The following is a 53,001-nucleotide window of genomic DNA, read 5'->3' on the forward strand; positions in this document are numbered from 1 at the left end:
ATATCGCGCCGGCTGGTCGGCGAGATCGAACAGGCTGCCGCGCAGTGGCCGGCCCATACTGGCCAGCCGAGCCCGCGGATGGCGGGCGTACTTGGCGTACGTGGGGTGTTCGCGCAACATTCGCCAGAACGGATCCCAGCGAGTCGAGTAGCGTCGCACCTGGTCCTCGAGCCATGCGTAGTTCTGCGCCCCGTACTCGAGCAGGGTGATCTCGTCGCAGAGCGGCAGCATCGCCAACGCGGGATAGAGATTGGCCCCGCTTCCGACGTCGATGCCGATCCGCCGGGTGTCCGTGGGCGCCGGCTGGTCGCCGAAGAAATCGCGGACCAGTCGCAGGAAGCGCTGGTCGTCACCGCGGAAGAAGGCGTAGTTGTGCTTCCAGTAAGTGTGTGGTTCGAACGCGTCCCAGTCAGGTGCGGCGGGCGCCTGCTCAGGTGTGGATGAGGATCGCTTGACGACCCGGGTCACCGTGCGTTGCTGCTTCACCGAAACTCCTCGGACTAAAGAAACCCTCGAGGCCTGGACACACTCTGTGCAGCATCACGATCACGATAGCCTCTACCGATTCCCGGTGAGAGATCTCGTAAAACCTCAGTGGTAAGAGCACATGTGTGCACAGACTCGCGAGGTTAGTGACGTTGTGCGCGGCACGACAATCGATTCTGCGGTTCAGTTGTCGTGGAGTGTGGAACGGAAACAATGGACGAACGGTTCACCGCCCCGACGCTCGCAGGGTCGGCATGCGGTCGGGGTCGGCTTTGGGCAGCCAGCTCAGGGTCTGGCCGGCCAGCAGGCTGAGCTGGACGTCGGTGGGATCGGCAGCCAGTGTCGCAAGTTGCTTCCAGGTGCGGCTGTCGGCACGGTAGTGATCGGCGAGCAGGCGTACGGCGGCCTCTCGCACCGACCAGTCAGGATCCCGCAGGCTGAAGTTGAGCGCCTCCCGAACACCCTTGCGATGGGTGAACTTGGACACCAGCAGGGTCAGAGCCTCCCGCCGTACGAGCATGTCCTCGTCCCGGCGGGCCGCGCGCAGCAGCGTCGTGAAGGTCCACGGCTCGTACGCGTAGCGCTCGCCCAGCACGCGCAGGGCCGCCTTGCGGACGCTCGTGTCGTCGCCCTCGGCCCGTGCGGGTGCTAGCCGAGCGGCACGGCGGTAACCGCGAGGTCCAGCAGCTGATCGCCGACCGCTGCCGCACGGGTGACGACCAGGCCGGCGCGAACCCGCCCGGCAAGCCGCTGGCCGAGGAGTGCACCACCATGCCCCCGGCGACTGCTGTACCACGTCGGTCAGGCGGGCATGGTCGGCGTCAGCCTTGTCGTTTCGCCCCGGCGATGATTCCAAGGACCACAGCCGAAGGAACTCGCCGATCTGGTCTTGGCCGAAATCTTGAAGCATGTAGTGATCGAACCTCGCTCGAGCGAAGACCAGCTGCGGGTAACCGAAGATGCGAGAGGTCACGATGACGCGGATGCCCGGGTTCTCCGCCCCGAGCTTGACTATCTGCTCGGCGATCCGAGCTCGGTCGCGCACATCGAAGATTTCGTCCAAGCCGTCGAATATGAATAGAGCCGGGCCCCCTGCCCCCAAGTAGTCGGCGAAGGCTTCGTGTTCCAAACCAAGATCATCAAGTTTTTGGCGGTAGGCGACGTAACCGAGGAAGTCGGAGCACCGCCCTTCCGCCTCGAGGGCGGCGTAAGCCTGCAGCTCGATCAGGATAGGTACGTGGTCGGCGAGGAAGGGCGGCGGCCCACCGATGCTGTCATCGGCCGGCCGTAGCAATAGATAGCGCGACGTCGCTGACTTGCCCGACCCTGGAGCACCGAGGATCACGATTGCCTGCCCTTGGGACGCCGCGATGACGTCGAAGAGCTGTTGGGCTGACTTCGCCGGGAACGGCCGACGGACGTCGGCCGGCTCGAATGGGTCGGCCAGGTTGGTCGGCTCGTCCGTCGCCAGCTCACCGTTCTCGGTTGACCGGGCGAGCCACTCAGGCGGCAGCTCGGCCAACGGGAGGCCTGCCCGCACATGAGGCTCGACAAATATCGAGGCAAGTCTGATGCGGGGGCATCCGTCGGCGCGCGGCTCGGCTATCGGATCGAGATCGAGTCCGTCGTACCGCCTAGCCAGGCTCTGGTAGTAGTGCTGCAAACGGTCATTGCTGAGAGTCGTCCTCGGCGCTTGTGAGGACCGATCCTGGGGTAGGTTGGCGACCGCCGCCGCAACCACACCTTGTAGGTCAGCCGGACCGCTGAAGAAGCTGACGACGTGTCGTTGTTGTAGCTCAGCACGCAGGGCCTTGATGCGCATCGCCGCAGGCACCACGTCCATCGCCGTACGAGGCCACGGCGCATCGTCTGCCAGTAAAAGATCAGACAAGGAATCCCTAGCCGTACGGCTTCCCGATACTCCGCCTCTGTGATCGAGATGTCGTGGCCGCTGGGGACATGGCCGTAGTGCCACGCGATAACGCCGATGTAGAGGTCGCATCTGGCCACGTCAGCCAAGCACTTGTCGAGCGGTGGGGAGCTTTCAGCGACGTAGTTCTCCATCGCAAGGACGTCCACGGACTGGCGGGCAAGAGCAAGGCGGACCGCACCGCGGCAGTCTTGCAGATCGGAGAAAGTGGCAGACAGATATGCCCGGGTCATCACCCGTCCCCATGGCTGGACGCAGGTCCCTGGTCGCTGGACGTACCAGGCCGAGCTGGCGGACCGCCTAAGAAGGATGACGGGTCAGGCTGAATGGTTGTGAAAGACGACGCGGTGGGTTGGAATCGGGTTGGAAGATTCCGGAGAGGCCAGGTGACCCAACGATGCCAAAGCTATGCACCCCGGCACACTGATGTTCGGCGAGATCCATACCGGACTCCTGCAGAACTCCACCGCACTTTCGAGTGAACGCGTTTCCGCGCTGCTCGACCTCGTCGTCGGTGAGCGGGTGCGCCGCTTCGAGCGCCCGGTCGCGCAGGCCGTCTCGCCGGACAAGCTGACCGGCGTTGACTGCGACCTGCCGTCATCCTCCGGTCGTAGCGCCCGTGGCGTCGGCACTATAGTCAGCCACGCCATCGTGACCGGCGGGCACTGCGTCCAAGGCTCTTCATACGCCAAGATCGAACAGGTTCGTCGGCACGGCCTGCGTCTTCCGTGGTCCCACTACCTGGCCCGGCCCGGCACGATCGAACCGATCGGCAAGGTCAACCTGGCCGACGTCGCCGACGGGTTCCTCGGGGATCGACAAGGGGTTTCAGCGCTTGATGTCGGGGCTATCAGTGACCGCGCCATCGACGAGATTCAGGCGTCCCGATTGCTCGATCGTCTGCGTCCCTTCCGCAGCAGCCGCACGGTTCTACGGTGGGCCGTGTCGCGGGCACCTGACGGTTTGAACAGTGTCTCGTTCGTTATCGAGTCCAAGACCGTCCGTACGCTGCTCGTGCGTGTCGACAGCGCACTCGAGGCCGAGTTGCCGGCCGACGCCATGCTGACGTTCGCCGAGGAACTGGCCCGGCGTGATTGGCTGCTGACCGTGGTGCTGTCGCTGCTCGACCGCAGCCTGGAGGCACCGGGCAACCGCCCGCACCTGATGTCCATGCTGCACCCGGCAGTCGAGTTCCTGCTGCACCTGTGGATGCCCAGTGCCCGTGTCGATGTGACTCTGCTCTCGCTCTGGGAATCGCTGGACCGGCAGGCGAACCTCTCGAATCAGTGGCGGACGTGTGTCGACCGCATCCGCGATCAGCTCAATCTGAGCACGATCGCGCTGCTCGAGGCTACGGCGCACGCAGCAGACCGGACCGGCAGGACGACGGCTGCTTGATCAGTCTCGGTCGGCCACGAAGAGGTATTCGATGCGCTGCCACACCTCGGCCGGGAGCTGCAGGCCTTCGCGTTGAGCACGGGAACTTACCTGGTCGGCCACCACCTGCTCGACGTTGACCTGCTGAAGGATGGTGCGCACGGCGTGCTCGACGTTGAGAAATCGATGCCCGAGCACGGAGAATGTGGAATACGCACTGAACGGATCCGCAGCCGGATTGATCTTCACGATCGAGGGAAGGCGCTCCCATTCGTCAGGAAACTGTTCCACCGCCGTCGGCCGGGCGACGACTTGGCCGTCGTATCGGAGGAGGCCGAGCCGTAACAGTTGCCAGATGGCCGCAAGGTAGGCGCAGGACCACACCTTCTCTTGGCCGCGCATGTCCCAGAGCTGCACGTCGAGGAAGATCGAATGGTTGTTGAGCGGACCGTTCTCGGTCGGAGGTTGCCAGCGCCGGTCGGCGCCGGACATGGCCGTGCCGGTCATCACATCGGGACTACGTTGGCCGTTGCACAACCACCCGGACATCGTGGCGGGAGGGCGCACGCCGGTGCTCCCCGGCGGCGGATCCAGCACGATCCGGTCGAGTACGAGATCGGCCAGCGGAACGCCGTCGGCCACTGCGCAACCGCATTCCCGGGCGATGTAGTCGATCGTGACGTTCTGGCTCTCGGCTGCCTTGATCAGTAGCGGCAGCACCTCGGCCGGCGTGCTGAACCGGGTGAAATAGTCGTCGACCAGGAAACAGGTACTGACCCGGGGCCGGTGCGACGGCACCCTGCGCCGCAGGATGTTCGTCGCCGCCTCGACCCACGGGCGAATGCGCTCGAAGTAGGCGGCAAGACCGTCGAAGCCGGTCCTGAACTCCTCGAAGTAAAGGTGCCCGAGTTCGATCGACAGGTGAGAGAGCGGAGTCGATTCCGCGCGTCGCTGCGCTAACGATTCCCGAGTTTCGACGGACCAGGAGTTTGTCATTGCGGCTCCCAGGCCGAGTCGTCCACGATGTTTCTAGCTAGCTTCTCGAACGCCGCCCTCGTCGCCTCATTGGCGATACCCCGCATCAGCACGTCGTTGTCGGATATGAGCTGCTCGCGCCACTGCAGAACGGGGTCGAGGGGGATGCTGCCGAGCAGCAGTGAGCGCCCGACGCGCAACTGACCGGCCAGGTCTTTCAGGTACGCGTCGCAGATGCGCAGCCAAGCGACCTGTTCCGGCTGCAGACCGGCCAACTCGACGGAGTCGGGGTTGACGACGGCGGTGTGGACGAACCGAAGGGTGTTCTTCAGCGTCCGCGCACTGTGACCGAGCTCCTCGCCGGTGGTCAGGATGCCGCGATCGCCGTACACGAGGCCGGAGGCCGCGATCACGTGCTGCCTGGTCCAACGGTGATAGATCAGCCAACGGCTCTTCACCGCCTCCATCGACGGATGGGCCGTGGCGGCGAGGACCAGTTCCAGCGCGTGCGACCGGCCCCCGCTCAGGTCGACCAGGCAGAGGTCGAACTCTTCGTCGAGTCGCAGGAAGAGGCTGCAACAGCGTTCGACCGTCTCGGCGGAGTGGCTGAACTCGCCGCTGGCGATGTCGCCCGGCATGAGCACCATACGGCCAGCGCCGGCCGGCCGGCCGCGTAGCTCGCGGCGGTCGGACTCCTCCCAGATGTCCAGCCGTTGCGGCGCACCCGTGATGCCTCGCAGATAGGCGTGTAACCCGCCGACCTTGGTCCCGCGCTCGACCGAGCCGAGATCGAAGATAGCCCCCGATGTCGGCGAACCGAAGTCGAAGTCGAGGTAGCAGACGTCGTTGCCCTGCAGAGCGCTGCGGTATATGACATTGCTGCTGGTCACCGAGCGGCCGGTGCCGCCCTTGTCGGAGGCTGCGAAGATCAGCATCAGGCCTCCGAGAAAGAATCGCCGCGGGCCGCATCGAGCCGGTCGAGCTCCCGCAGTATGTCCAGCGCCAGTGCGGCGGAGGTACCGGGCCGCTCGGTGCGGATCTCGCGGGCCCGGCGCAACGTGATGTCGACCCGTTGCAAGGTGTTGCGCAACCCGGGGCCGCCCTCGGCACTGCCGTTGAGCAGCTCGCGGTCGTAGATCTGCTCGGCCTCACGCAGGAGATCGCCGGCATAGTTGGCTAGCTCTTCGTTGCGGCTCGGCGGCTGGTCGAGCACCTTGGCCACGGTGACCAGCGCCTCGACCACACGTTCGGTGTAGTACCAGGAGGTCTTCTGGCCGGAACGGCCCAGCTCGGGAAAGACCCGGGACGCGTCGTCCCACAGTCCGGAGCCCTGGCCCGACTGCAGCCGGCGCCGAGCCAGGTGGTCCCACACCTGGTCGCCCAGATCGAGCAGGCGTGAGCGTTCCTCGGGGTCGCCGATCAGTGCGGCGACGTTGGCCGAGCGCAGCAGCAGCAGCGCCGCGAACTCCGGCACCGACCAAGCCAGCAGCGGCAGCTTCTCGTCAGTGTCGACCGGTTCGTCGCTGCCGCCGAGGGCCAGCCGCACGCCGGGGTAGTGCATGACCAGGTTGGGGTCGTCCACGACCGCGCGGCTCGTGATGCGCGCGCGCTCGGCCAGCGTGGCCAGGATGCGTCCGACCCGGGCGAGCTCGGCGTCGCTGCTGCGGACCTGTTCGAGGCCTTTCACCGCGAGGGCGGTCACCTGGAGGGTGAAGTAGTCGGACTGTTCGCCGTCGGTCGTTCGCCAGGGAATGTTCTCGAGCGGCCACTTACCGCTCTCGCCGAAGGTCGCCACCGTCGCCCAGTAGGTGCGGGTCAGGTCGGACCGCAGCTGGAGAGCACGAGCCAGGCGCTGCTGTTCCTCGTTGAGCAGACCCAGGATGCGCGTACGTTCGGAGAACAGGTTCTCGACCGCGTTGAGCGCGATGACCGTGAAGTAGAGGTAGGGCTTGTCCTGGCCGACGCCGGGGGCCTGCTCACCGATCTTCTCCACGGTGTCGATCTTCGGCGCGCCCCGGACGACGGTCCACGACCAGCCGCATTCGAACAGGCGGTCCGGCAGTTCCAGGTCGTTGGTCTGGCCGGATCCGATCAGGACCTCGCGGAAACTGGCGATGGTCTGACGGAGCCGGAGATGGAGCTGGTGGACCACGGCGCGGCGCGGCATCGAGTTCTGATTGACGGTGGTGCAGAGCCGGTCGCCCTCCGGCGAGTCGACCGCGAAGACGTTGACAGAGAAGCTGCGCAGCAGGCCGACCATGGCCGCGCTCAACCGCAGGCTGGCCGCCGCCTCAAGTCCGCCGATCGCCGATCGCATGTCTTCCCGGGTCACCGATCGCCGGTAGACCCGGACGAAACCGAGGGTGGCCAGGGAGAGCGTGATGGAGAGGGCGTACGAGTCGACGATCGGGAGGCCCTGCAGCTCGGGCGGCGCGGTTTTGTCGACGTGGTCTGTTTCGAGCAGCTCGTAGTAGCTGCCGCCGGAGAACACCGCTGTGCCGTCCTCGGTATAGCGCTCGAAATAGTCGTTCAGCAGCTTGGTTATTACGCGCGGAATATCGGTGGCGGTACCCATCCGCCGCAACGCGTGCACCATTCGGTCGGCCGTCTGGTCGGGACGGTCGAGGTTGAATGCTTCGATCTGGGTGGCCGGAAGGAGCAGGCAAAGTAGCTGCTCGGCGTCGCTGATCGAGTTGCCGCCGAATCGGCCGCCGGAGGCCCACTCACCATTGTCCCAGGAGGTTCGGGCCAGGGCCTCCCAGACATCCAACAACTGCTGCCGCGGCTGCAATCTCATAGCCTGAACCCCGTCCACGACTTGACTGCCACGCCCGGGTGATCCCACGAGTGGCGGCTGGAGGCGATTGACCACAGCTTAGTCGACAGTGGCCAGAAGACGGTTGGCAATTACTCTGCGAGTGAGCGCTGACCTGGGACAAGTACCACCAGCCGGTGACACTTGGAATTGATCTTGTAGCCAATCTCGACCTTGGATCGCAACAAGCACGGGGCGAAAGGCCGGGCATCCCCCTGAGATGCCCGGCCTTCGGCGGTTCTCAGGGCGAAGTGCAGGTCAAGACCGGGTTTCCGTACGAGCCATTGCCCTGGAAGCCGAACTCGGTGCTGGCCCCCGCGGCGATGCGGCCGTTGAACTCGACGTTGCCGAATCGCACCGCTCCGGAGGTGGCGCTCCGCGTCACGTTCCAGGAATTGCTGATCGTCGTGCCCGCCGGCAACGTCACCCCGACGCTCCAGCCGTTCACCGCTGTGGCGCCCGCGGTGACCTTGATCGTGGCGACGAAGCCGCCGGTCCAGGCGTTGAGCGAAGCGGTCGCGGCGCACGCGCCACCAGCGGTCGGCGGTGGTGTCGTCGGAGGCGGCGTGGTCGGGGGCGGTGTGCTGCCGTCCAGCGCCGGCGTCGTCCAGTCGACCCAGTCGGCCAGGCGGCCCTGGGCCCGGCTCGAGATCCGGATGGCGCCGGGGTCGTTGCCGGTCTTGAGCAGGAACTTGCGGATGTTCTGCTGCAACGGCGTCCGCCACTCGGCCCGGTCGGCGCAGTGCGTGCCGTCGCTGACGTCCGACCAGTACGAGATGTTGTCGCCTGCGCCGAGAGCCCGGTAGACCTCGGCCGCCCCCAGCGCGGCCACGCTCGCCGACCGCGGCCCGAGGTTCGCGATGTGTGGGTTGTCCATGATGAACAGTCCGCGTGGCGCCACCATCGCCGCGATCTGGTGGGTGTCGACCGGCAGCCGGTTCGGACTGCCGGTGAACGTGCCGAACGCGTCGCCGAGCCACGGCTGTTCCCCGTACGCGGAGGACAGGCTCTGCGCACCCTCGCCGGGCACCCCGCGGAAGATCGGCGCGCCCGCCGTGCCCGACTCGATCGGCATGGTCAGGGTGATGCGCTGGTCGAACGCCCCGATCACGAAGGCACCCTTGCCGAACCGGGAGCAGCCGGTCACGCCGGTGGCGTCGGCCCGCAGCACGCTGCCGCCGGACTGCTCAAGCACGTCGATGATCCGGCTGACCCCCCATGACCAGGCCATGAGCAGGCCGGTCGGGCTGGTCGCGCCGTAGATGCTGTAGAACGCGCCCTGTTTGTTGCTGCGGCCGGTGCCTTCCTTGCCCACCGCGTACGGGTCGTAGTTGATGACCGCCGCCCCGGCCGCCTTGATCGCGGCGGTGTCGGCGCCGAACCCGCCGAGGACGACGACGGCCGGGAACGGGCCGGTGCCGCTGGGCAGCTCGACCCGGGCCGAAAAGCTGGAACTGCGGCCCTGGTCGGTGACGTTGACGGTGATCGACGTGCTGGAGACGGTGCCGGTGACCGACTGCGGCCGGGCCGGCTTCTCGCCGTACACGAACTTCTCGGCCAGGCGCTTGATCTCGTTGCGCCGGCAGGTCCATTCGGCGCGGGTGGTGATGCGGGTGCCGTCGAGCTTGCGGAACGGGTCGGGCAGCTTGGCGTTGGTGGGCAGCGAACCGGCGTCGGGGAGGGTGGGGGCGGCGCAGGCCGAGCCTTCGTTCTCGGGGGCGGCGAAGGCGGGGACGGCCATGACCGCCACGCCGATCGTGAGTGCGGTCGCGAGCACCACGATCGACGAGCGGATCCGGGGGCGGACGATCACGAGGCTTCTCCTTCCGGGGAAGTTGGGAGCGCTCCCGAGTTTCAGACGAGCCATCGAAAGAAGTCAATAGCTACCGGAAGTTTCGGTCGACCTGATCGCGGCACACGCAAGTTCGTCCGTGGTGAACCATCACTGAAACTTCCGGGCACCCATCCGTTATCGAGCGTGAGTTGACTTCTACAACTGAATAAAAGAAGGTAAGCCTCAGCTAGTTAGGGTTGGCTTACCTGAGGAGTTCCATGACCGCCATCTACCTGATCGGGCTCCGTGAGGGGCTGGAGATCACGCTGGTGGTCTCCATCCTGGTCGCGTTCCTGGTCAAGACCGACCGGCGGCCGCTGCTCAAGTGGGTGTGGGGCGGGGTCGCCGTGGCCGCCGTGCTCTCCATCGGCTTCGCGGCGCTGCTCCAGTTCGGCGTGGCCCGCCTGTCGTTCCTGCACCAGGAGCTCTTCGAGGCCATCGCGTCGCTGGTCGCGGTCACCTTCGTGACCTGGATGATCTTCTGGATGCGGCGGATGGCCCGGCAGATGGGTCAGGAGCTGCGCGGACGCCTCGAGGACGCGATTCTCATCGGGCCGTGGGCCATCGTCGGCGTGGCCTTCCTGGCCGTGATCCGCGAGGGCCTCGAGACCTCGATCCTGTTCTACGCGGCGGCGCAAGGGGCCACCGACAGCGTCCGCCCGCTGATCGGCATCTCACTCGGGCTGCTCACCGCGATCGTGTTGGGCTGGCTGCTCTACATCAGCGCGCTGCGGATCAACCTCACCCGCTTCTTCACCTGGACCGGCGCGCTGCTCGTGCTCGTGGCGGCCGGGATCTTCAAGTACGGGGTGCACGACTTCCAGGAGGCCGGGGTGCTGCCCGGTCTCAACAACACGGCGTTCGACATCAGCGCCTCGTGGCCGCCCGAGGCGTGGTACGCCGAACTGCTGCGCGGCATGGTCAATTTCACGCCCGCGCCCACGGTGCTCGAGACGATCGCCTGGCTCGCCTACGGCATCCCCGTACTAGTGATCTTCCTCTGGCCGCAACGACCGGCCCTCACGCAAGCGCCTGCACTGAGCAAATAGGAGAACCATGCGCACCCCTCGCCTGATCGCCCTCGTGGCCGCCACCGCGGCGGCGGTCCCGCTTGCCGCGTGCGGCGGCAACGACTCCGGATCCGACGCCGCGTCGAGCGACAAGATCGCCGTTGACGCCTCGGACACCGAGTGCAGGGTCGCCACGGCCGAGTCCGCCGCCGGCACAACGACGTTCACCATCGCCAACAAGGGCAACAAGGTCACCGAGTTCTACGTCTACGCGCCGGGCGACCGGGTGATGGGCGAGATCGAGAACATCGCCCCCGGGCTGTCCCGCGAGCTGATCGTCGAGCTGGCCGCGGGCACGTACGAGACGGCCTGCAAGCCCGGCATGATCGGCAAGGGCATCCGCAACGCCTTCCAGGTCTCCGGCTCGGCCGCGCCGCTCACCGAGGACGCCAAGCTGGCCCAGGCGACGAAGGACTACCAGCGCTACGTGAAGAGCCAGACCGGCGCCCTGATCGACAAGACCACCGAGTTCGTCAACGCGGTCAAGGCCGGCGACATCGAGAAGTCGAAGGCGCTCTTCCCGATCGCCCGCACCTACTGGGAGCGGATCGAGCCGGTGGCCGAGAGCTTCGGCGACCTCGATCCCAAGATCGACGCGCGTGAGGCCGACCTCGAGGCGGGCCAGGAGTGGACCGGCTTCCACAAGATCGAGAAGGGCCTGTGGGTGGCCAAGGACGTCAGCAAGTCGGGCCCGACCGCCGACCAGCTGCTCGTCGACGTCAAGACCATCGTGGACAAGGCCAACACCGTCACGCTCTCACCGGTGCAGCTCGCCAACGGCTCCAAGGGCCTGCTCGACGAGGTGGCCACCGGCAAGATCACCGGTGAGGAGGACACCTTCTCGCACACCGACCTGTGGGACTTCGCGGCCAATGTCGAGGGCTCGCAGGCGGCCATCGCAGCGCTGCGCCCGGCCCTGGAGGAGAAGGACGCGGCCCTGGTCAAGACCCTCGACGAGCGGTTCGCGGCGGTCGAGGCGGCGCTCGAGAAGCACCGCGACGGCGACGGCTGGAAGCTGCACAACACGCTCAGCCAGGCCGACCTCAAGACGCTCAGCGACGAGATCAACGCGCTCTCCGAGCCGATCAGCAAGGTGGCCGCGCTCGTCGCCGGCAAGTGATTCGTGAAGCCGGGCCCCTCGGCGGGCCCGGCTTTCGTCGTACGTGGGAAGGGTCTTGAACAATGAAGCGGCGCAGGGTGATCGGGCTGGCCGGTGCGGGCGCAGTGGCCGCGGCGGCGGCCGGCGCTGTGGCCTGGCGCGCCGAGGGTGGCGAACCAGCGGCCACCCCGGCCCCCGACCGGATCAGCTTCTGGGGCGAACGGCAGGCCGGCATCATCACCCCGGCGCAGGACCGGCTGCATTTCGTCGCGTTCGACGTGATCACCAAAGACCGGGCCGCGCTGGTCGACATGCTGGAGTCGTGGACGGCCGCCGCCGCGCGCATGACCCAGGGCCAGGAGGCAGGCACACTGGGCGCGGTCGGCGGCTTGCGCGAGGCGCCGCCCGAGGACACCGGCGAGGCGCTCGGCCTGCCCGCGGCCGATCTGACCCTGACCATCGGCTTCGGGCCCAGCCTGTTCGACGCCCGGTTCGGGCTGCGGGACCGGAAGCCGGCCGCGCTGGCCGACCTGCCCAAGTTCCCGGGCGACACGATCGACCCGGCCATCTCGGGCGGGGACCTCTGCGTACAGGCCTGCGCCAACGATCCCCAGGTGGCGGTGCATGCCGTCCGCAACCTCGCGCGCATCGGCATGGGCGTGGTCAGCGTCCGCTGGTCGCAGCTCGGCTTCGGGCGGACGTCGTCGACCTCGACCGCGCAGGCGACCCCGCGCAACCTGTTCGGTTTCAAGGACGGCACGGCCAACCTCAAGGCCGAGGAGACCACGCTGCTCGACGACCACCTGTGGGTGCGCGCGGGCGACGGGCCGGACTGGATGACCGGCGGGTCGTACCTGGTCACCCGCAAGATCCGGATGCTGATCGAGACGTGGGACCGGACCTCGTTGCTCGAGCAGGAGACGATCGTCGGCCGCGACAAGGGCGAGGGCGCGCCGCTGAGCGGTCACGGCGAGTTCGACGAGCCCGACTTCGCCGTGCGGGGCGACGACGGCGAACCGCTGATCGCTCCGATCGCCCACGTGCGCCTGGCCCACCCGACCCAGAACAACGGCGCCCGGCTGCTGCGGCGTGGGTACAACTTCGTCGACGGGTCGGACGGGCTGGGGCGGCTCGACGCGGGGCTGTTCTTCATCTCGTACCAGCGGGACCCGCACCGGCAGTTCGTGCCGGTGCAGACCCGGTTGGCCCGGCAGGACGAGATGAACGAATACATCCGGCACGTATCGAGCGGTCTCTTCGCCTGCCCGCCGGGCCTGCCGGCGGCGGACGACTTCTGGGGGCGCTCGCTCTTTGCATGAGTCTCACAGGAAGCATCGATAGGGTCTCCCGGTGAGCGGCAGGCGGCGGCCCGGTCAACTCGAGACCGAGATCATGACGGTGCTCGATGCCGCGCTGCGGCCCCTGACTCCCGGTGAGGTCCGTGATGCCCTCGAACCGGACGGATCGCTCTCCTACAGCACAGTTGTGACGACTCTCACGCGCCTGTTCGAGAAGGGCGCGGTGGCCCGACATCGGGACGGAAGGGCCTTTCGGTACGGGGCATTGAGTGCCCCGGCCGGCCTCGTCGCCGATCGGATGAGCCGTCTGATGGAGGTTGAACCCGACAGAGCGACGGTTTTGCGCCGTTTCGTAAGCAATCTCAGTGCCGACGACGAGCGTCTGCTGCGTGAACTTCTGGAAGAGGATCCCTCCGAAGGCTGAAACGCGCGGGTGACTCGCTTCCTGAGGGCATGCTGAAAACGGGATGCTGCTGGAAACGAAGCAGTGGCAGCATGGACGCTTCTGTGCGCGCGTGGGGGTTCGTATGGCGCGCGGCTGAGAAGGCAGAAACTGGGGGAGTTCTCTCGTGACCGACCAATCCGCCGCGGCACCGGCCAAGCTCGATGCCGCGGTGCTCAAAGTCGCCGGGGTGGTGGTACTCGGGGCGATCATGTCGATCCTCGACATCACCGTCGTCAGCGTCGCCCTACCGACCTTCCAGAGCGAGTTCGACGCGACGTACGCGCAGGTCGCCTGGACCATGACCGGATACACCCTGGCCCTGGCCACGGTGATCCCGCTCAGCGGCTGGGCCGCCGACCGGTTCGGCACCAAACGGCTCTACATGATGGCCCTGCTGCTGTTCACGCTCGGCTCGGTGCTCTGTGCCACCGCCGGCTCGATCGAGCAACTGGTCGCGTACCGCGTCATCCAGGGTCTGGGCGGCGGCATGCTCATGCCGATCGGCATGACGATCATGACGCGCGCTGCCGGCCCGGAGCGCATCGGCCGGCTGATGGCCGTGCTGGGCGTCCCGATGCTGCTCGGCCCGATCGGCGGCCCGATCCTGGGCGGCTGGCTGATCGAGGTCGCGAGCTGGCACTGGGTGTTCCTGATCAACCTGCCGATCGGCATCATCGCGCTCGTCTACGCGCAGTTCGCGCTGCCCAAGGACGAGCCGCACGCGTCGGAGTCGTTCGACTTCGTCGGCATGCTGATGCTCTCGCCGGGTCTGGCCCTGTTCCTGTACGGCGTCTCGTCGCTGCCCGAGGAGGGCACGATCACGGCGACCAAGGTGTGGACGACGATGCTGATCGGCGCCGTGCTCGTGGTCGCCTTCGTGTTCTATTCGTTCAAGCCCAAGCACCCGCTGCTCGACCTGCGCCTGCTGAAGAACCGCAACCTGTCGGTGGCGTCGCTGTCGCTGTTCGTCTTCGTGATCGCCTTCATGGGCGCCGGCCTGCTGTTCCCGAGCTACTTCCTGCAGGTGCGCGGTGAGGGCACGCTCGACGCCGGTCTGCTGATGGCGCCGCAGGGCATCGGCGCCGTGCTGACCATGCCGATCGCCGGCATGCTGGCCGACAAGATCCCGGTCGGGCGCACGGTGCCGTTCGCGATGGCGCTGATCGCGGTCGGGTTCCTCGGCTTCACCCAGGTCGGCACGGACACGTCGTACCTGTTCCTGTGCGGCTCGCTGTTCGTGATGGGCCTCGGCATGGGCGGCACGATGATGCCGATCATGACCTCGGCCCTGCGGACGCTGCAGCCCCTCGAGGTGGCCCGTGGCTCCACGCTGGTCAACATCCTGCAGCAGATCGGCGGCTCGATCGGCACGGCGATCATGTCGGTCATCCTGACCAGCCGGCTCAACGGTTCGCCCGACGTGCCGGGCCTGACCAACCCGCAGACGGGTGAGGCGACCACCGAGGCCGCCGCGGCCATCGGCGTGCAGCAGGGGGCGCAGATCCCGCTGCCGCCCGAGATCCTGCAGCGCGGCCTGCAGTACGCGGCCGACTCGTTCGCGACCACGTTCTGGGTCGGCTTCGCGCTGGTGCTGGCGACGTTCATCCCGATCGCGTTCCTGCCCCGCAAGCGTCCCCCGGCCGGGGAGGCGGGCGAGCAGGCCGTCGAGGCGCCCATCATGATGCACTGATCATCCCGTTTTCCAACACCCCGTCTCGCTTCTGGCGAGGCGGGGTGTTTTCGCTTCCGTGGCCGTACAAAAGCGAACAACGAGCAGCGGACAAAACGATCGATCAGGGACGCGGCACCGGGCATTCACCTGCTGCAATGCCTTTTCGTTACCCTTTCGAGCGGTCATCGTCATAGACCGTCCATAGCCTCCGGCGAATGCATCGATATCTGCGCGGTGGCCCGCGCGCGGCGGCCCTGAAAGCGATCGGCGCCGCCGCCCTCGCCACTGTTGTCGGCCTGAGCCTGGCCGGACCGGCCGTGGCCGCCGAGCCCGGTGACCCGTTCATCAGCGAGATCCATTACGACAACGCCGGCACCGACAGCGGTGAGGCGATCGAGGTGCAGGCGCCGGCCGGCACCGACCTGGCCGGTTGGCAGATCGTCCTCTACAACGGCAGCGGCGGCGCGGTCTACAACACGGCCACGCTCAGCGGTGTCGTGCCGGCGGCCGGCGTGGTCGTGCAGGAGTACCCGGCCAACGGCATCCAGAACGGCGCGCCCGACGGCGTGGCTCTGGTCGAGCCGGACGGCTCGGTCGCCGAGTTCCTCAGCTACGAGGGCGTGATGACCGCCACCGGCGGTCCCGCCTCCGGGCAGACGAGCGTGGACATCGGTGTGTCGCAGAACGGCTCCGAGGCGGCCGGTCTCTCGCTGCAGAAGATCGACGGCACCTGGCGCGCCCCGGCCGCTTCGTCGTTCGGCGCGGTGAACGGAGGGACCCCGGAAGAGCCGGAGGAGCCCCCGGCCACCTGCGACACGGCGGTCACGCACACGATCGCCCAGGTGCAGGGCACCGGCGCCGCCACCCCCGTGGCCAACACCAAGGTCACCGTCGAGGGTGTCGTGACCGCCGACCACCGCACGGGCGGCTACAACGGCGTCTACGTGCAGACCACGGGCACCGGCGGCGAGCGCCCGGTCGCGGCCGGCACCGCCTCGGACGCCGTCTTCGTCTACTTCGGCACCAACGCTGCCAACGCGCCGTCGGTCAAGCTCGGCGACCACGTGCGGGTCACCGGTACGGTCACCGAGTTCAACGGCCTCACCCAGATCACCACCACGGCCAAGACCGACACCGCGGTCTGCGCGAGCGGCGTGGCGCTGCCCGCCCCGGTGGCGCTGGGCCTCCCGCTGGACGACGCAGCCCGCGAGTCGGTCGAGTCGATGCTGGTGGCGCCGGTCGGCGCGTACACGGTGTCGGACGTCTACAACACCAACCGGTACGGCGAGATCATCCTGGCCGCCGGCAACGAGGTCGCCCCGATCCCGACCGACAAGGCCCGCCCCGGCTCGGCCGAGGCCCTTGCGATCAAGGCCGACAACAAGGCCCGCCGGATCCTGGTCGACGACGGCCGGACGACCAACCTGGCCGACGCCGGGCTGGCCCCGGCCTACCTGACCAAGGACGACCCGATCCGGGTCGGCGACGCCGTCGAGAAGTTCGGCCCGAGCGTGCTGAGCTTCGGCTTCAGCGAGTGGCGCCTGCAGCCGACCGACCCGGCCGCCCTGCAGACGACTTTCAAGAACACCAACCCGCGTACGCCGGCTCCGGTGAACGTGGGCGGCGACATCCGGGTCGCGAGCTTCAACGTCCTGAACTACTTCGTCCACTTCGGCGGCGAGGCCCGGGGCGCCACCGACGCGGCCGCCCTGGCCAAGCAGCAGGCGAAGATCGTCTCGGCGATCAGCGCGCTCGACGCCGACGTCGTGGCGCTGATGGAGATCGAGAACTCGGTCCGCTTCGAGCCGGACGACCCTCAGGTGGCCCTGAAGACGCTGGTGGGCGCGCTGAACGCGAAGGATGGCGCGGGCACCTGGGACTACGTGCGCTCGCCGGCCGACCTGCCGGGGGCCGAGCAGCAGGACTTCATCACCACGGCGATCATCTTCAAGCCGGCCGCAGTCACCCCGCAGGGCGCCGCGCGCTCGGTCAACGACGAGACCGTGTGGTCGAACGCGCGTGAGCCGATCGCGCAGACCTTCACGGCCGGCGCGACGACCTTCACCGTGGTCGCCAACCACCTCAAGTCCAAGAGCGCGTCGACCCCGCCGTCCGGCGACAACGTCGACACCGGGGACGGGCAGGGCGCGTACAACGGGGACCGCAAGCGGCAGGCGGCCGCGCTGGCCACCTTCGTGAAGTCGCTCGGAACCGACGACGTGCTCCTGCTGGGCGACTTCAACGCGTACAGCCAGGAAGACCCGATCCAGGTGCTGGCCGACGCGGGCTACCAGAACATCGCCGGGGCCGACGAGAAATCGTACGTCTTCGGCGGCGAATCCGGCTCGCTCGACCACGCGCTGGCCAGCGCCTCGCTCGCGTCGAAGGTGACCGGCGTGGACGTCTGGAACATCAACTCGGTCGAGTCGTTCGCCTACGAGTACGACGGCTACGCGCCGTTCTACGACGACGGCCCGTACCGGGCCAGCGACCACGACCCGGTGGTCGTCGGCCTCGAGACTGCCGCCAACGGCCCGGTCGACCTGCAGCTGCTCAGCATCAACGACTTCCACGGCCGGCTGGAGCAGCCGAGCGCCGGCAACGGTGGCGCGGCTCAGCTGGTCGGCATGGTCAACGAGCTTCGTAAAGCCAACCCCAATACCGCGTGGATCTCGGCCGGTGACAACATCGGCGCGTCCACGTTCATCTCGGCCATCGACGGCGACAACCCGACGATCGACGCGCTGAACGCGGGCGATCTGGCCGTCTCGGCCGTCGGCAACCACGAGTTCGACAAGGGCCTGGCCGACCTGCTGGGCCGCGTCTCGGACCGGGCCGAGTTCCCGTTCCTGGCGGCCAACGTCTACAAGGACGGCGCGCGGGTGCTGCCCGGCTACGACGTGCAGACGCTGGGCGGGGTCAAGGTCGGCTACATCGGCGTGGTCACCGAGCAGACCGGTTCGCTGGTCAGCCCGGACGGCATCGCCGGGGTCGAGTTCCGCGACCCGGTGGCCGAGGCCAACACCCTGGCCGGGCAGCTGTCCGACGGCAACGAGGCCAACGGCGAGGCCGACGTGCTCGTGCTGCTGGCCCACGAGGGCGCGGCGACCGAGAACATCAGCTCGGCCGCGGCGCTGCAGGCCGACCCCGTGTTCGGAGACTTCACCCGGGTCAGCGCCGAGATCGACGCCATCTTCAGCGGGCACACCCACCAGCCGTACGCGTTCCAGGTGCCCGTGCCCGGCACCGACCGCACCCGTCCGGTGATCCAGGCCGAGGACTACGGCCTGCGTCTGGGTCAGGCCGTGCTGACGTACGACCCGGCGACCAAGTCGGTGACCGGCTCGACGGCCAAGCTGCTCGACGTGACCGGCTACCCGGCCGACCCGGCCGTCGCCGACATCGTGGCCAAGGCCAAGGTGACCGCGGACGAGCTGGGCAAGCAGCCGCTCGGCAAGATCACGGCGGACGTCAAGCGGGCCTACACGGCCGCCGGCGCCGAGGACCGGGGCGCCGAGTCGGTGCTCGGCAACTTCATCGCCGACGTGCAGCTCGACCAGACCAGCGTGGCCGGTCGGGGCGGTGCGCAGATCGCCGTCATGAACCCGGGCGGGCTGCGGGCCGACCTGCTCTACGGCACCGACGGCACGGTCACGTACGCCAACGCGTTCTCGGTGCAGCCGTTCGCCAACGACGTCGTCACCCAGACGCTCACCGGCGCGCAGATCAAGCAGGTGCTCGAGGAGCAGTGGCAGCCGGACAGCGCGTCCCGCCCGGTGCTGCACCTCGGCGTGTCGAAGGGGCTGACCTACTCGTACGACGTGAATCAGCCCCGGGGCTCGCGGATCATCGCGTCCTCGCTGAAGCTCAACGGGGTCGTGCTCGACCCGACGGGCACCTACCGGGTCACGTCGAACTCGTTCCTGGCCTCGGGCGGCGACAACTTCGTCACCCTCGGGCAGGGCGCCAACCAGGTCACCACCGGCGACAACGACCTGACGATGCTGGTCAACTACTTCGCGGCCAACTCGCCGGTCACGGCCGACCCGGCGCCGCGCAGCACGCCCGGAACGGCCACGCCGCCCGACACCACCCCGCCGACCGGCACCTACCAGCTCGGCCCGGCGACGCTGTGGACGGGCCAGTCGACGACGCTGACCGAGGTCGCGGCGTCCGACGACGTGGCCAAGCGGGTCATCACGTGGGGCGACGGCTCTACTTCGGAGAGCCTGACCCACACGTACGCCAAGGCCGGCACCTACACCGTCTCGGTGCAGCTGACCGACAAGGCGGGCAACACGGCGGCCGCCACCATCCAGGGCGGCGCGACGGTCAAGGTCACGGCCCAGCCGACCGGCACGTACCTGCTGGCCCCGCAGTCGATCTGGGCCGGCCAGTTCACCGTGCTCGCGGCGACCAAGGTGACCGGCGCGACCAAACTCGTCGTCACCTGGGGCGACGGCGCGTCGGCCACCGTCTCGGCCAACGGCGCGCTGGTCACGCACACCTACGCCAAGGCCGGCACGTACGCGGTCACGGTCACGCCGCACAACGCGGCGGGCGCGGGCACGCCGGTGAAGGCGGGCTCGGTCAAGGTCGCGGCCGACACCACGGCGCCGGTCGTGATCCTCGACGTGCCGCGCAACCCGGCGTCGGCCTCGTCGTGGCGCTCGGTGTCGGGCTTCGCCGCCGACCAGGGTCTGGGTGTGGCCAAGGCCGAGGTCACGCTGGTCCAGGAGCGCGCCGGGAAGTGGTACTTCTACGACGGCAGCAAGTGGGTCAAGGCGACGTCGCAGTCGGACGCCGCGGCCAGGGCCAAGGTGCTGATCGACACCCCGTCGCTGCTGCTCGGCCACTGGAGTGTCGCGGTCAAGGGTGTCGAGAAAGGCACCCTGAAGGTCTCCTACTCGGCGACCGACCGCGCGGGTAACACCGCCGCGGCCAAGACCTACACGGTGAAGATCACCAAATAGCAGGTAGTACCCACGAAGGCCCTCGTCTCCGGTTGCTGGAGGCGGGGGCCTTCCTGTGGATAACTTCTGTGACGAGCTGCCCGGCACTGTGGACAAGCCCGCTCGTCGGCCTTGACACAGGCGTAAGTTCATCCCACATCTCCCCGAGGCGGGAGGGGGTTCGGGATGGGGTTCCTCGTTTCGAAACTTTGATTTCGCCCTAAGCGAGAGCAACCAGGGCGGCGTGGCGGCCATCGCGCCACAACAGGCCGGCCTCGCTGAAGCCGGCGGCGCGGGCCGCCGCCACGTGCCACGCGACCGAGCCGGCGAAGTTGGCCGCCGGCCGGTCGCGGAAGACCTCGGCCCGGGACGCCATGAGGTCGTCGAAGGCCGAGGCCACCTCGCCCCACCATTGGGCCCAGGCCAACTCGGCGGCGGCCTCACCCGGGGCCGGGTTGAGGGCGGCCGAGACGAAGGGCAGGCCGTCGTCGGGCATCAGGTCGGCCACCACAAGCAGGCCGCCCGGGTTCAGGGCCCGGTGGCAGCTGCGATAGAGGGCGCGGATCCGCTCGGGGCGCAGATAGTGGACGGTCATCACGGCCGTGGCCAGGTCGTAGCCGTCGCCGGCGGTGCCGGTCCAGTCGGGTTCGCCCAGGTCGGCGTCGAGGACGGTGACCGCGTCGGGGACGCCGCCCCGGGCCAGGGCCAGCAGCACCGGGTCGATGTCGATCATGGTGACCCGGGCCTCGGGCCAGCGTTCGGCCATCCGGGTCGCCAGCACGCCGGGGCCGCCACCCAGATCCAGGACCCGGGTCGGTGAGCGGCCCAGCACCGACTCGGTCGCCGTGCCTATCGCTCCCTCCAGCGAGGCCAGGCCGGGAACGAAACCGGCCATCACCTCGTCCCAGGCGGTGCGCCAGCGGGCGGAGTCGAGCGCGAGCATGTACCCATCCTCGATAGCGATCGGAAACGACAACCATTTCTAACAGGATGGGCGAGCGGGCGCTAGGAATTCAAGTCGGACAGCGTGGCGAGCAGCCGATCGATCTCGCCGGCCGTGTTGTAGACGTGCAGACTCACTCGTACGGACGAGGTCTTCTCACCCTCGGTGCCCTGGCAGTGACCGTCGGCTCGCACGAGTAGGCCGTCCGAGGCGAGGATGAAACCCAGATCGTTGGAGCCGATCTCGCGGTGCCGGAAGGTCACGATCCCGTGCCGTCGCTGCACTGTGGACTTGGCCGTCAGGCTGTCCTGACAGCCGAGCACCTCGTAGCTGCGCATCGAGGCGAGCCCCGCCGTCAGCCGGGCCCCCAGCGCGACGATCGACGACGCGATGCGGGCCAGGCCCACGGACGAGAGCCAGTCCATGGCCGCGGCGAGGCTCACGATTCCGGCCGTGTTCGGCGTGCCGTTCCACCCGGCCGGGGCGAAGGCGGGGCCACGGCGGTTGAGCGCCCACACCGCGCCGATGCCGGGCAGCGCCATCGCCTTGTGGCCCGAGACGACCACGAAGTCCACGTCCAGTTCACGGGCCGATACCGGCAGGTGCCCGAAGCTCTGGGCGGCGTCCAGGCAGATCGGGATGTCGGGCCCGGCCGCGGCCCGCAGGCGGTGCACGTTCATGTCGTTGCCGTAGACGTGGTGCACGTGGGTGGCCGCGATGAGCCGGGTGCGCGGGCCGACGGGCAGGCGGGCCACGTCGTAGTCGTGGGCCGAGTCGTACGGCATAGGCCGCACCACGATCCGGGTACCCTGCCGGCGCAGCAGTTCGGCCGCGTCGAGCCAGGGCACCAGGTTGGCGCTGTGGTCGGCGAAGGGCACGATGATCTCGTCGCCGTCGCGCACCACCGCGGTCAGCCAGTCGAGCGCGATCGTCCGCAGCCCTTCGCTGGTGCCGCTCACGAAGTGCACCCCCGACGTCTCGGGCGACGGGTCGTCGAGGAACCGGCGCAGCTGGTCGCGGGTCTGCGCTATGCGGGCCGTGGTGCGGTTGGCCCAGGGGTAGGTGCCGCGCGCGGCATTGGCGTTCTCGCTGGTCAGATAGGCCATCACCGCATCCAGTACGGCCTGCGGCTTCTGCGCGGTGGCCGCGCTGTCGAGGTAGGCCACACCCGGGTTGCCCACCAGTTGAGGAAACTGCGAGCGCACGTCGAGGTCGAGGGCGAGAGTCATCAGTCACGCACCAGCCGCGCGCCGGCGTCGCGCCAGGCGATCACGCCGCCGGCCAGCGAGCGCACCGAGGGGTGGCCCATCCGGGTCAGCAGCGCGGCGTAGCGGGCCGACTTCTCGCCGACCGGGCAGACCAGCAGCACGGGCTGCCGCCGGCTGAACGGCAGTCCACCGTGGAGCAGCTCGGCGAACAGCTCGTCCACGATGTTGATCGAGCCGTCGATGTGCAGGGCCTGGAACGCGTACGGGCTGCGCAGGTCGACGACCAGGCCGGGCCAGCGCTGGGCCTCCTCGACGTCGATCGTCGGCGCGGCCGCCACCTCGGACTCCGTGAGGTCGCGGGGGTCGTTGCGCCGCGGCGGCCGCCCGAACAGGGCCGGGCGCCGCTCCCGGACGTACGACAGATAGCTCTCCACTCGGTCGCACACGATGAAGACGGCCGTCTTGCGCTCGGTCAGCGTGGCGTCGATCGGCCGCAGGTGGCGAACCGCGCCGTGGAAAGCGCCACCCCCGGTCGGCCCGGCCGGCGTGCCGCACCGACGGACGAGGGTCAGCAGGCCGTCGATCGCGTCGTCCGAGGTGATCGTCTCGACGGTGTCGTAGACGCCCGGCTCGAACAGCCCGACCTCGTGCACCTCGTCGATGGTGCGGATGCCCGGGATGAAGTCGCTCTTGGCGGCGACCAGCCCCACGACCCGGACGTCCGGATCGTGCTGGCGCAGGGCCCGGGCCACCCCGGTCGACGACCCGGCGGTGCCGACGCAGGCGATGAAGAAGTCGGGCGCCCGTCCGTCCAGGTCCTTGACGATCTCGGGCCCGGTGCCGTGCAGGTGAGCCTCGACGTTGCGCTCGTTGAAGTACTGGTCGGTGTGCACGTAGCCGCTGCCGTTGCTGGTCAGCGTGCGGTGCATGCGCGAGAGCGGGTCCTCGGTGTCGCTCGGGTCGAGGCATTCGGCCTGGCCCGGCAGCTCGTCGATCTCGGCCCCGAGCAGCAGCAGCAGGTCTTTGATCTCGGGGACCTTCATACGGTTGGTGACGCTCTTGAAGCGCAGCCCGTGCATCCCGGCGATCATGGCCAGAGCCTTGGCCGTGTTGCCGCTCGAGAGCTCGACCACCGTGTCGCCCCGCTCGGCCGCCCCGGCGAGCATCGGGCGGGCCATCTGCCAGGCCGCCCGGTCTTTGAGGGAACCGAACGGGTTGAGCAGCTCCATCTTGGCGTACAGGTCGATGTTGCGCAGGCCGTGCACGACCGGGTCGATGCGGACCAGCGGGGTGTTGCCGATCGCCTCGGTCATGTCGTCGTATCTCATGCTGCCTCCGCGCGCTCGGGAACGGGCCAGTACTGCTCGTCGAGGCACCAGCTCCACCGGCCCCCGGCCCGGAAGAGCGCGACCTTGCGGCCGACCGGCTGGTGCAGGGCCCGGGTGGCGCTGAAGTCCATGAAGTAGCCGGCCGTGTTGACGAAGGCCAGCAGGTCGCCGGGCCGGGGCCGGACGGGCAGGACGACCTTGCGCCGCGTGATCAGGTCGGCTTCCAGGCACAGGTTGCCCAGGAGGAAGACCTCCGCCGGCCCGGCAATGCCGGCGGAGTCCTGCGGGATGACGACCGGATCCATCAGAACCCCGTGTTCCTCGAGGCTCACATCCCGCGAGTTCAATTCCAGCCGGACGAGAGTGTCCGGCCCGTCCCGCACCTCGAGCACCCGGGCCAGCACCAGGCCGCACTGGTCGAGCAGCGCTCGCCCGGGTTCGATGTCGAGGTCGATCATACTGTCGAGCAGCAGGGATCCGAGCGGCCGGCGCTGCTCGGGCGCGGTCGCGGCGAGCAGTTGGTCGAGATACCCGGGCCCCGAGACCGGCCGGTAGGCCGGATAGAGCCCGAGCGATCCGCGCAGCGTGCCCGCCTCGTTGCGCAGCCCGTACCCGTGCCCGTTCCAGGTCAGCGGCGAGCGCCGCCCGAGCACGGCCTGGGCCAGCTCCGAGGTGTACCGCTCCCACTGCGCGCCGTCGGCCAGGTAGTTCACGCCGAAGCCGCCGCCGATGTCGATCGACCAGGCCGGCACGTCCCGGCGGCGGCCCTCGTCGAGCGCGGCCAGGCAGCCCTCCAGCGCGATCGCCTTCTCGGCCAGTCCGATCGTGTCCAGGTGGTATGCCACCCCGACGAGTTCGAGCTGGTCGGCGTGCTTGTCGAGCCGGTCCAGAGCCTCCGTCAGCAGGGTCGCGGGCACCCCGAAGCGGCTGCGCCGGCTGACCAGGTGCACGCCGCGGGAGGCGAACTCGGACAGGCGCACCATCACCCGTACGCGAGGCAAGCGGCCCGCCGCGACCAGGGCGGCCAGCTCGCTCAGCTCGTCGAGCGAGTCGGCGTTGACGGTGATCCCGCTGCGCGCGGCCAGCCACAGGAACTCGCGGTTCTTGGGGCCGGTGGCCATGATGCGACCGGGGCCGAAACCGGCGCCGAGCGCGTGCTGCAACTCGCCCAGCGAGGCGACATCGACGCCGGCGTCGGTGGCGGCCAGGTGACGCAGCAGCGCCGAGGACCGGTTCGCCTTGTGCGCGAAATAGATGTTCCCGCGCAGCCGGTGCTGCCGATAGACCGCCCGGAACGCCGACACATTGGCGTCGAGCGCTTCCGGCAGAACGATGTTGAGAGGGGAGCCGAGCCCGTCCGTGAGTTGTCGCAGGAGATCGGGCTCGGCGAGAACCGATTGGGTGATCGATTCCATTCTCGGGGTCAGTTGGAGCGGGTGCGAATCAGGCACAGTACGACTCCCCGGATGGCCGTTTGAGCAGGTCAGTTCGGCAGGGTCGACAAAGCCGGACGGTTCGTTTCCTCAACGTAACCGATGCCCCGGGGCGCCCGCCAGAGGGAATCAATTCATTCAACGTCCGGCGCCTTTTCACTGATTCAATTGTGCACATGCGCATTCATTCATGAATGCCGGAAGAGATCGTAGGCAGGCCCGCGGCACCAGCTGCCGCGGGCCTACCGGCTCAGCTGACGCCCGACACGACCAGCATTTCGCAGGGGCCGGTGAAGCCGTCAGCGCCTTCGAACTCGCGGAGCGCGGCCTCGATCTCGGTCCAGGCCGCGCTCCGTTCCTGTTTCGACAGCCCGGACAGCATCTGGTGCAGGGCGCCGAACGACTCCTGTTCGAACCGGGTGCACTCGGCCGCGCTGGTCAGCCGGACCGGGGAGGGCACGGTCTCCACCCGTACGTCATGGAAGCCCGCCACCGTGAAGAGCTGCTCGGCCACCCCCGGCGCACCCAGGCTGAACGGGCCGGGCTGTCCCGGCGCGGGTGGCGGCAGCTGCGCACGCCGCCGGATGATCCCGACCGGGACCGAGAAGAAGGCGTTGCGGTCGGCAGTGGAATAGACGACCGCGGCCAGTCGGCCGCCGGGGCGCAGCGCGGCCCGCATGCCGGCCAGCGCCGCCCGCTGGTCCGGGAAGTAGATGAGCCCGACCCGGGAGATCACCGCGTCGAACTCACCGGCCGGCACGGCCAGATCCTCGCCGTCCAGTTCGCGGGTCCGCACGTTGTCCAGGCCGGCCGCGGCCGCTTCCGAGGCCGCGTAGCGCAGCACGGCGGGCGAGATGTCGGTGGCCAGCACCGAGCCCGACGGGCCGGTGCGGCGGGCCGCGGCCAGGCTCTGCCCGCCCGTCCCGGCCGCGACGTCGAGCACCCGGCTTCCGGTGGTGATCCCGGCCACGTCGAGCATCCGCTCGGTCGACGGGCCGAGCCAGGCCTCGATGAACGCACCCCACCGGTGCCAGGCCTCGGCGGCCTCCTCCCACTGGTCGCGCGTGGTCGTCTTGTACTGCTGCGGGTCGAACATGGTTCCTCCCCCTCGAGTGTTCTCACCCTCTATGCGCCAGATCCGGTCGGACATCCGCCAGAATCCGTCTGGCACTTCCGCGAGCGGACAGAATGCGCTGGTGACGCCATTCGTCGGCCGGCATTCCGCGCTGGCTCGGATGCTCGCCGCCCGGCCGGCCGGTTCCGATCCCCGGCGGGCGGGCCTGGTGCTGGTCAGCGGCGAGGCCGGGATCGGCAAGACGGCTCTGCTCGGCCGGTTCGCGGTGGAGTGCGACCAGGTGCTCTGGGGTGCGTGCTGGGACGACGCCCGGGCGCCGGCCTGGTGGCCGTGGACGCAGGCCCTGCGCGCCCTGCCTCCGGACCCGCGGCTGGCCGCGATCGTCGGTGGTCCCGCGCCGGACGCCGACGACGGCGCCCGGGCCCGGGTGTTCCAGGCGGTCAGCGACGGGCTCGAGCGGATCGCGCCCGCGGTGGTCGTGCTCGACGACCTGCAGTGGGCCGACGAGACGTCGGTGAGCCTGCTCAAATTCCTGGCCCGTCAGCCCCGCACCGGGTCGTTGCTGCTGGTCGCGGCGTACCGGCCAAACGAGCTGGGCCCCGGGGTGCTGACCGGCCTGGTCGAGTCGGCCGAGTCGATCACGCTCGGCGGGCTCGACGCGGCCGAGACCGGTGAGCTGGTGCGGGCTCTCGCGGGTGACGAGGCGGCTCAGCAGTGGGCGCCGGCCGTGCACACCCGCAGCGCCGGGCATCCGTTCTTCGCTCGCGAGTTGTGCCGCCTGATGGAGTCCGGTGGCGGCGCCGGCGACGTACCGGTGGCCGTCCGCGAGGTGATCGGCCGGCGCTTGGCCCGGCTGTCCGCGGCCTGCCGCGAGTTGCTCGACGCGGCGGCCGTGGCCGGGCCGGTGCTGCAGCCGGACGTGCTGACCGACGTCTGTGCACAGTCGATCGACGCGATCGACGTGGCGCTGGTCGCGGGCGTACTCACCGGGAGCGCCGACGGGCCGATCCGGTTCGCGCACGACCTGTTCCGCGAGACGATCTACGCCGCCCTGCCCGCCCGGCACCGCACCGAGCTGCACGAACGGATCGGTTCAGCCCTGCTGCGCCGGTCCGGACGGGGTGCACCAGTGGTCCCGGCCGAAGTGGCCCGGCACTTCGCCGCCGCGGCGCCCGTCCGCGGCGCCGGGCCGGCGGTGATCTGGGCCCATGCGGCCGCCGAGGCCGACGCCGGCCGGTACGCCTTCGCCGAGGCGGCGGACCATCTGCGCCGGGCCCGCACCGCGGTGGCCGACGCGGGCGCCCACGTGTCCGACCCCGACCTGGTGCGGCTACTAACCGTCGAGGCCGGCCTGCGGCTGCGGGCCGGTGACGCGGCGACGGCCCGGGCCCGGCTCGACGAGGCCTGGCGCCCGGCCGGCGCCGACCCGGAGCTGCTCGCCCTGGTCGCGCTGGGACTCGACAGCGCCGGCGCCCGCTTCGCCATGCCTCGGACCGAACTGATCACCGCGCTCGAGACCGCCCGGCACGCCCTCGACGGCCTCGGCACGCCGGCCGAGGCCCAGGTCACGGCCGCGCTGGCCCGCCAGTTGCAGCACTCGGTGCCGGCCGACCGGCCCCGCGCCGCCCCGTACGCGGAACGGGCGGTCGCCATCGCCCGCACCCTCGACGACCCGGTCACCCTGGCCAGCTGCCTGCTGGCCCGGCACGACATCCTGTGGACGCCGGGAACGGGGGCCGAGCGGGTGGTCATCGCCACCGAGATCATCGGAGCGGCCCGGGCCGCGGGTGACCCCGAGCGGCAGGCCCAGGGCTTCCTGCTGACGGCCAACGCCTACCTCGAGAGCGGTTCGGCGGCTTTCCGGGCCGCGTTCGACGAGTTCGCCTTTCTGACCGAGCGCCTGCGTCAGCCCCGGCACGACTATCTGCTGCGCACCCGGCAGGCCGCGCTCGCCCTGCTCGACGGCGCCCTGGAGACCGGCGAGCGGCTGATCGAGGAGGCGGCGGCGCTGGGGGAGGAGGTGGGCGACAGCGACACCGGCAACGTCCGGATGTCGCAGCGGCTCGAGGTGGTGCGGGCTCGCGGCAACCCCGACGAACTCCGGCGTACCGCGGCCGAGGCGGTGCGATGGTGGGTCGGGGCCCCGGCCCACGCGCACGCGGTGGCGGCCGGGTTCCTCGCGCGGGCCGGAGATCCGACCGCGGCCCGGCGCGAGGTCGAAACCGTACGGGCCCTGCCGGACTGGCGGGCCGACCGGTCGTACCTGTGGTCGATCTTCGCCGGTGAGCTGACGGCGGCCGCCATCGCGCTGGAGGATCGTGAACTCTGCCAGCTGTTGCTGGCTGACCTGGAACCGCTCGCGGACACATGCGCGGTGAACGGGGCACTGGTTTGTTTCATGGGTGCGCACGCTCATCGGGTCGGGCTGTTGCGGGCGGCGCTGGGCGACTCGGCCGGGGCGGTCGAGTCGCTGCGGGGCGCCCTGGCTGTTCATGAGCGGCTCGGCGCGCGGCTGTGGGCCGACGAGACGCGGCGCGCGCTGGCCACGCTGACGCCCGGCGCCGAGGCGACTATCTGCCGGTCGGGCGAGATGTGGCAGGTCAGCTATCGCGGGCGGGCGGCCTACCTGCGCGACTGCAAGGGCCTGCACGACCTGTCGACGCTCCTGGCCCGGCCCGGGGCCGACGTGGCCGCCCTCGATCTGGCCTCCGGAGGCGGGCCGGTGGTGCTCGACCGCGTCGCCGACGAGCCGGTGCTGGACGCCACCGCGCTGCGCGCCTACCGTCGCCGGCTGGCCGATGTGGAAGGTGCCGAGCGGGAACGGCTGCGCGACGAGGTGCGTCGCGCGACCCGTCCGGGCGGGGCGGCCCGGCCGTTGAGCCCGGGCAACGCGGAGCGGGCTCGCAAGGCTGTCAGTGCCCGCATCCGGGACGCGATCAGGCGCATCGAAGCGGTGCATCCGGAACTGGGCCGGCACCTGGACCGCACGGTCCGCACCGGCCATCTTTGCTGTTATGCCGGGTGAGCCACCGATCGCGGTGGCTCACCCGGGGTGAATCAGCTGCCGATCGGGCCGCCGTCGAGGCGCCACGAGACGACCACGGACGGCTTGGCGTAGTCGCCGTCGGGCCAGGTCGAGACGGGCTTCTCGACCGTGGCGCCGGTGATCTCGCCCGGGTGCTGCACGGCCACGAAGACCGAGCGGTCGTCGCCGGTGATGAACGGGCCGCAGGTCTCGGCGCCGCGCGGCACCGTGAGGAACTGCCGCAGGTGGCCGCGCTCGGAGCCTTCGATCGGGGTCGCGAACAGGCCGTCGTTGGTGCCCAGGGCGTTGCCGTCGGTCGAGATCCAGAGGTTCCCGGCGCTGTCGAAGGCGACGTTGTCGGGGCACGAGATCGGTGAGACGGCCGTCTTGTCGTACCCGCCGAAGTAGGTGTCGGCGGCGGCCGGGTCACCGCACACGATCGGCAGCGTCCAGGTGAAGGACTCGCCGGTGTGGTCACCCTTGTTCTCGGTGATCTCGAAGATGTGGCCGTGCTTGTTGGCGCTGCGCGGGTTGGCCTCGTCCACGCCCGGGTTGGTGCCGACGGCCCGGTTCGTGTTGTTGGTCATCGCCGCGTAGATCTTGCCGGTGCGCAGGCTGGGCTGAACGTCCTCGGGCCGGTCCATCTTGGTCGCGAGCACCTTGTCGCCGGCCAGCCGGGTGTAGGTGAGGATGTCGGCCACGGTCATGCCGGGGACGAACGACTTGTTCCCCGACACCAGCTTGATCCACTTGCCGGTGCCGTCGAAGGCCCCGTCGGACGGGAGCTTGCCGGTGCCGTCGATCTCGGCCGCCGGGCTGTCCCCGGTCACCTGGGCCACGTACAGCGTGCCCGACTCGAGCAGGGTCAGGTTGTGCTTGCGGTCGCCGGGGCGGTACTTCTTCTCCGACACGAACTTGTAGAGGTAGTCGAAGCGCTCGTCGTCACCCATGTACGCCACGACGTGCCCGCTCTTGGCCACGATGACGTTGGCGCCCTCGTGCTTGAAGCGGCCCATCGCGGTGTGCTTGCGCGGCGGGGCGTCCGGGTCGAACGGGTCGACCTCGACGATCCAGCCGAAGCGGTTGGCCTCGTTGGGGTGCTTGGCCAGGTCGAACCGCTCCTGCGCGCGCTCCCACTTGCGCGAGTCGCTCGGGTAGCGCGCGGTGGTGGTGATGCCGTAGCGGTTGAGTTTCGGCTTGTCAGCCTCCGTCACACCGTCGCCGCCGACGAAGTACTGGTTGAAGTTCTCCTCGCCGGAGAGCACGGTGCCCCACGGGGTGACGCCACCGGCGCAGTTGTTCAGCGTGCCGATGACCCACTGACCCTTGGGGTCGGCCTTGGTCTTCACGGCGGGCGTGCCGGCCACCGGGCCGGTCAGCTTGAACACCGTCTCGAGGGCGGTGATCCGCTTGTTGTAGGGCAGACGGCGCGACTCGACCGGCTTCCACTGGCCGGTCCGGCCGACCCGCTCGATCTCGACCACGGACATGCCGTGCGCCGCCATGGCGATCTTGATCTGTTCCACCGAGAGCGCGTCCAGGCTGGTGAAGCCCGGGAACATCAGGTTCTCGTTGGTGTACTCGTGGTTGACCACGAGCAGCGCCCGGTCGTTCGAGTTGCCGAACGGCAGCACCCCGACGAAGTCGTTGTTGTAACCGAACTGCTGCGACTGGCGCTTGGCCGTCTGCCGGCCCAGGTCGAACTCGGGGGCGCCGGCCACCACCGGGTCGCCCCAGCGGATCACGACGGCCGAGTCGTAGCCGTTGGGCACGACCAGGTTGTCGAGCGTGTTGGGCGGGATCGCCTTGAAGCTGATCTTGCCGGCCTTCCCGGGCTTCGGGGCCGGGCCCGCGGCGACCGGGGCCGGTGCGGCGGTTGCCGGGACCGCCGCGCCGACCGTGGCGCCACTCACTCCGAGGACGAGCGCACCGGCGGCGCCGGCCCGCATCACACCGCGCCGGCTCATCGACGCGTTGACAACATCACCGAGGTACGGGTTGTCCGACGTGTTGGGCGCCGGGTGGTCGCACGCGTTGCCGCAGCGGTACATGCAGGTCATGGCGTCCCGCGAGCCACCACTGTGGCCCAGCAGGGGTAAAAGTCGACGCATCGGCTCTCCTAGATCGTCCAGGCCGCACACGAGGTGGGCTGCCCGAACGCTAGGAGAGCCGGCCGCCACGATCCACCGGCTGCCGGTGAACGGCGAGTAAACCTCTCTCTAGCTGCCGATTCGTCCGCCGTCGAGGCGCCAGGTGACCACCACCGCCGGTTTCGCGTAGTCGCCGTCGGGCCAGGTCGAGGCCGGGTTGTCCACGGTGGCGCCGGTCATCTCGCCCGGGTGCTGCACGGCCACGAAGACCGAGCGGTCGTCGCCGGTGATGAACGGCCCACATGTCTCGGCCCCCGGCGGCACAGTGAGGAACTGCTTGAGATGACCGCGCTCGGGGCCCTCGATCGCGGTCGCGAACAGCCCGTCGTTGCTGTTCAGCTGGTTGCCGTCAGTCGAGATCCAGAGGTTGCCGGAGCTGTCGAAGGCGACGTTGTCGGGGCACGAGATGGGCGACACCTTGGTCTTGTCGTAGCCCGCGAAATAGGTGGCCGGGTCGGCCGGGTCGCCGCAGACGATCGGCAGCGACCACGTGAAGGAGTCGCCGGTGTGGTCTCCGCGGTCCTCGACGATCTCGAAGATCTGGCCGTGCTTGTTGGCCGTCCGCGGGTTGGCCTCGTCGACACCGGGATAGGTGCCGACGCCCCGGTTGGTGTTGTTGGTGAGAGCGGCATAGATCTTGCCGCTCTGCAGGCTGGGCTGGACGTCCTCGGGCCGGTCCATCTTGGTCGCGCCGACCTTGTCGCCGGCCTCGCGGGTGAACGTGAGCACCTCGATGGCGGTCATCCCGGGGACGTACGACGTGTTCCCCGAGACGAGCTTGATCCATCGGCCCGTACCGTCGAAGGCCCCGTCGGACGGGAGCCGGCCGGTGCCGTCGATCTCGGCCGGCGGGCTGTCGCCGGTGAGCTTCGCGACATAGAGTGTGCCCGATTCGAGCAGGGTCAGGTTGTGCTTGCGGTCGCCCGGGCGGTAGCGCTTGTCGGAGACGAACTTGTAGAGGTACTCGAACCGCTCGTCGTCACCCATGTACGCCGCGACCTGCCCGTTCCTGGCCACGATGACGTTGGCGCCCTCGTGCTTGAAGCGGCCCATCGCGGTGTGCTTGCGCGGCAGCGCGCCCGGTTCCAGCGGGTCGACCTCGACGATCCAGCCGAAGCGGTTGGCCTCGTTGGGGTGCTTGGCCAGGTCGAACCGCTCCTGGGCACGCTCCCAGCGCCGCGACCCGCTGGGGTAACGGGCGGTGGTCAGGATGCCGTAGCGGTTGAGCCGGGCCTTGGCCGCCTCGGGCACGGCGTCGCCACCCACGAAGTACTGGTTGAAGTTCTCTTCACCGGAAAGAGCCGTGCCCCACGGCGTCAGGCCGCCCGCGCAGTTGTTCAGCGTCCCGATGATCGTCTTTCCCTGGGGGTCGGCCACCGTACGCAACAACGGCGTCCCAGCCGCCGGGCCGTCCGCCCGGAACGGCGTGGCCAGCATGGTCAGCCGCTTGTTGTACGGCAGTCGCTTTCCCCGTACGGCCTGCCACTGCCCGGTGCGGCCGACCCGCTCGATCTCGACCACCGACATGCCGTGGGCGGCCATCGCGGCCCGCACCTGATCGACGCTCAGCGCCTCGTGCGTGGTGAAGCCGGGGAACATCAGTTCCTCGTTCGTGTACTCGTGATTGGACACGAGCAGGGCCCGGCGGTCGCTGCCCGGGAACGGCACGACACACAGGAAGTCGTTGTTGTAGCCGAACTGCTTCGACTGGCTCTCACCGGTCTGGTGCTCGAGGTCGAAGGCGGGGGCGCCGGGCAGCACCGGGTCGCCCCAGCGAATCACCAGCGCGTGGTCGTAGCCGTTGGGCACGAGCACGGTGTCGATCTCGTTGGGCGGGATCGGCTTGAAAGTGAGGGCCTTGCCGGTGGCTGGGGCCGGGGCGGCCGAGGTGGAGGGCGCGGCGCCTGCCGGGACCGCCGAGCCACCCACTCCCAGCACCAGGGCGCCCGCCCCGCCGGCGGTGAACAGGCCACGCCGGCTGACCGCGGCGTTGACGATGTCACCGAAGTACGAATTGTCCGACCGGTTGGGCGCCGGGTGATCGCAAGCGTTGCCGCACCGGTAGAGACAGGTCATCGCATCGCGCCCACCGCCATGACGGCCGAGCAGCGGTAAAAGTCGACGTTCAGGATCGGGCATCGTTGACCTCCATCGACATTGATGAACATCAGGTAAACACGAAACGATGATCGACTGAAGCGCCGGTGAGTTGAGGTTGCAGCTGTTCGGCGGGCTGAGGCCGGTTCAGGTGGTAACCCTGCAGCAGGTCGACCCCGGCCTCGGCCAGCGCGACGGCGGTCGGCTCGTCCTCGACCCCCTCGGCCACCACCGTGAGGTCGAGCGACCGGGCGATGGCGATCACCGAATGGATGATCGTGGCTCGGGCCGGGGAGTCGTTCATCCGCATGACGAACGAGCGGTCGATCTTCAGCTCGTCGATCGGCAACTCCGGCAGCAGGCCGAGCGAGGTGTAGCCCGTACCGAAATCATCGATGGCGACCCGGATACCCGCCGCGCGGATGGCGGCCAGCCGAGCCGCGGCCTGGTCGGGCCGGGTGAGCACGGCGGTCTCGGTGATCTCGACGGTGAGCAGGCGGGCCGGCAACTGTTCCAGCTCGAGCAGGGCCAGGATGGTCGGCACGGCCCGGTCCTGGGCCAGGTAGGCCGCCGACAGGTTGACCGACACGGGCACGTCGTGCCCGGCCCGGTGCCACTGCGCGGCCTGGTGCAGCGCCTCGGCCAGCACCCAGTCGGTCAGCTCGAGGATCACGTCGGACCGCTCGGCGTCGGGCAGGAAGACGCCCGGCGGCAGCGTGCCGCGCTGCGGGTGCTGCCAGCGCACCAGCGCCTCGACCCCCTGGATCGCGCGGTCGCCGGTCGCCCGGTGCAGCGGCTGATAGTGCAGGCGCAGGTGGCCGGCGCCGATGCCGGTGCGCAGTTCGGTCAGCTGCCGCAGGTCGGCGCGCTGGCCGGTGCCGATCTCCGGGGTCCAGACGACCACGCCGGTGCGGTCCTTCTTGGCGGTGCGCAGGGCCGCGGCCGTACGCCGGAGCACCTCGGACGGGTCCCGCTGGTCGACCACGCAGACGCCGGTGCTGGTCTCGACGCTGACCGGCACCCCGTCGACCAGGTGCGGCCCGCGGATGACGTCGGCCAGCCGCCGGGCCAGGCCGGCCGGTCCGGGCAGCGGCGCCGTGTCGGCCACCAGCACCAGGAACTGGTCCCCTTCGAGCCGGGCGATCAGGTCCCCGGTGCGGCAGGCGGCGCGCAGCCGGGACGCGACCCGTTGCAGCAACGTGTCGGCGCCGTGCCGGCCGAGCACGTCGTTGATGTCCTGGAAGCGGTCCAGGCCGAGGTGGATGACGGCGGCCAGGGTGCCCGCCTCGAGGCGCTGGTGGGCTTCGGAGAGCGCGGCCGAGCGGTTGGGCAGGCCGGTCAGCCGGTCGGTGCGGGCCAGCCGGGCGTAGCGGCCGGCCATGGCGATGAGCAGGCCGTCCACAGGCGCGATGCCGTACCGGCCGTCGGGCCAGCGCACCAGCAGCGGCTCGTCGTGCAGGCCGGGCGGGCGTTCCAGGGCGGCCTCGGCGGCCAGTTCGATCTCGGTGTCGGCCGGCAGCACCCGGGTCTCGCCGCTCTCGGCCAGCCCGGCCAGCGGACCCGGGTCGTCGACCCGGCGCTCGATGACGGCCCGTGCCACCAGCGTCGGCCCGGTGCCGGGCCCGGCGACCAGGACGCCGGGCCGCAACGGTTCGGCCCGCAGCTGGGCCGCCACCTCGGCCACCGGCGTGCGCGCGGACAGCACGGCGGCGGGCAGGGCGATCTCGCCCAGCTTGCGCGGCAGGCGCCCGGTCACGACGCCCCCAGCTCGAAGCAGGCGCCTTCGATCACCTGCCGTCCGCCGAGCCGTTCCGGGCGCAGGCGCAGCCATAGGCGGCCCGCCTCGAAATCGGCCGGTTCGCCGCCCAGCGCGGTCGCGAACGCGGCCCGCAACCGCTCGTGGTCGGCCTCGCCGGTCACCGACCGGAAGGCCGCGAGCAGCCCGTCGGCCGGGTCGGCGGCGCCCAGCACGGCCGCGGCGTCCCCGGTCGAACTGGTCAGCAGCGGGTCACCCAGCGGGCCGGCGACCGCGGTGAACCGGTAGCGGGCGAGGCGACGGGTCAGCTCGTCCAGATCGCGCCGGCCCTCAGTGGTGTGTTCCTCGGTGCGGTCGAGCACCACTCCGTCGCACAGGGTGGTGCCGTCGGTCAGCCGGTAGAACCGCCCGGCGCCCTGCAGCCGCCGGCGCTCGCCGTCCGGCCGCACCACCACTCCCTGCCAGCGCCACGGCTCCAGGGTGATCAGCGAGACGTGCATGCCGTCATCCTCGACGGTGTCCAGGACCAGCCGAGGGTCGGTGATGATCTCATTCGGCTCGAGCCCGTAGATGTCCCGGCAACCGTCCGAGACGAAGGTGAAGGCCTGGCCCCCGTCCGGGGCGAAGCGCAGTTGGAAGAGCATGCCGGGCGCGTTGTTGACGGTCGCCCGGAACAGCCGCTCGCTCTCGCCGAGCTGGTCCTCGCTGCGGCGGCGGGCGGTGTCGTCGATCGCGATCGAGCACACGCCGTAGATCGAGCCGTCGGGGTCGATCAGCGGGAAACGGGTCACCACGTACTGGCGGATCTGGTCGCCGAACGGCAGCTCCTCGAGCGCCGTCAGCGCCTCGCCGGTGCTGATCACGTGCCGGTCGTGCGCCCGCCCGGACGCGGCCACCACCTCGGGCAGCACGTCGGTGTCGCGGTGGCCGACCAGCTCGGCCGCGTCGACCTGGAAGACCCGCTCGTACTCGCCGTTCACGAACAGGTAGCAGCCGTCGAGATCCTTGGCCGAGATCATGGCTGAGGTGTGCTCGAGGATGGCGTTGACCAGCGTGGTGCTGCGCTGCAGCTCTTGCTGGGCCTGATGCCAGTCGGTCTGGTCGGAGAGGAACGCGCAGAAGCCGTCGGGCAGCGGGTCGAGCACCATGGTGACGCGCAGTTCGGCGCCGTCGCGGTGCGAGGCCGGCACCTCGACCCGCATGCCCGTCCACGGCTCGTCCGAGGCCAGCCGGCGGGCGAACGCCGCCGAGTGGGTCGAGCGCAGAGTGCCCGGCACGAGGGTGTCGGCCAGCGGGCGGCCCACCATCTCGTCCCGGGTCCAGCCGAACAGGCGCTGGGCCGCGGGGTTCCACTCCCTGATCAGGCCCCGGCGATCGACCTCGACGTAGGCCAGGGAGGTGGCCCGCAGCGTGTCACCGGACGGCGCGACCAGGGAATTGTCTGCGGTTAACACGCCCGCTTCATCGGCCGACGGTCGGCGGGCATGAGTGTTTGCCTGCGCAACGTGACTCCCACCTCTCCGCTCCGACTCTCACCGCCGATTGTTGCCGCTCGCCGGAGGGGCTGGGGGTGAAACCGGCGATTGACCGGCCCGGACCAGGCCGGACTCGTAGGCGAAGACGACCGCCTGCACACGGTCGCGCAGCCCCAGCTTCATCAGCACCCGGGCCACGTGGGTCTTCACCGTGGCCTCACCCACGGCGAGCTCGGCCGCGACTTCGGCGTTGGACAGGCCACGGGCCACCAGCCGCAGCACCTCGGCCTCGCGCGGGGTCAGACCGTCCAGCGCGGCCGGCGGTCGCGGACCGGGCTGGCCGGCGAAGGCCGAGATCACCCGGGTCGTGACGGCCGGGTCGAGCAGCGCCTCGCCCGACGCGACGACCCGGATCGCGGTGATCAGGTGCTCCGGCGACGACACCTTGAGCAGGAACCCGCCGGCCCCCGCGCGCAGCGCTCGGTAGAGGTTCTCGTCGCTGTCGAACGTCGTCAGAATGATCACCCCGGGTGGGTGGGGGTCGGCGCGCAGCGTGCTCGTCGCGGCTAACCCGTCCTGCCGGGGCATGGCGATATCCATCAGTACGACGTCCGGCCGCAGCCGCCGAGCCACGGCCACCGCCTCGGCCCCGTCGCCGGCCTCGCCCACCACGAGCATGTCGGGCTCGGTCTCGATCACCATGCGCAGGCCGGCCCGGATCATCCGCTGGTCGTCGGCGATCACCACCGAGATGCTCATCGGAGCGCCGCCGCCGGCAGGGGCAGCTGGGCCCGTACGGCAAAACCGCCTTCCCGGCGGGGCTCGGCCGTGAGCTCGCCGCCGAACAGGGTGGCCCGTTCCCGCATGCCGATCAGGCCCTGACCGCCGGTGCCCACGACCACCGGCCGGCCGTCGTTGACCACCTCGAGGCGCAGCCCGCCGTCCGTGAAGCCGACCGTGACCTCGACCTTGACCGGTCCGGCATGGCGCAGGACGTTGGTCAGCGCCTCCTGCACGATCCGGTAGGCCGAGACGTCGATCGCGGGCGGCACCGGCCGCTTCTGCTGGTGCAGGGTGACGGTCAACCCGGCCTCGCGCACCTGCGTGACCAGCTCGTCGAGGCGGTCGAGACCCACCGGCGCCAGGGCCGTGTCGGCGCCCTCGCCGCGCAGCAGGCCGAGCGTACGGCGCAATTCCCCCACCGCCTCCCGGCCCGACGACTCGATGCCCCGCAACAGCTCGCTGTCGACCGGCAGGCCCGCGTCGAGCCGGCGGCGCACGGCCCCGGCCTGGACCACCATCACGGTCACGCTGTGGGCCACCATGTCGTGCAGCTCGCGGGCGATGCGGACACGCTCCTCCATGACCGATTCGCGGGCCTGCTGCTCCCGGACGGCCGCGCTGCGCCGGGCCTGGACCGACAGGGTGACCCCGAGGACGTACGGCGCTATCGGGAAGAACAGGGCGGCCATCGGATCGCCCGGGTCGTTGGCCAGGTAGACGACGAACGTGGTCGCGACCAGGCCCGCGCCGATCAGGCCGCGCCGCTCGAGGCCGGTCGGCGGCACGTGGCGGCCCACGGTGTAGATCACGATCATCGTCCCGACCAGCTGCCACAGCCGGAAGTTCACGGTCTGCTCACCGGCCACCACGGCCGGGCGGTAGAAGAGCGACATCGGCTCGATCACGTGCGGAGCCATGGCCAGCAGCGGCACGAACCGGCGGAGCAGCACGGTGGCCGCGGACAGCACTAGCACCAGCGGCCACCAGCCGCCCGGCATGGCGATCAGGTATTCCTCGGTCACCGCGAAGAGCACGAAGCCGCCGGTCAGCGCCAGATCGGTGGGTCGCAACCGCATGGGCCGACGGTACGGCGCAGGGGCCGGGGGCCGAACCCGTCCCGAGGATGACAAGCCCTCCACCGCGCGGCGGACACCGGCTCACTCCGCGTAGGGGTTACGGCGCGGTCCGGCGTCCCTAGCGTCCTGGTCGTTCCGACCGACGAAGGGGATTTGATCATGTGGCGGAAGGTGGCTGCGGCCAGTCTGGTGCTGGCGCCGGTGGCACTGGCGGTGTCGACCGGGATCGACCCGGCGCTGGGCGAAGACCAGGGGTACGGGGTGTACCGGGCGCATCCGGAGGCGACGCAGTGGCACTCGTTGCTGCTGCACTGGGCCTGGGTGCTCTGTGTGCCCGGCTTCCTGGGGCTGCTGGCCCTGGTGCGCCGGCGCGGAGCGATCCTGGCCGGGATCGCCTGGGTGGCGACAGTGCTCGGGCTGGTCACGTTCTCGGCACTGATGGCGGCCGACTTCGGTTTGCTCAGCCTGGAGCAGCAGCCCGGGCTCACTGATGCGCAGTTGACGGCGTACGACGACCGGATCGGCGCCATGCCGTGGGCGGTGTGGGGGTGGCAGATCCCCGGGATCGCCGGCTGGGCGGTGGCGCTGATCGTGACGCCGCTGGCCGCGGTCCGGGCCGGGGTGATCAACTGGTGGACGGCCGGGCTGGCCCTGCTGGGGACGGCGCTGTACCTGCTGTTCGCGATCTCGCCGGTGCCGCTCAGCCTGACCGGGCCGGTGGTGCTCGTGGTGGCGTACGCGATGGCCGCGCGTCAGATGCTGCGGTTCACTTCGGACGGACCGGACGTGTTCGGCGCCTTCCGCCACCACGCCGGCCGAATCTGCCTGGTCGCGGCGCCGCTGTCGTTCGCGGTCGGGATGGCCACCGTCCCGCTGCCCCAGGCCAGCGCGTTCTTCCTGCACTTGGCGTGGGTGTTGTTCATCCCGGCCGTGCTCACGGTGGCCGCCCGCGGCGGTCGGTTCACCCGGGTGGTGTCGGGCCTGGCCGTGCTGGGCCTGATCCACTTCAGCGCGCTGATGTTCGGCGACTACCTGGACCTGGCCGCGCGGCAGGCGCTGGGCGACGCGGTGGCCGACCGGGCGGCCGACCTGACCGGCGGCTACGTGACGTTCACGCTGGGCTGGGTGCTACCCGGCATGGTGCTCACGTTCCTGGGCCTGATCCTGGTTGCGGTCGGGGCGGCCGTGGACCGCCTGGTCCGCTGGTGGGCGCCGGCGCTGGTGGTGGCCGGGTTCGCCGGGTTCTTCCTGCTCGGCCTGGGCCCGATCGGGGTCGTCGGCCCCCTCGTGCTGGTGGCCGGGTTCGGGTCGATGGCCGTCGCGCTCGGCACGCCCACCCCCACTCGTGGCGAGCCCGTCGCAGTGTCCTCCTAGTACCTTCAGGGGAACACCACCACGGCCCCCGGAGTCCCCCGCGATGACGAGCCCCGTTCCCGCCCCGAGACCCCTCGACCAGCTGGCCACCGAGGGCGAGCGACTGGGGTGGATCTTCAACGACCGGAACCTGTACCGGCGGAAGTTCATGGAACCGCCGCCGCAGCCCGCGCCCGTCCCGCCCGAGCTGCAGGAAAGGCTCGACCGGGCCCAGCGCGGCATGGTCAAGCGGATCCTGGTCGCGCTCGGTGTGGGGTTCGGGCTGACGGTGCTGATCGGGTGCTGCGGCGGGGTGCTGACCCGGGATTCCGACGGCGGGCGCACCCTGGTGCTCTTCCTGGCCGGGTTGTCGGCCCTCGGGGGGATCGCGGGGGCGGTGCTGGCCGGGCTCATGCCGACGCTCGCCCGGCGGTCGGTGGCCGAGGCGAACGAGCGGGCCCAGGCCGCGTACGCAACCGAGCACACGGCCTGGGACAGCCGTCGCCAGTGGCACGACCAGCAGCAACAGCACGCCGTGGACGCGCGGCCGGAGTGGTCGGCGGCCAGCCCGTCGCCGGGTACGCGCCGGGTCGACATCGTGGGTGGTACCTCGTACGGGTGGGAAGCGGTTCTGACCGTCTTCGGCGGCTCGCTGCTGGCCACCCGGGGACGCATGGTGCTGGCCGACTTCACCGGCGAGGCCCTGTCGGGCGAGTTGATGCAGCTGGCCCTGGGCACCGGGCGGTCCGTGCGCGAGGTGGCGCTGCCGTCCGACCTGGCGTCGTTCGACCTGGTGGCCGGTCTGTCCACCGAAGAGCTGGTGGACGGCCTGGTCGAGGCCATGTACGGGGACGCGGGCGACGGGGGGAACCGGGCCGAGCGGTCGCAGGACGCCCTACTGCTCAACCAGATCGCCGGCATTCTCCCGCCCTCGCTGACCATGGCGCGGTTGCTGGCGGCGCTGCGAGTGCTGTCTGGACAAATCGGAATTTTGCCAGCTGATGTCGAGGCTCGGTTGGCCGCGCTTCGGCCCGAGGAGTCCCGGGTGCGGCGGATCGAGGCGTTCCTGCACCCGCTCGAGTCCATGGGCAGCGACCCCGCCACCACGCCCCCGGCCGACCTGACCTGCCTGGTGGCCGAGGGGGGCAGCGGCCGGGCCCAGCACGAACTGCTCAAAGACCTGCTGGTGCAGTGGCTGGGCCACCAGGTGCGCCACGAGGCGACCCCGATCGGTTCGCTCGTGCTGCTCGGCGCCGACGAGATCGACCACCGCGCGATCGAACGCCTCAGCACCCTGTGCGAACGTCGCGGCATCCGGCTGGTGCTGTTCTTCTCGCACCTGCGGGCCGAGTCGCTGCGAACCATCGGCGGCGGCGAGGTCGCCCTGATGCGCCTGGGCAACCACCAGGAGGCGGCGCAGGCGGCCGAGTTCGTCGGCCGGGGCCACAAGTTCGTGCTGAGCCAGTTGACCCGCACGCTGGGCGGCGAAGAGACCCACACCGTGGCCGACACGGTCGGCGAGTCCGAGACGAAAGGCGGCTCCAAGGGCGAACGCGCCTCCCGCCACGGCCTGCGCCGCTACACCAGCACCAACTGGAGCAAGACCCGCAACTGGAGCCAGACCGAGTCGACGGCCCAGGGCACCAACTGGAGCGAGGCCTCATCGGAGCAGCGCGTCTACGAATACGTGCTCGAGCCGCGCGTCCTGCAGGACCTTCCCGAGTACGCCCTGATCCTCGTGAAGAACGAGGGCCGGGGCTCCGTGGTTCAGGCTGTCGAGGTCGACCCGGCCATCGTCACCCTCCCACGCGTGTCCATGACGCCGGTCGCCCACGAGCCTCTACCCGACCCGGCCGAGGCCGTCATCCCCGCGACCCGCCACCCCAGCCAGGTCACCGTGTCGCAACCCCAGCCCCTGGCCGCCGCCGACCAGCCCACCCCCACCTGGGGCGCGATCTCCGACCCACCCCGCCACCAGCAACGCCCCTGACCCGCTCGCCTCGACCAGGGGCCGCCATCTCGGACCCCCGCGCCATCAGCAACGCCCCTGACCAGCCTGTGGATAACTCCGGCTCCTGTGGACAACGGCTCAGGCGGCCGCCATTTCTCGATAAACTGGATCGGGGTCGGCCCCCAAGGGCGGGCGGGGTATGGCTAATGCGGCGCGGGGCCGGTTGAGCTGCGGACTATCAGTTCGGTGGCCAGTTCGACGTGCAGGGCGTCCAGGCGGTGGCGGTCCAGGATGCGAACCAGCAGGCCGACGGCTATGCGGCCCATCTCGCCCAGGGGCTGGCGCACTGTTGTCAGCATCGGGCGGGTGGCCTGGGCCAGGTCGATGTCGTCGAAGCCGCCGATCGACACGTCGTCGGGTACGCGCAGCCCCATCTGCACGGCCGCGGCCAGCGCCCCCGAGGCCACCTTGTCGTTGAAGCAGACCAGCGCCGTCGGGCGGTCGCGCAGCTCGAGCAGGCGCTGGGCGGCGCGGAATCCGAATCGGACGGTGGGTTCGCCGGAGATCGCGAGCCGGGATTCGAGCAGCACGCCGGCGTCGGCCAGGGCCGAGACGTGTCCGGCCCGCCGGGCCGCGCTGGCCAGCCAGTTGTCCGGGCCGGCGAGCAAACCGATCCGGCGGTGGCCGAGGCCGGTCAGGTGGGCGGTGAGGCTGCGGGCGCCCGCGAAGTGGGCCGCCGACACCGCGGCGATGTCGCGGGGCACGTCCTCGCGCGGGTCGACGACGACCAGCGGGAAGCCGGTGGCCTGCAGCGCGACCAGATCGGCGGCGGGTTCGGGCGGCAGCACCACGATGGCGCCGGCGATGCCCGTCCGGGTCGGCAGCGTGGGCAGCACCGGTGTCTCTTGCGCGGCCTCGCCGGCGTTCAGCACGAGTTGCAGGCCGTGCAGGTCGAGCGTCTCGGCGATCGACGACACGATCAGTCCGAAGTAGTCGGTGAGCAGGTACGGGCAGCGGACGAAGACCGCCCCGGCCCGGCTCGGGCGGCGGCGCGGGGCCCGGCCGCCGAGTTCGTCGATGGCCTGCTGCACGAGTTCGCGGGTGCCGGGGGCGACGTGCTCCTGGTCGTTGAGCACCCGCGAGACGGTGGCGATGGAGACTCCGGCCTGGGCCGCGATATCCCGGACGGTCGGCCCTTGTCTCATCACGCCAGCTTAGACATTGACACCCATCGACCGGCGCGCTTACCTGTCTGTATCAGAAACGTTTCCGTCTGTTACATGGGGAGATACCCGTGGCCCGCTTCGGAACCGTCCTGGTGGCGGTCGCCACCACCGTCCTGGCTGCGCCGATACCCGCGGCCGCCCACGAAACCAGCACCGCCCGCGTCTGGATCACCACCCCGGACGGCGCGAGCCGCTTGGCCGACAGCGGCCGGGTCACCTTCAAGACGGCCGGATCGAGCGCCCCGACCGTGGTCGTCGACCCGAACCGCCGCTTCCAGACGATGGCCGGCTTCGGCGCCTCGATCACCGACTCGTCGGCGTCCGTGCTCTACCGCCTCGACCCGGGCGCCCGCACCGCGGTCATGGAGTCGCTGTTCCGCGACAACCGGATCAACTACCTGCGCCAGCCGATCGGTGCCTCCGACTTCACCGACGGCCCGGCCTACACGTACGACGACGTGCCCGCCGGCCAGACCGACTTCGCGCTGCGGCGGTTCAGCATCGGGCACGACCGCGTCCAGATCCTGCCGTTGCTGCGCCAGGCCCGCCGCCTCAACCCGGAGCTGCGGGTCATGGCCACCCCGTGGAGTCCCCCGGCCTGGATGAAGACGAACGGCTCGTTGATCGGGGGCCGGCTGATCGATTCGCCGGCGATCTATCGGGCGTACGCGGCCTACCTGGTCAAGTTCGTGCAGGCGTACCGGTGGGAGGGTGTCCCGATCGACACCCTGACCATCCAGAACGAGCCCCAGAACCGCGCCCCGGCCGGGTATCCGGGCATGGATCTGCCCTCGTGGCAGGCGGCCGAGGTGATCGAGCGGCTCGGGCCGATGCTGCGGGCGGCGGGTGAGAAGACCAAGATCCTCGGGTACGACCACAACTGGTCGGAGCATCCGAACGACGCCGCCGGCACCCCGCCCGACTCGGTGGCCGACATCGATCACTACCCGCAGGAGCTGCTGCGGACCCGGGCCGCGCGCTGGATCGCGGGTACGGCGTACCACTGCTACTACGGCGACCCGAGCGCGATGACGCGGCTGCACAACGAGTTCCCGGCTAAGGACATCTACTTCACCGAGTGTTCGGGCAGCCAGTCGAGCGATCCCGACAACACGTTCTCGGACACGCTCAAGTGGCACGCCCGCAACCTGATCATCGGCAACACCCGGAACTGGGCCAAGACGGTGATCAACTGGAACCTGGCCCTGGACGAGACCAACGGGCCGCACAACGGTGGCTGCGGCACGTGCACCGGCGTGGTGACGGTCGGTGCCGGCGGCGCGGTGGCTCGTAACGCCGAGTACTACACGTTGGGTCACCTGGCCCGCTTCGTGCGGCCGGGTGCCGTACGGGTAGCAAGCACTTCTTTCGGCACGACCGGCTGGAACGGCCGCGTCATGGACGTCGCCTTCGTCAATCCGGATGGCAGCACGGTGCTGGTCGCGCACAACGAGAACGACAACCCGCAGGCCTTCGCGGTGCAGTACGGCGGCCGTACGTTCGAATACACGCTGCCCGGCGGGGCCTTGGCCACATTTGTCTGGCGTGGACACTCGAACGACCGGCCGATCGCACCGACCGGCTGGACAGCGACCGCGAGCCCGGCGACGGACGCGGCCCTGGCCGTCGACGACGACGCGAGCTCCCGCTGGACCACCGGCGCGGCCCACCAGCCGGGCCAGTTCCTGCAGGTCGACCTGGGCCGCACCCGGTCCGTCGGGCGGATCGTCTTCGATACCGGGGCTGACCTCGGCGACTTCCCGCGCGGCTACGCGATCACCGCATCGGCTGACGGCAAGCGCTGGTGGCCCGTAGCGAGCACGACGACCGGCCAGCTCACCGAGGGTGATCTGAAGGGCCGGTCCGTGCGCCAGGTCCGCATCACGCTGACGACGGCCGCCGGCAGCTGGTGGTCGGTGGCGGACGTCCGCGCGTACGCTCGGACCTGACGCTGACGTCAGGGGGAGATCATGCGGATCGGCGAGCTGTCGGACCGGGCCGGTGTGAGTGTGCGCGCGCTGCGCTACTACGAGGAGCAGGGCCTGCTCACGGCCGAGCGCAGCGCGAGCGGCCAGCGGCACTACGGTGAGCCGGCCGTCGACCGGGTGCAGCTGATCCAGCATCTGTACGCGGCCGGGCTCACCAGCCGTACCGTCGCTGACCTGCTGCCCTGCGTCGACGCCAAGGTCAACACCCCGGAGTCGCGGGCGCTGCTGGCCTCCGAGCGCGACCGCATCAACACCCAGATCGCCCAGCTCACGGCGGCCCGCGACCGGCTCGACGCCGTCATCGCGTTCTCGGAGGGTCCGTCCAGCGGCTGCACGTACCAGATGGCGTAGGTCGCCGGGGCGGAACGGCCGAAGCTCTGCCGCAACGGGCTGTTTCCGCCCTGAATACCGTTTAGTCGGGTTTCGTGCGCTTTAGCGTGTGCGCGATGACCGAGACGACAACTCGCCGGCCGGCGGCCCCCGCGGCCGCCGGCGCGCCGATCCGCTTCCGGCCCGACGTCGAGGGCCTGCGCGCGGTCGCCGTCGTGCTGGTCGTCCTGTGCCACGCGGGCGTCCCCGGCCTGGCCGGCGGCTACGTCGGCGTGGATGTGTTCTTCGTCGTCTCCGGTTTCCTGCTCACCGCGCTGATGCTGCGCGAGATCGGCCGGACCGGTGACCTGTCGCTGATCGGCTTCTACGCCCGGCGGGCCCGGCGCCTGCTGCCCGCGGCGGCCGTCGTGCTGGTGGCGACGCTGCTGGCCGGCTATCACTGGCTCGGCTACCGACGGGGCGACGAGATCGCCGAGGACGTCGTCTGGTCGGCCCTGTTCGCCGGGAACTTCCACCTCACCGCCGACGGCTTCTCGCCGGTCCAGCACTTCTGGTCGCTGGCCGTCCTGGCCCAGTTCTCCCTCGTGTGGCCGGCTGCGGTCGTGGTGCTGCTCTGGCTCGGTTTCCGCTGGGCGATCGGCTGGTGGCTGGCTGCCGCGGTGGTCGCCTCCCTGGCGTACACGATCTTGTCGTCGGGGTCGTTCTCGCCGGCCACGCGGGGCTGGGAGCTCGGCGTCGGGAGCCTGCTCGCGCTGGTCGCGACCCGGCTCGACCGGATCCCGTCGCGGGTCGCCACGGCGATGGCCGGGACCGGGCTGGCCCTGATCGTGGTGGCCGCGCTCAGCTTCGACGCCGCCACACCCTCCAAGTACGCCGCCGTGCTGCCCGTCCTGGGGGCCGTGCTCGTGCTGGCCGGGCGGGGCGACTCCGTGCTCGGCCGGAAGCCGCTGGTCGCGCTGGGGCGACTGTCGTACTCGTTCGGTCTGTGGCACTGGCCGGTGCTGGTGATCGCCGGGCAGGCGTACGGCGGACCGCTGCCCGCCCCCAGCCGGGCGCTGCTGGTCGCGGCCGCCCTCGGGCTCGCCGTGATCACGTACGTCTGCCTCGAGAACCCGATCCGGCGCAGCGCCCACCTGCGCCGCTCCTACGTGCTCAGCCTGTCCCTGGCCGCCTGGCTGATCGTGGCCCCGCTCGCGGTCGCCCGGTGGCAGACCTCCACCTCGCCCGCGGCCGACCCCCGGAACGGCGCCGAGTACCGACCTCGACTGGGAGCCCTGCATGGCCGGCCGCTCGATTCGTCTCACGTCACTGGTCGTGCTGCTGGCCGTGATCACCAGTTGCACGACCGCGATCCCGCCGCCCCCGCGCGTGCTCGCCCCGCCCGCCCCACGGATCAGCCTTGAAGTAGTGCTCGACGCGGTCGGTGAAGCCGCGAAACGGCGGACGCTGCCCGTCGACCTGACGCCGTCGCTGGCCACCGCGACCGGGGACCTCGGCTTCGACAACGAGCGGTGCGAGGCCGGGCCGCGGGCGGTCCGGATCGAACCGTGCGTCCTGGGCGACCGGGCCAGTGCGACCGACGTCGTGCTCTACGGCGACTCGCACGCGGGGATGTGGGTGCCGGCGATGAGCGAGATCGCCGAGCGGCGGGACTGGCGGGTGCAGGTGTTCGGCAAGCCGGCCTGCCCCACGCTGAACATCACGTTCTGGAACCAGCGGGAGCAGCGGCCGTTCGCCGAGTGCGACCAGTTCCGGACGTTCGTGACCGGGCGGATAGCGGCCATCAAGCCGGAACTGCTGATCGTGACGAACGAGAGCTACTCGCAGAAGCGGGGCCCGGGTCAACTGATCACGCCGGGTGATTGGCAGGACGGGCTCACCCACACCCTGCGTACGTTGAAGGGGTTGGCCCGGCAGGTCGTGGTGCTCGGTGACACGCCGGTGCTGGAGCAGAGCCCGCCGCAGTGCCTCGCCGTCCACCGGGCCGACGTCGCGGCCTGCTCGACCACGCGCACCGCGGCCACCGCGCGCACCTGGAACGCGGCCGAAGCGGGCGCGGCCAAGTCAACCGGCGCGGGGTACGTGTCGGTGCTGCCGTGGCTGTGTACCGGCGTGTGCATGCCGGTGATCGGCAACGTACTGGTCTATCGCAACCGGTTCCACTTGACGGGAACGTACGTCCGGATGCTGAACGGCGTCCTGGAGGAAGCGCTGCTCGAGCACTTCCCGCCGGACGCCGTTTCCTGATCCTCGACTAGCGGCGGCGTCGCACCAGAACCGTCACCACCGCGGCCGCGGCCACGACGATCGCTCCGGCCACGGCCAGCGGCAACGGGCGCCGCTCCCGGACCACGCCGTCGGCGTCGGTGCGGCCCACGAACTGGTCCGTGGCGCCGGCCGCAGTCTCGGCCAAGCGGGCCGTGTGCTGCGCGGTCGACTGCTTGACGTGGGCCAGGCCGTCTTTGGCCTGTTCCGCCTTCTCCGCCGCGACCGTCTTGACCTGCTCGGCCTTCTCGGCGGCGACCGCCTTGACCTGCTCGGTCTTTTCCGCGGCGGCCTGTTTCACCTGCGCCGCCTTCTCCGCGGCGGCCTCCTTCTTGTCCGCTACCGCGTTCTTGACCTGGGCTTTCACGTCCGCCTTGGCGGCCAGGGCCGACGCCGTGTCGGCGAGCTCGGCCCGGGTCTCAGTGATCTCGGCGCGAATCTCGTCGCGCGACCTGGTCTCACTCATGCGTGCCGCCCCTCCCGGATCGCCGTCTTCACGGTCTCCACATCGCGCTTGCCGCTCGCCATGGCCTCCTCGGGCTCCGGCGGCACGGCCTTCTTGACCTGGTTCTTGCCGATCAGCGCGGCCACCCCGGCCACGGCGAACAGCAGAACGGTCACGATCAGCGCGGCCGCCCAGACCGGCAGGACCAGCGCCAGCAGCGCCCCGATCGTCACGAACAGGGCACCGAGCCCGTACATGGCGATAACACCCGCCCCGCCGAGCAGGCCCGCCCCGGCGCCAGCGCGCTTGCCCTTCTCGACCATCTCCATCCGGGCGAGCGTCAGCTCGTCCCGCACCAGCGTCGACATCTGTTCACTCAGCTGGCTGACCAGCTGGCCGACCGGCTGCTGCTCGGTGTGCGTCGTCATCCCTGAGCTCCCTTCCTCGGGAACTCAATTACCCGCCGATTTGTCGGGTAATCAGGATCCGACCTCGCTCACCTGGACGAACGGCCGATCGTTGAACCAGGTCGCGTGAATGATGAAGCTGTGCTGGGTCTCGTTGAAGTAGACCGCCATGTTGTCCGGCGAGTCCTGCACCTTCTGCACCGACCAGCCGTCGGCCGGGGTCGCGGTCACGAGTGACACCACGCCGTCCGAGGTCATCTTGATCACGGCCTGACCCCCTTCGACCCGAAACGACCGTACGTAGGTCCGGGTGCCGTCCGCGGCCGTGGTCACGGTCCAGCCGTCCTCGGTCGTAGTCGGCGGCGTCGTAGTGGTCACTGGCGGTTCGGGTGCGGTGGCCGCCGTAGTCGGCTCGGTCTCGCGGGGCGGCGTGGTGGTCGGCTTCGTGGTGACCTTCGGCGGCTTCTTGCTCGTCGGTGTCACGTTCGGTGTCCGCGGAGCGCTCACGCTGGGCAACGGCGCCGGGAAGCTGGTGGAGTCGGCCGCGGGCAGTTGAGCCAGCGCGGCGTCCTCGGGCGACGACGTCCGCAACACCGGCAGCAGGGCTACCGAGGCCAGCACAATGCTCGTCGCGGTGGCGGCACACCACCCCGCGATCGGCGCCCACCGGGAAGATCGCACGATGACATCGTCTCACCTCCACCTATGGTGTACGCCATGGCGATGATCCTGCTGGTCGAGGACGACCGCATCATCACGGCGGCGCTGTCCCGGGCGCTGACCGATGCGGGCCATGTCGTGCGCCCCGTGGGCCGGGCCGCCGAGGCCCTCAAAATTGTCACCGACGAGCGTCCCGACCTGGTCATTCTCGATCTCGGGCTGCCCGACATCGACGGCACCGACGCGCTGCGGATGATGCGCTCGGTGTCCGACGTGCCGGTCATCGTGGCCACCGCGCGCCGCTCCGAGGCCGACATCATCAGCCTGCTCAGCGCGGGCGCCGACGACTACGTGACCAAGCCGTTCTCGGGCGGGCACATCCTGGCCCGCATCTCGGCGGTGCTGCGCCGGGCCCGGGCCACGACCAACGAGGCGCCCAGCGCGATCACGGTCGGCGACCTGGTGATCAGCCCGCGCCAGCGCCGGGCCGAGCTGCGCGGTGAGCCGTTGCAGCTGACCCGCCGCGAATTCGATGTGCTGGCCTATCTGGCCGAGCGGGTGGGTCAGGTGATCAGCCGGCGCGAGCTGATGAACGAGGTGTGGAACCAGGCCCGCATCGGCGAGGAACAGACCATCGACGTGCACATCTCGTGGCTGCGGCGCAAGCTCGGGGAGACGGCTGCGCAGCCGCGCTTCCTGCACACCGTACGCGGGGTCGGGGTCATGATGGTCGATCCCCGATGAGATGGACCCTCAATCGGCTCGCGCTCGCCATCACCTCGATGGTCGCGCTCGCCTTCCTGGTGCCGCTGGCCGTGGCGACCCGCCAGATCGCGTACGACCGGGCCGTGAGCGACGCCCGCCAGCAGGCCACCTCGCTCGTGACCGTGCTGGGCGTCGACGCCGACCCGACCCTGTTGACCAACGCCGTGGCCAGCACGACTGCCGGCAGTGAGAGCCGGCTCGCCGTCCACCTGCCCGACGTCGAGGCGATCGGTGTCTCGCACACGTCGGACGCGCAGATCGCCGTGGCCGCCGAGGACCGCCGCTCGGCGCTCGCCCCGGTCGCCGACGGGATGGTGTATCTGCAGCCCACGGTGCTCACCGACGGTCGTACGGTCGTGGTCGAGGTCTTCGTGCCCGACGCCGAACTGACGCGGGGCGTGTGGGCGGCCTGGTTCGTGCTCGGCGGCTTGGCGATCGTGCTGGTCGCGGGTTCGACGCTGCTGGCCGACCGGCTCGGCAGCCGCCTGGTCCGGGCCACCCGCGAACTGTCCGGCTCGGCCCGCCGACTGGGCAGCGGCGAACTCGACACCCGCGTCACCCCCGACGGCCCCCGCGAACTGCGCGACGCCGCGAACGCCTTCAACACCATGGCCGACGACCTGAAGAGCCTGCTCGACCGCGAACGCGAGCTCGCCGCCGACCTGTCCCACCGATTGCGTACGCCGCTGACCGCGCTGCGGCTGGATGCCGAGGCGATGCCGCCGGGCCCGATCGGCGAGCGCATGCGGCAGGCCTGTGACCTGCTCGACGAGGAGCTCGAGGCGATCATCAAGGGGGCGCGGCTCGGCGTGCAGGCCCGTGGCCAGGAGATGACCGATCTGGTCGAGGTCCTGGCCGACCGGCTCGCGTTCTGGTCGGTGCTGGCCGAGGACCAGGAACGACCGTGGCAGGTCGTCGGCGGTGACGAACCAGTGATGGTGGCCGTACCTCGCAGCGAGTTGATCGGGGTGGTCGACGCCATGCTCGGCAACGTCTTCTCGCACACCCCCGAACGCGTCGCCTTCCGGGTCACCGTCTCGCCGGCCGGGCTGCTGGTCGACGACGCCGGCCCCGGCATCGACAATCCGGCGCTGTCCGTCCAGCGTGGAGTGAGCGGGGCCGGCTCGACCGGGCTGGGGCTGGACATCGTCCGCCGCGCGGCGGAGATGGTCGGCGGCCAGATGGTGATCGACCGCAGCCCGCTCGGCGGCGCCCGGGTCGGCATCTATCTGCAAGCGCCGGCCGCCCGCTCCCGCCGCGTCCGCCGTACGGTTTCATGATTGTTTTCGGGCCCTTTAAGGCTCCGTTATGGAAACTCTCCGTAGCTTCTGCGCCGTAACTGCCGCGACGAGACAGTACGGAGAACGACATGCGCAGGAAGATCGCCTATCCCCTGATGGCCCTCGGCATGACAGCGGGCGCGACACTGGCGGTCGCCTCACCGGCCATGGCTCACGGCTACGTGTCGTCCCCGCCCAGCCGCCAGGCGCTGTGCGCCTCCGGTGACGTCAAGGACTGCGGTCCCATCCAGTTCGAGCCGCAGAGCGTCGAGGCCAAGAAGGGCCTCAAGTCGTGCAACGGCGACGTGCCCGGTTTCGCCCAGCTGGCCGACGAGTCCCGCAACTGGCCGGCCAAGTCGGTCGGCTCCACGGTCGACTTCAGCTGGGTCCTGACCGCCCGCCACAAGACCACGACCTGGGAATACTTCATCGGCAACACCAAGGTCGCCTCCTTCGACGACGGCGGCGCCCAGCCCGACGCGGTGGTCAACCACAAGGTCAACCTGAGCAGGTTCCCCGGCCGCCAGACGGTGCTGGCCGTGTGGAACATCGCCGACACCCCGATGGCCTTCTACAACTGCGTGGACCTGAACATCGGCGGCTCCACCGGCGGCGGCTCTAATGGCGGCGGCTCTAATGGTGGCGGCGCGACACAGCCGCCGGCTACCACGCCGCCCACGAAGGCGCCCACCACTCCGCCGACGGCTGCCCCGACGACCCCGCCGGCCGCTACTAAGCCGCCCACCGCACCCCCGCCGGCCGCCGGCGGTTCGTGGGCCGCGGGCGCGACCTACAAGACCGGCGACGTGGTGACCTTCAACGGCAAGAAGTTCCAGTGCCGCCAGGGCCACACCGCGATCAACAGCTGGGAGCCCTCGATCTACACCCTCGCCCTGTGGCTGCCGCTGTGAAGCGCACCCTGATCGCCGCCGCCCTGGTAGCCCCCTTCCTGCTGGGAGCCTGCGGCACAGCCAAAGAGGCGCCGCCGACCACCACCGAGAAGGTAGCCGTAGCCGAAATCAAGGCCGGCGACGAACACAACGACACCGACATCATGTTCCTGCAAATGCTGGCCTACCACCAGAAACAGGGCCTGCAGATGACCACGACGGCCGCCTCACGGGCCAAGAACCCCGAGCTCAAAACCCTGGCCCAAGCCATCCAGGCGACCGAGAAGGACGAGCTGGCCATGATCGAGTCCTGGCTCACCGGCTGGGGCGCCGACACCAAAGTCGACCAGGCCCCCAGCCTCCACGCCGACCACGGCGGCCTACCCGGCACCGGCGAGGCGGAGATCAAGGCCCTGACCACGGTCAAGGCAGCCAACTTCGACACCGCATTCCTGAACCTCTTCCTGGCCCACCAACACCAGGCCATGGAGATGTCGAAGATCGCCCTGACCGGCGGCAAGAACGAGGAAACCAAGAAGTTCGCCGAACGCGTCAAGCAGTCCCGCCAGGGCGAGATCCAACAGATGCTCAAGCTGATGAACGGATAGTAGGTTCAAACTCCGGAAGGGCGGCCTGGTGGGGCCGCGCTTCCGGAGTTTCCCCGATGCCAGTATTTCGAACCGGATGAATGCCTTATGCCGTACGACGGCCTGCCTTGTTCTTGTCTTTTGGGGCGCCGACGCCGGTGGTCGCTGCCACGCCGAACTGGAAGCCTCGTGACGGGGCCTGTCGGCCCCAGTGGGCTCGGTCAACGAGCCTGGCGGAAGGGGCATTTCGTTATTTTGTGATGACCGGGCGACGCCTGGAGCTTCGACTGGGACGATCCCAGCGACTCGTTCGCCCCGGACATGAGCGTGTCGGGCGGAGTGGCCGTGCCCGGCGGCGGCTGCAACTCGAGCCACGGGGCTGCTTGGTTGCGTACGCCCAGTGAGGTGATCTCAGCGACTGGCGTACAGATATCGGTATTCGAAGTGGATGAGGTGGAGAGCTGCGGCGACGATATCGCCGATTCGGCTGGGGCTGGTGGTGGCGTGTCGCAGCGTTTTCCAGCGGCCGGTCAGGATGGCGAAGCCGCGTTC

39 protein-coding genes and 1 pseudogene (1 of these 40 cut by a window edge) are annotated in these 53,001 nt (G+C 70.0%); 18 read left to right on the forward strand and 22 right to left on the reverse strand.

Annotation, left to right across the window (positions count from 1 at the left end):
- The 3 genes and pseudogenes from M1L60_RS32950 to M1L60_RS48375 form a co-directional block, all read right to left on the reverse strand.
- On the reverse strand, positions 1 to 486 hold the 5' portion of the coding sequence (locus M1L60_RS32950; protein WP_253241459.1) for an SCO2525 family SAM-dependent methyltransferase. It extends 351 nt beyond the left edge of the window; the window shows 486 of its 837 coding nt (coding positions 1-486); the start codon lies at positions 484 to 486; its stop codon lies off the left edge, out of view.
- Between the two features lie 226 nt (positions 487 to 712).
- Positions 713 to 2,329, reverse strand: a complete 1,617-nt coding sequence (locus tag M1L60_RS32955; RefSeq protein WP_253241460.1) for a HEAT repeat domain-containing protein — start codon at positions 2,327 to 2,329, stop codon at positions 713 to 715.
- A gap of 44 nt (positions 2,330 to 2,373) precedes the next feature.
- Positions 2,374 to 2,649: pseudogene (locus M1L60_RS48375) on the reverse strand (DUF4062 domain-containing protein); the annotation flags it as partial.
- Positions 2,650 to 2,842: 193 nt separating this feature from the next.
- Here M1L60_RS48375 and M1L60_RS32960 point away from each other — a divergent pair.
- Positions 2,843 to 3,814, forward strand: a complete 972-nt coding sequence (locus M1L60_RS32960; RefSeq protein WP_253241461.1) for an SCO2521 family protein — start codon at positions 2,843 to 2,845, stop codon at positions 3,812 to 3,814.
- Here the strand turns inward: M1L60_RS32960 and M1L60_RS32965 are convergent, their stop codons facing one another.
- The 4 genes from M1L60_RS32965 to M1L60_RS32980 all read right to left on the reverse strand — a co-directional run bounded on the left by M1L60_RS32965 (position 3,815) and on the right by M1L60_RS32980 (position 9,396).
- Positions 3,815 to 4,789 (reverse strand): SCO2522 family protein, encoded by a 975-nt coding sequence (locus M1L60_RS32965; RefSeq protein ID WP_253241462.1) that lies wholly within the window; start codon positions 4,787 to 4,789, stop codon positions 3,815 to 3,817.
- Positions 4,786 to 5,703, reverse strand: coding sequence for an SCO2523 family variant P-loop protein (locus tag M1L60_RS32970; RefSeq protein WP_253241463.1), 918 nt, complete (start codon positions 5,701 to 5,703; stop codon positions 4,786 to 4,788). Before M1L60_RS32970 ends, M1L60_RS32965 begins: the two co-directional genes overlap by 4 nt.
- Entirely contained in the window at positions 5,703 to 7,565 is a 1,863-nt protein-coding gene (locus M1L60_RS32975) for an SCO2524 family protein (protein WP_253241464.1), read from the reverse strand. The genes M1L60_RS32970 and M1L60_RS32975 overlap by 1 nt, the downstream gene beginning before the upstream one ends.
- A gap of 259 nt (positions 7,566 to 7,824) precedes the next feature.
- The gene (locus M1L60_RS32980) at positions 7,825 to 9,396 is read right to left on the reverse strand and encodes a glucuronyl esterase domain-containing protein (RefSeq protein ID WP_438862182.1); all 1,572 of its coding nucleotides are present in this window, start codon (positions 9,394 to 9,396) and stop codon (positions 7,825 to 7,827) included.
- Positions 9,397 to 9,635: 239 nt separating this feature from the next.
- Here M1L60_RS32980 and efeU point away from each other — a divergent pair, with 239 nt between their 5' ends.
- The 6 genes from efeU (at position 9,636) to M1L60_RS33010 (ending at position 19,974) form a co-directional block, all read left to right on the forward strand.
- Positions 9,636 to 10,466 carry an iron uptake transporter permease EfeU gene (efeU, locus tag M1L60_RS32985; RefSeq protein WP_253241465.1) on the forward strand — a complete coding sequence of 277 codons (831 nt, stop codon included), beginning with the start codon at positions 9,636 to 9,638 and terminating at the stop codon, positions 10,464 to 10,466.
- Positions 10,467 to 10,473: 7 nt separating this feature from the next.
- A complete protein-coding gene (efeO, locus tag M1L60_RS32990) occupies positions 10,474 to 11,607 on the forward strand; it encodes an iron uptake system protein EfeO (protein WP_253241466.1) in 1,134 nt (377 codons plus the stop codon).
- Positions 11,608 to 11,669: 62 nt separating this feature from the next.
- Positions 11,670 to 12,905: an iron uptake transporter deferrochelatase/peroxidase subunit gene (gene efeB, locus M1L60_RS32995; protein ID WP_253241467.1), complete on the forward strand. Its 1,236-nt coding sequence runs from the start codon at positions 11,670 to 11,672 to the stop codon at positions 12,903 to 12,905.
- A gap of 31 nt (positions 12,906 to 12,936) precedes the next feature.
- A complete protein-coding gene (locus tag M1L60_RS33000) occupies positions 12,937 to 13,308 on the forward strand; it encodes a BlaI/MecI/CopY family transcriptional regulator (protein ID WP_253241468.1) in 372 nt (123 codons plus the stop codon).
- A gap of 145 nt (positions 13,309 to 13,453) precedes the next feature.
- Positions 13,454 to 15,019, forward strand: a complete 1,566-nt coding sequence (locus M1L60_RS33005) for a DHA2 family efflux MFS transporter permease subunit (RefSeq protein WP_253241469.1) — start codon at positions 13,454 to 13,456, stop codon at positions 15,017 to 15,019.
- A gap of 197 nt (positions 15,020 to 15,216) precedes the next feature.
- A complete protein-coding gene (locus M1L60_RS33010; RefSeq protein ID WP_253241470.1) occupies positions 15,217 to 19,974 on the forward strand; it encodes an ExeM/NucH family extracellular endonuclease in 4,758 nt (1,585 codons plus the stop codon).
- A 199-nt stretch (positions 19,975 to 20,173) separates the two neighbouring features.
- Here the strand turns inward: M1L60_RS33010 and M1L60_RS33015 are convergent, their stop codons facing one another.
- From M1L60_RS33015 to M1L60_RS33035, 5 genes are all read right to left on the reverse strand, one after another.
- Positions 20,174 to 20,896 carry a class I SAM-dependent methyltransferase gene (locus M1L60_RS33015; protein WP_253241471.1) on the reverse strand — a complete coding sequence of 241 codons (723 nt, stop codon included), beginning with the start codon at positions 20,894 to 20,896 and terminating at the stop codon, positions 20,174 to 20,176.
- Between the two features lie 62 nt (positions 20,897 to 20,958).
- On the reverse strand, positions 20,959 to 22,125 hold the full coding sequence (locus tag M1L60_RS33020) for an aminotransferase class V-fold PLP-dependent enzyme (RefSeq protein WP_253241472.1): 1,167 nt from the start codon (positions 22,123 to 22,125) through the stop codon (positions 20,959 to 20,961).
- Positions 22,125 to 23,432 carry a pyridoxal-phosphate dependent enzyme gene (locus M1L60_RS33025; RefSeq protein ID WP_253241473.1) on the reverse strand — a complete coding sequence of 436 codons (1,308 nt, stop codon included), beginning with the start codon at positions 23,430 to 23,432 and terminating at the stop codon, positions 22,125 to 22,127. The genes M1L60_RS33020 and M1L60_RS33025 overlap by 1 nt, the downstream gene beginning before the upstream one ends.
- Complete coding sequence (locus M1L60_RS33030; RefSeq protein WP_253241474.1) at positions 23,429 to 24,847, reverse strand: type III PLP-dependent enzyme domain-containing protein; 1,419 nt, start codon at positions 24,845 to 24,847, stop codon at positions 23,429 to 23,431. Before M1L60_RS33030 ends, M1L60_RS33025 begins: the two co-directional genes overlap by 4 nt.
- Before the next feature lie 268 nt (positions 24,848 to 25,115).
- Positions 25,116 to 25,961, reverse strand: coding sequence for a class I SAM-dependent methyltransferase (locus M1L60_RS33035; protein ID WP_253241475.1), 846 nt, complete (start codon positions 25,959 to 25,961; stop codon positions 25,116 to 25,118).
- Between the two features lie 100 nt (positions 25,962 to 26,061).
- On the opposite strand from M1L60_RS33035, the gene M1L60_RS33040 reads away from it, so the two are divergent.
- Positions 26,062 to 28,965: an ATP-binding protein gene (locus M1L60_RS33040; RefSeq protein WP_253241476.1), complete on the forward strand. Its 2,904-nt coding sequence runs from the start codon at positions 26,062 to 26,064 to the stop codon at positions 28,963 to 28,965.
- 32 nt (positions 28,966 to 28,997) lie between these two features.
- Here M1L60_RS33040 and M1L60_RS33045 read toward each other — a convergent pair whose 3' ends face one another.
- The 6 genes from M1L60_RS33045 to M1L60_RS33070 all read right to left on the reverse strand — a co-directional run bounded on the left by M1L60_RS33045 (position 28,998) and on the right by M1L60_RS33070 (position 38,302).
- A complete protein-coding gene (locus M1L60_RS33045) occupies positions 28,998 to 31,076 on the reverse strand; it encodes a PhoX family protein (RefSeq protein WP_253241477.1) in 2,079 nt (692 codons plus the stop codon).
- A 108-nt stretch (positions 31,077 to 31,184) separates the two neighbouring features.
- Positions 31,185 to 33,254, reverse strand: coding sequence for a PhoX family protein (locus tag M1L60_RS33050; RefSeq protein WP_253241478.1), 2,070 nt, complete (start codon positions 33,252 to 33,254; stop codon positions 31,185 to 31,187).
- A gap of 28 nt (positions 33,255 to 33,282) precedes the next feature.
- Positions 33,283 to 34,968: a putative bifunctional diguanylate cyclase/phosphodiesterase gene (locus tag M1L60_RS33055; protein WP_253241479.1), complete on the reverse strand. Its 1,686-nt coding sequence runs from the start codon at positions 34,966 to 34,968 to the stop codon at positions 33,283 to 33,285.
- Positions 34,965 to 36,422, reverse strand: a complete 1,458-nt coding sequence (locus M1L60_RS33060; protein ID WP_253241480.1) for a PAS domain-containing protein — start codon at positions 36,420 to 36,422, stop codon at positions 34,965 to 34,967. Before M1L60_RS33060 ends, M1L60_RS33055 begins: the two co-directional genes overlap by 4 nt.
- A gap of 78 nt (positions 36,423 to 36,500) precedes the next feature.
- On the reverse strand, positions 36,501 to 37,202 hold the full coding sequence (locus tag M1L60_RS33065; protein WP_253241481.1) for a response regulator: 702 nt from the start codon (positions 37,200 to 37,202) through the stop codon (positions 36,501 to 36,503).
- Entirely contained in the window at positions 37,199 to 38,302 is a 1,104-nt protein-coding gene (locus M1L60_RS33070; RefSeq protein ID WP_253241482.1) for a sensor histidine kinase, read from the reverse strand. The genes M1L60_RS33065 and M1L60_RS33070 overlap by 4 nt, the downstream gene beginning before the upstream one ends.
- 159 nt (positions 38,303 to 38,461) lie before the next feature.
- Here M1L60_RS33070 and M1L60_RS33075 point away from each other — a divergent pair, with 159 nt between their 5' ends.
- The gene (locus tag M1L60_RS33075; RefSeq protein ID WP_253241483.1) at positions 38,462 to 39,676 is read left to right on the forward strand and encodes a hypothetical protein; all 1,215 of its coding nucleotides are present in this window, start codon (positions 38,462 to 38,464) and stop codon (positions 39,674 to 39,676) included.
- 43 nt (positions 39,677 to 39,719) lie between these two features.
- Positions 39,720 to 41,645, forward strand: a complete 1,926-nt coding sequence (locus M1L60_RS33080; RefSeq protein WP_253241484.1) for a hypothetical protein — start codon at positions 39,720 to 39,722, stop codon at positions 41,643 to 41,645.
- A 164-nt stretch (positions 41,646 to 41,809) separates the two neighbouring features.
- On the opposite strand, the gene M1L60_RS33085 is transcribed toward M1L60_RS33080, so the two are convergent.
- Entirely contained in the window at positions 41,810 to 42,811 is a 1,002-nt protein-coding gene (locus tag M1L60_RS33085; RefSeq protein WP_253241485.1) for a LacI family DNA-binding transcriptional regulator, read from the reverse strand.
- 89 nt (positions 42,812 to 42,900) lie between these two features.
- On the opposite strand from M1L60_RS33085, the gene M1L60_RS33090 reads away from it, so the two are divergent.
- The 4 genes from M1L60_RS33090 to M1L60_RS33105 all read left to right on the forward strand — a co-directional run bounded on the left by M1L60_RS33090 (position 42,901) and on the right by M1L60_RS33105 (position 47,397).
- Complete coding sequence (locus M1L60_RS33090) at positions 42,901 to 44,781, forward strand: glycoside hydrolase family 30 beta sandwich domain-containing protein (protein ID WP_253241486.1); 1,881 nt, start codon at positions 42,901 to 42,903, stop codon at positions 44,779 to 44,781.
- Between the two features lie 21 nt (positions 44,782 to 44,802).
- Positions 44,803 to 45,171: a MerR family transcriptional regulator gene (locus tag M1L60_RS33095; RefSeq protein ID WP_253241487.1), complete on the forward strand. Its 369-nt coding sequence runs from the start codon at positions 44,803 to 44,805 to the stop codon at positions 45,169 to 45,171.
- A gap of 95 nt (positions 45,172 to 45,266) precedes the next feature.
- Positions 45,267 to 46,553 carry an acyltransferase family protein gene (locus M1L60_RS33100; protein ID WP_253241488.1) on the forward strand — a complete coding sequence of 429 codons (1,287 nt, stop codon included), beginning with the start codon at positions 45,267 to 45,269 and terminating at the stop codon, positions 46,551 to 46,553.
- Between the two features lie 4 nt (positions 46,554 to 46,557).
- Complete coding sequence (locus tag M1L60_RS33105; protein WP_253241489.1) at positions 46,558 to 47,397, forward strand: SGNH hydrolase domain-containing protein; 840 nt, start codon at positions 46,558 to 46,560, stop codon at positions 47,395 to 47,397.
- A 7-nt stretch (positions 47,398 to 47,404) separates the two neighbouring features.
- Here the strand turns inward: M1L60_RS33105 and M1L60_RS33110 are convergent, their stop codons facing one another.
- The 3 genes from M1L60_RS33110 to M1L60_RS33120 are packed head-to-tail and all read right to left on the reverse strand — an operon-like array spanning position 47,405 to position 48,948.
- Complete coding sequence (locus M1L60_RS33110) at positions 47,405 to 47,881, reverse strand: DUF3618 domain-containing protein (RefSeq protein ID WP_253241490.1); 477 nt, start codon at positions 47,879 to 47,881, stop codon at positions 47,405 to 47,407.
- Positions 47,878 to 48,288 carry a phage holin family protein gene (locus M1L60_RS33115; protein WP_253241491.1) on the reverse strand — a complete coding sequence of 137 codons (411 nt, stop codon included), beginning with the start codon at positions 48,286 to 48,288 and terminating at the stop codon, positions 47,878 to 47,880. Before M1L60_RS33115 ends, M1L60_RS33110 begins: the two co-directional genes overlap by 4 nt.
- A 51-nt stretch (positions 48,289 to 48,339) precedes the next feature.
- On the reverse strand, positions 48,340 to 48,948 hold the full coding sequence (locus tag M1L60_RS33120) for a DNA mismatch repair protein MutL (protein WP_253241492.1): 609 nt from the start codon (positions 48,946 to 48,948) through the stop codon (positions 48,340 to 48,342).
- 36 nt (positions 48,949 to 48,984) lie between these two features.
- Here M1L60_RS33120 and M1L60_RS33125 point away from each other — a divergent pair, with 36 nt between their 5' ends.
- The 4 genes from M1L60_RS33125 (at position 48,985) to M1L60_RS33140 (ending at position 52,470) form a co-directional block, all read left to right on the forward strand.
- Positions 48,985 to 49,671, forward strand: coding sequence for a response regulator transcription factor (locus M1L60_RS33125; protein WP_253241493.1), 687 nt, complete (start codon positions 48,985 to 48,987; stop codon positions 49,669 to 49,671).
- A complete protein-coding gene (locus M1L60_RS33130) occupies positions 49,668 to 50,972 on the forward strand; it encodes a HAMP domain-containing protein (protein WP_253241494.1) in 1,305 nt (434 codons plus the stop codon). Before M1L60_RS33125 ends, M1L60_RS33130 begins: the two co-directional genes overlap by 4 nt.
- Positions 50,973 to 51,061: 89 nt before the next feature.
- The gene (locus tag M1L60_RS33135) at positions 51,062 to 51,883 is read left to right on the forward strand and encodes a lytic polysaccharide monooxygenase (RefSeq protein ID WP_253241495.1); all 822 of its coding nucleotides are present in this window, start codon (positions 51,062 to 51,064) and stop codon (positions 51,881 to 51,883) included.
- Positions 51,868 to 52,470, forward strand: a complete 603-nt coding sequence (locus tag M1L60_RS33140; RefSeq protein ID WP_253241496.1) for a DUF305 domain-containing protein — start codon at positions 51,868 to 51,870, stop codon at positions 52,468 to 52,470. Before M1L60_RS33135 ends, M1L60_RS33140 begins: the two co-directional genes overlap by 16 nt.
- The last annotated feature ends 531 nt before the right edge of the window (positions 52,471 to 53,001 follow it).

Source organism: Paractinoplanes aksuensis (assembly GCF_024137025.1).
Taxonomy (GTDB): domain Bacteria; phylum Actinomycetota; class Actinomycetes; order Mycobacteriales; family Micromonosporaceae; genus Actinoplanes; species Actinoplanes aksuensis.

Coding starts and splice junctions, on each gene's coding strand:
- M1L60_RS33115 (WP_253241491.1), bottom strand. CDS start 48,288: ATGACGACGCACACCGAGCAGCAGCCGGTCGGCCAGCTGGTCAGCCAG.
- M1L60_RS33130 (WP_253241494.1), top strand. CDS start 49,668: ATGAGATGGACCCTCAATCGGCTCGCGCTCGCCATCACCTCGATGGTC.
- M1L60_RS33080 (WP_253241484.1), top strand. CDS start 39,720: ATGACGAGCCCCGTTCCCGCCCCGAGACCCCTCGACCAGCTGGCCACC.
- M1L60_RS33095 (WP_253241487.1), top strand. CDS start 44,803: ATGCGGATCGGCGAGCTGTCGGACCGGGCCGGTGTGAGTGTGCGCGCG.
- M1L60_RS33010 (WP_253241470.1), top strand. CDS start 15,217: ATGCATCGATATCTGCGCGGTGGCCCGCGCGCGGCGGCCCTGAAAGCG.
- M1L60_RS33075 (WP_253241483.1), top strand. CDS start 38,462: ATGTGGCGGAAGGTGGCTGCGGCCAGTCTGGTGCTGGCGCCGGTGGCA.
- M1L60_RS32975 (WP_253241464.1), bottom strand. CDS start 7,565: ATGAGATTGCAGCCGCGGCAGCAGTTGTTGGATGTCTGGGAGGCCCTG.
- M1L60_RS33065 (WP_253241481.1), bottom strand. CDS start 37,202: ATGAGCATCTCGGTGGTGATCGCCGACGACCAGCGGATGATCCGGGCC.
- efeU (WP_253241465.1), top strand. CDS start 9,636: ATGACCGCCATCTACCTGATCGGGCTCCGTGAGGGGCTGGAGATCACG.
- M1L60_RS33035 (WP_253241475.1), bottom strand. CDS start 25,961: ATGTTCGACCCGCAGCAGTACAAGACGACCACGCGCGACCAGTGGGAG.
- M1L60_RS32955 (WP_253241460.1), bottom strand. CDS start 2,329: ATGGACGTGGTGCCTGCGGCGATGCGCATCAAGGCCCTGCGTGCTGAG.
- M1L60_RS33100 (WP_253241488.1), top strand. CDS start 45,267: ATGACCGAGACGACAACTCGCCGGCCGGCGGCCCCCGCGGCCGCCGGC.
- M1L60_RS33045 (WP_253241477.1), bottom strand. CDS start 31,076: ATGCGTCGACTTTTACCCCTGCTGGGCCACAGTGGTGGCTCGCGGGAC.
- M1L60_RS33085 (WP_253241485.1), bottom strand. CDS start 42,811: ATGAGACAAGGGCCGACCGTCCGGGATATCGCGGCCCAGGCCGGAGTC.
- M1L60_RS32965 (WP_253241462.1), bottom strand. CDS start 4,789: ATGACAAACTCCTGGTCCGTCGAAACTCGGGAATCGTTAGCGCAGCGA.
- M1L60_RS33015 (WP_253241471.1), bottom strand. CDS start 20,896: ATGCTCGCGCTCGACTCCGCCCGCTGGCGCACCGCCTGGGACGAGGTG.
- efeO (WP_253241466.1), top strand. CDS start 10,474: ATGCGCACCCCTCGCCTGATCGCCCTCGTGGCCGCCACCGCGGCGGCG.
- M1L60_RS33135 (WP_253241495.1), top strand. CDS start 51,062: ATGCGCAGGAAGATCGCCTATCCCCTGATGGCCCTCGGCATGACAGCG.
- M1L60_RS33050 (WP_253241478.1), bottom strand. CDS start 33,254: ATGCCCGATCCTGAACGTCGACTTTTACCGCTGCTCGGCCGTCATGGC.
- M1L60_RS33030 (WP_253241474.1), bottom strand. CDS start 24,847: ATGGAATCGATCACCCAATCGGTTCTCGCCGAGCCCGATCTCCTGCGA.
- M1L60_RS33125 (WP_253241493.1), top strand. CDS start 48,985: ATGGCGATGATCCTGCTGGTCGAGGACGACCGCATCATCACGGCGGCG.
- M1L60_RS32970 (WP_253241463.1), bottom strand. CDS start 5,703: ATGCTGATCTTCGCAGCCTCCGACAAGGGCGGCACCGGCCGCTCGGTG.
- M1L60_RS33020 (WP_253241472.1), bottom strand. CDS start 22,125: ATGACTCTCGCCCTCGACCTCGACGTGCGCTCGCAGTTTCCTCAACTG.
- M1L60_RS33110 (WP_253241490.1), bottom strand. CDS start 47,881: ATGAGTGAGACCAGGTCGCGCGACGAGATTCGCGCCGAGATCACTGAG.
- efeB (WP_253241467.1), top strand. CDS start 11,670: ATGAAGCGGCGCAGGGTGATCGGGCTGGCCGGTGCGGGCGCAGTGGCC.
- M1L60_RS32960 (WP_253241461.1), top strand. CDS start 2,843: ATGTTCGGCGAGATCCATACCGGACTCCTGCAGAACTCCACCGCACTT.
- M1L60_RS33070 (WP_253241482.1), bottom strand. CDS start 38,302: ATGCGGTTGCGACCCACCGATCTGGCGCTGACCGGCGGCTTCGTGCTC.
- M1L60_RS33025 (WP_253241473.1), bottom strand. CDS start 23,432: ATGAGATACGACGACATGACCGAGGCGATCGGCAACACCCCGCTGGTC.